The sequence below is a fragment of the Lysobacter capsici genome (assembly GCF_014779555.2).
In the GTDB taxonomy this organism is placed as follows: domain Bacteria; phylum Pseudomonadota; class Gammaproteobacteria; order Xanthomonadales; family Xanthomonadaceae; genus Lysobacter; species Lysobacter capsici.
On sequence record NZ_CP094357.1, the window covers coordinates 4,246,914 to 4,302,400 of the forward strand.

Here is a 55,487-nt window from a genome sequence, read left to right on the forward strand (position 1 = left end):
GCGCAGCGTCGCCACCCAACTGATCGAACAAGACATCCCGGTCAGCGGCGCGCGCACGTTGCTGTCGGCCAACCAGCCCGATGGTTTCGATTGCCCCGGCTGCGCCTGGCCCGATCGCGACCACACCTCGACCTTCGAGTTCTGCGAAAACGGCGCCAAGGCCGTCGCCGCCGAGGCGACCAAGCACCGCGCCACTCCGGAGCTGTTCGCCGAACACACCGTCGCCGACCTCGCACGCTACAGCGACCATTGGCTGGAAAACCAGGGCCGCCTGACCCATCCGATGCGCTGGGACGCGGCCAGCGACAAGTACCTGCCGATCACCTGGGACGAAGCCTTCAGCCGCATCGGCGCGCACTTGAACGCGCTCGCCTCGCCCGATCAGGCGCTGTTCTACACCTCCGGCCGTTGCAGCAACGAGGCCGCGTTCCTGTATCAGTTGTTCGTGCGCGAGTACGGCACCAACAACTTTCCCGACTGCTCGAACATGTGCCACGAACCTTCGGGCACCGCGATGAAGGCGCAACTGGGCATCGGCAAGGGCACGGTGCAGTTGCGCGATTTCGAGATCGCCGAGGCGATCTTCATCTTCGGCCAGAACCCGGGCACCAATCATCCGCGCATGCTCGGCGAACTGCGTCAGGCGTCCAAGCGCGGCGCGGCGATCGTCTCGTTCAATCCGCTGCGCGAGCGCGGGCTGGAGCGGTTCGCCGATCCGCAGGACAAGCTGGAGATGCTGCACAACGGCTCGACCCGCATTTCCTCGGATTATTTCCAGTTGCGCATCGGCGGCGACCTGGCCGCGGTCAAGGGCATGATCAAGCGCGTCCTGGAGCTCGACGCGCAGGCGCGGCGCGACGGGCGCGAGCGGGTGGTCGATCTGGACTTCATCGCCGAACACACGCGCGGCTTCGAGGCCTTCGTCGCCGAAGTCGAGAGCGAATCGTGGGACACGATCGTCGCCGAGTCGGGGCTCACCCGCGCCGAACTCGAACGCGCCGGCGACATCTACGCGCGGGCCAAGAGCGTGATCTGCTGCTGGGGCATGGGCATCACCCAGCACAAGCACTCGGTCGCGACCATCCAGATGATCGTCAACCTGATGCTGTTGCGCGGCAATATCGGCCGCCCCGGCGCCGGGCCGTGCCCGGTGCGCGGCCACAGCAACGTGCAGGGCGACCGCACCATGGGCATCTACGAGAAGCCGTCTCCGGCGTTTCTCGATCGCCTGCGCGATGTGTTCGGGTTCGAACCGCCGCGCGAGCACGGCCACGACACGGTCGGCGCGATCGAGGCGATGCTCGACGGCCGCTGCAAGACCTTCTTCGGCCTCGGCGGCAACTTCGCCACCGCCACGCCCGACACCGAGGCCACCCATCGCGCGCTGCGCCGTTGCGACCTCACCGTGCACGTCACCACCAAGCTCAACCGCAGCCATCTGGTGCATGGCCGCGACGCCTACATCCTGCCCTGCCTGGGCCGCACCGAGATCGATATGCAGGAGACCGGGCCGCAGAGCGTGACGGTCGAGGATTCGATGAGCATGGTGCACCTGTCGGCCGGCATCAACGCGCCGGCCGATCCGATGCTGCTGTCGGAACCGGCGATCGTCGCGCGCCTGGCGCATGCGACCCTCGGCGCGCGCAGCAAGGTGCCGTGGCTGTGGCTGATCGGCGATTACGATCGCATCCGCGACAGGATCGCCGACGTGTTCGACGACTTCTACGATTTCAATCTGCGCGTGCGCGTGCCCGGCGGTTTCCACCTGACCAATGCCGCGGCCGAGCGGCGCTGGCTCAATCGCGAAGCCAAGGCGCTGTTCAAGCCGCATGCGGTGCCGACCGACCTGCCGGTGCATCGCGCCCGCGCCAGCCGCGAGCAACCGGTGTTCACGTTGGCCACCACCCGTTCGCACGATCAGTACAACACCACCATCTACGGCATGAACGACCGCTACCGCGGCGTGTTCGGCGAACGGCGGGTGTTGTTCATCAACGCGCAGGACATCGCCGAACTCAACATGCAGGCCGGCGACTGGGTCGACCTGGAGAGTCTGTGCGACGACGGCGTGCGCCGCGTGGCCAAGCGGTTTCTGTTGGTCGAGTACAACATCCCGCGCGGTTGCCTGGCGGCGTATTACCCGGAAACCAATTCGCTGGTGCCGCTGTCGAGTTTCGCCGACGAGGCGCGTACGCCGACGTCCAAATCGATCCCGGTGATCGTGTATGCGCATGTGGCGCAGCCGGGCGCGAATCTGCAATCGGCCAAGGACATCGGCCTTGTCCGAGTTGACTGAGCCCTTGCTGGCGATGCTGGCCGGCGAACCCGGCGGCGTCTCGCTGCCGCGCCTGTGCAAGCGGCTGGGCGTGCGCATGAGCGTGCTGCTGCGCGAACTGGCCTGGATCGGCGAAGACGCGATCGGCGACCATCCCGCGCCGGGTTGGGTGCGGGTTGAGGCGCATGGGGAGAGCAGCCTGGCGGTGTTGACCGAACGGGGACGTGAGCGGTTGCGGTCGGGTCGCGACGCGGATTGAACCGCGGTTTAGACGGACTTGCAGTTCACGCGGCGAGCGGTTCACGCGAATAAAGCCGCGCCCCGCCTTATCGAGTCACGCCGCTTCATGCTCCCTCTCCCGCTTGCGGGAGAGGGTTGGGGTGAGGGCAAACGAACCGCCGCGAAAGTCTGCTGGAAAAGCGCCCTCACCCTACCCTCTCCCGCAAGCGGGAGAGGGAAAGCAACGCGCTGCTCGCAACGCATCGCTCGCAATCCAATGTTCAAAACTCGGCGATCGCAACTTGGCGATGGCAACTTGGCGAGCGCATCTCGGCGATCGAACCTCGGCAATTGCGGCCGGATGATCGCGGCCTCACGACCGCGGCACTACGCCATCGCAGGTCGAACCGATGCCGTATCAGAACGATCGCCCATCCACCGGCACAACCTTCACCGACTTCAGATCGATCCCCTCCAGACAGCGCACATTGATCGCCGTCATCTTCGTCCCGTCCGGCATCTGCCCCTGACTGAAGGACGCGATGCCGCAGTTCTTGCAGAAATGATGGTCGATCGAATGCTTGTTGAAGTGATACGTCCCAAGTTCCGCCGGATCGGTCTTGAGGGTGAAATTGCCGCGCGGCACGAACCACAGCAGGCCGCCGCGGCGCTGGCACATCGAACAATTGCAGTCGATCGCCTGGTCGATCGTGCCCTCGACGTCGTAAGCGACCTTGCCGCAATGGCAGCCGCCCGAATACGTGGTCATGCCGGAAACTCCCTTCGCCGATGAAGACGCGAGGATAACGCCGCGGCGTTATCCTCGTCGCCTGACGTGTGTCACGTCCGCTTCGCGCCATCCACGCCGCCTGCATTCCGTCTCAAGGAGCGTCCCATGGATCCCATCGCCGGAAGCACGATCATCCCGTCCCTGCGCTACCGCGACGCGCCCGCCGCGATCGAGTGGCTGTGCCGCGCCTTCGGTTTCGAGAAACATGCCGTCTACGCCGACGGCGAGATCGTCCACCATGCCCAGCTGACCTACGGACCGGGCATGATCATGCTCGGCTCGGTCGACAACGCCAGCGACTGGGGCAAGCGCATCGTCCAACCCGATGAGATCGGCGGGCGCGAAACTCAGGCCTGCTCGGTCGTCGTCAGCGACGCCGACGAACATTACGCCCGCGCGCGCGCGGCCGGCGCGCAGATCGTGGTCGACATCGCCGATCAGGATTACGGCGGCCGCGCCTACACCTGCCGCGATCTCGAAGGCCGCCTGTGGTGGTTCGGCACCTACAACCCGTGGAATCTATGAATCGTAAACGCAGCCCATCCGACGACGCCTCCGCCTCCGGCGGCGATCTGTTCGCCTCACCCGCGGCCGCGCCGGCCGATCCGCTCGCCGGCAACACCGGGGTCAAGCCCATCGACGGCATCCGCAGCGGCATCGGCGGCTGGACCTTCGTGCCGTGGCGCAGCAATTTCTATCCCGACAAGCTGGTGCAGCGGCGCGAGCTGGAATACGCCAGCCGTCAGCTCAGCAGCATCGAGATCAACGGCACCTTCTACAGCGCGCAGAAACCGGCGACCTACGCAAAGTGGGCGGCGGAGACGCCGGAGCACTTCGTGTTCTCGCTCAAGGCGCCCGGCCGCATCACCCAGGGCGGTGCGCTGGCCAAGGCGGCCTCGGGCGCGAAAGCCTTCATCGAAGGCGGCCTGGCCGAATTCGGCGACCGGCTCGGGCCGATCCTGTGGCAGCTCGCGCCCAGCCGCGTCTTCGATCGCGACGATCTGGCCGCGTTCCTCGACGCACTGCCGCGCACGCTCGAGGGCCACCCGCTCAAGCACGTGCTGGAAGTACGCCACCCCGGTTTCCTGCAAGCCGACTACCTGGCGCTGGCGCGCGAGCGGCGCATCGCCACGGTGTTCACCGATTCCGATCAATACCCCTCCTTGGCCGATATCACCGGCGATTTCGTCTACGCCCGGCTGATGGGTTCGCGCGCGGCGATACCGACCGGTTATCCCGACGACGAGCTCGATGCCTGGGCGCGACGCGCGCAGGCCTGGGCGCGCGGCGAGGACAACCCGGATTTGCCGCATGTCGGCGCGCCGCTCGCCGCCGGACCGGCGCGCGAGGTGTTCGTGTATTTCATCAGCGCGGCGAAGGAGCGTAATCCGGCGGCGGCGATGCGGTTGTTGGAGAAGTTGGGCGCGCGGTGATGGGTTGGTGTTGTTGATGTTGGTAGCTGCCGGCCGTATCTGGTTTGCCGGTGCCGATCGTGTCGTCCGGCGTATGGATGCGCCGTAATCGCAGTGTCGCGGTCGCGGCTTGCGCCGCTCCTACAGTCGGCCTACGTGCCCGCGATGCGACCGGACCCGATGCGATCGCGCGCCGCGAACCTTTCCACCCTCGCCACTCGCGCCGTTGCTACATCCGCCCCCTGTAGGAGCGGCGCAAGCCGCGACCGCGCCAACGCAAGCTCCGGCGCCGCCATCCACCGCCCTCCACTCACCACCCGCCCACCGTCATCGACCACCACACCGAATTCCAACGAGTCCCGCCATGACCACTCGTCGCGATTTCCTCAGCACCGCCTCGCTCGCCGCCACCGGTTTCGCGCTCGCGCCCTTGGCGGCCTGCAGCCAGGAGTCTCCGCCAGCCGCGACCACCACCGCCGCGGCGAGCGCAACCGCCGCGGCGAGCGCAACCGCCGAAACCCCGTTCGTCGGCCCGCTGCTCAAGCGCAAGATCCCGAGCACCGGCGAATCGATCCCGGTGATCGGCATGGGCACCTCGGGCAGTTTCGAAGTCGGCCGCGACGAGGCCGCGCGCGCGCCGCTGCGCGAAGTGCTCAAGCGCTTTGTCGACGCCGGCGCCAGCGTCATCGACACCGCGCCGACCTATTCCAGCGCCGAAGATGCGCTGGGCGACCTGGTGGCCGAAGCCAGGCTGCGCGATCGATTGTTTCTGGCGACCAAGCTGTCGGGCGTCAGCGGCATCGAGGAGGGGCGGCAGCAATTCGGCGAATCGCTGCGTCAGCTGCGCACCGATCGCATCGACCTGTTGCAGGTGCACAACCTGCGCGACACCCGCGTCCAGTTCGCGCTCGCGCGCGAGCTCAAGCAGCAGGGCAAGGTGCGATTGGTCGGCCTGACCCACTACCGCGACGAAGCGCATGCCGAACTGGCCGATGAGATGCGCGCGCTCAAGCCCGACTTCGTGCAGATCAACTATTCGGTGGTGTCGCGCGGGGCGGAGCGGACGATTTTCCCGCTGGCGCGCGAGCTCGGCATCGCGGTGATGGTCAATCGCGCGTTCGAGGACGGGCGCCTGTTCGCCCAGGTCAAAGGCAAGCCGCTGCCGGCCTGGGCGAGCGAGGTCGGCGCGGATTCGTGGGCGCAGTTGTTCTTGAAATTCGTGCTTAGCGAAACGGCGGTGACGGTGGTGATACCGGCGACGTCGAAACCGCGCAACCAGACCGACAATCTGAAGGCCGGGGTTGGGGCGATGCTGGATGCTAAGCAGCGCGAGGCGTTGGTGGTAGCGGTGGGGTGAGCGGCTACGCAACTTTCCTGCCGTCACTCCCGCGAAGGCGGACTCCGTTTTACTTCGGCGCAGCCGAACATCCAGGGTCTTTCGTGCAAGAACGCTTTAAGTCACTGGATTCCCGCGTTCGCGGGAATGACGTTCTGGAAGGATGACGCTGAAGCCTCTGGATCCCCGCCTCCGCGGGGATGACGTTCTTGCAGGATGGCGCTGAAGTCTGTGGCCTTCGTCTTCGCGAGGATGGCGGCTTGCAAGGGAACGACGATAGGTAGCCGCAAATACAAACGCGTCTACCCATCGCTCTTTCCGCAAAATCGGTTCGCCTGGATCGATCTACTGCCTACTGCATCGATTACTTCAGCTCATCAAACCAACCTGCAACCCGGCAACCCATCAATAAGCCACCGTAAACCGCTTACGCGAATGCGCCGGCTGTTCCAGCTCATCGATCATCGCCACCGCATAGTCCTGCACCGAGATGTTGCTCTCGCCCTGCGCGTCGACCAGCAGCTGATCGCCGCCGATGCGGTAACGGCCGGTGCGCTCGCCCGGCACCAGGTGCGCGGCCGGCGACAGGAAGGTCCAGTCCAGGGTCTGCTCCTCGCGCAAGGTGTTCAGCACGCTGCGCATCGCCTCGGCGCCGTCGCGGTATTCGGCCGGGAAACCGGGCTGATCGAGCACCTGCCGGCCCGGCGCGATTTCCAGGCTGCCGGCGCCGCCGACCACGAGCAGGCGCGGCGCGCCGGCCTGCTTCAGGCCCGCGATGATCTGGGCGTAACCGGCGACGGTCTCGGCGCCGAGGTTCGGGTTCTTCCAGCCGCCGGCGTTGAACGAGGCGATCACCGCGTCGCTGCCGCGCACCAAGGCCGCGACGTCAGCCGCATCGCCGCCGTCGATGGTCGCCGCCTTCGCGCTCAGGCCGTCGTGGGCCGGCAAACCGGCGGTGTCGCGGGCAATGGCGGTGACGCGGTGGCCGCGCTGCAGCGCTTCCTGGAGCAGGGCGCGGCCGACGTAACCGGTGGCGCCGATCAGAACGATGTTCATGGGGAACTCCTGAGGTGGGTTGGACGGGATATAGTCTGCTCGCTAACAAGCCAGCCGATAATCCGGCCCTGGACGCTATCACCATGAAGCTGGACTTCACGATAGACCGCCTCAAGCGCATGGCCCTGTTCGCCCGGGTGGTCGAGCTGGGCTCGATGAGCGCGGCCGCGCGCGAGCTCGACATGACCCCGTCCGCGGTCAGCCAGCAGCTGCGCCAGCTGGAGGCCGAGACCGGCGTGGTGCTGCTGCACCGCTCCACCCGCAAGCTCACCACCACCGAAATCGGTCAGGCCTATTACGAGGACTGCGCGGCGATGCTGCACGCCGCGCGCAATGCCGACGGCCGCCTGGGCGATCTGCGCGACGAGCCGCGCGGCGAGTTGCGCATCGCCGTGCCGGTCGGATTCGCCTCGCATCTGGCGCCGGCGCTGGCGCCGTTGCTGCGCGCCTACCCGGCGCTGGCGCTGCGGGTGTTCGCCGACGACCGCCAAATCGACCTGATCGCCGAACGCATCGATCTGGCGATCCGGGTGGGACGGCTGGCCGATTCGAACCTGATCGCGCGGCGCATGGCCGAATGGCGGCACCTGCTGGTGGCCGCGCCCGAGTACGCGCGCGAACACGGCCTGCCGCGGATGCCGGTGGAACTCGCGCAGCATCCGATGCTGATCCTGAGCGTGATGAACCAGCCCGAATACGTCGACATGCATCGCGACGGCGAGCCCGCGCGGCGGGTGCGGGTCGGCGGACGCATCGTCAGCAACAGTTCGCGCACCTTGATGGAGATGATGCTGCAGGGCCTGGGCATCGTGCGCTTGCCCGAACCCGATGCGGCGCCGCTGCTGGCCGACGGCCGCGCGGTGCGGGTGCTGCCGGAGTGGTCGATGCCGCCGCTGGGCGTGTTCGCGGTGACCGCGCAGCGCGATGCGCAGCCGGCGAAGGTGCGCATGGCGATCGCGGCGCTGCAGGCGTATTTGCGGTAGCGATGATTCGGGGCGAGTGATTGCCGCGATCTGAGCGGACAGCGCCGGAGCTTCAGCCCCGACGCTTTTCGATCAGCAATGGTTGGACCTTCGGCTCAGCCAACCGACGCAACAGCACCGGCGACCTTCGCCAAGGCCCGCACCGGAAACGTCCCCATCCCCTTCACCTTCGGCGGCACCGCGCTGAAGCTGAAACCGCTATCGGGCAACGCCCCCAGGTTGCGCAGGTGTTCGACGATCAAGATCCCCGCGCCGAGCAAGGTCGAATGCACCGGCCGCGATTTGCCGCGGGTGTCGTCGATGTTGACCGAGTCGATCCCGACCAGCTTGACCCCGCAGTCGCGCAGCCACCGCGCGGCCGCTTCGGTCAGGAACGGATGGTCGACGCCATAGGCCGGCGTGGCGAAATGCACGTCCCAGCCGGTATGCACCAGCACCGCTCGGCCGCGCAGTTCCAGGTCGCGGAAATGACTGTCGTCGATGGCCCGCACCGACGCCGGCACGCGCACCACGATCGCATCCAGGTCCGCGCAATCTTCCGGCCCGATCTGCGACAAGTCCTTGCCGTCCTCGTAACGATGCGAAGGACAATCGATGTAGGTGCCGGTGTTGGCGACCATGTCGATGCGTCCGATCTGGAACTGGGTGCCTTCCTCGTACAGCTCGCGCGAACGCTCGCGGCTGAGGTAGTCGCAGATATGCGCGGCCGGCATGCCCGGGTAGGTCACCAGGCCGTCTTCGATGGCGTGGCTCAGATCGATGTAGCGGATCTCGCCGCTTTCGATCGCGCCGGCCGTGCGCTTGTGCGCCTCGACCAGGATGGTCTTGTTGAGGATGCGCGCGGGGCCGACCATCAGCAGGCGCAGATCGCGCACGATGTAATCGATCAACTCGGCATCGCCGATGTCGTCGCCGTCGATATCGAGGCGGAAGCCCTGGCCTTGCAGGCCGCCGCCGTTGCTGAACTCGATTTCGAAATCGAATTGGACGCGGTGTTGGGTGGGGGACAAGGGATTCTCCGAAAGACGATTACGATGACGGGCGCCATGAGTCGCCGCGCTATTGGCTCGTCATCCCCGCGAACGCGGGGATCCAGTGACTTTGACGTAACCCGCACGAAAGTCGCTGGATGTTCGGCTACGCCGAAGTAAAGCAGAGCCCGCGTTCGCGGGAATGACGACTGATGATTGGCAGGCTTGCGGCGTGTCTTACTTGGATTCGAATCTCACTCTCTCCGCCATCATGCATACGCACTGATGCGAAAATGGGCCATCCTACTTCGCCGCCCGCTGACTCAACGCCACGCTGCCCAGAATCAACGCAGCCGCCACCAGCATGGTCAGCGTCAGCGGTTCGCCCAGCAGCATCCAGCCCCAGGCCACGCCGAACAACGGCACCAGGTACGTCACCGCGACCGCGCGGCCCGCGCCGATGCGCTGGATCAAGCGGTAGTACATGACGAAGGCGATGCCGGTGCAGAGCACGCCGAGCATCGAAGCGGAGAACCACGACTTGGCCGGGATCGCATGATCGGGCCAGTAGGCGATCGCGAACGGCAGCATCAGCAAGGCCGACGTGCCCAGGGTCGCCGCCGCGACCGCCGCGGCCGGCAGGCCGGTCAGCTGGCGGCGCACCAGGTTGGCGCCGATGCCGTACAGGAACGCCGCGGTGCAGCCGGCCGCGACCGCCCAGCCGATGCTCGCGCCGGCGGTCTTGCCGCTGGCCAGCACGACCACGCCGGCGAACCCGGCCAACAGCGCGATCGCGCGCTGGGTGCCGATCTTCTCGCCGAAGAACAGGAACCCGACCAGGGCGGTGAACAGCACCGCCATCGAATTGGTGATCGCGCCGATCCCGGCCGGCGCGCGCTGCGCGGCCCAGGCGAACAGGATGAAGGGGATCGCCGAATTGATCAGGCCGATCATCGCCAGCTTGGCCCAGATCGCGCCCTTGAACGAGGCCCGCGCCTTCCACAGGAACGGCAGCAAGATCAACGCGCCCAGGCCCAGGCGCATTTCCACCAGCGGCACCGCGCCGAAATCTTTCGCCGCCACCCGCATGAACAGGAACGACGAACCCCAGATCGCGCCGAGGATGGTCAGCTCCAGCGGCGTGCGCCAGCTCTGCACGGTCGCGGCTTCATGGGTCGGCGCGGCGGCGGGCGGCGTATCGGTGGGCAGGCGGAGGGTTGGAGACGTGCTCATGGTGGACCTCGCAAAGCGACTAAGACGATACCGGGCGTGGGGGCGCCGGCTTGCGAATCTGGTTACAGCTTGAAGCGACCGGCGCGGCGGCGATATCCGAATTCCCAACGCCGGCATCGCGTCGCGTCGCGACGTTCGGGGAGCGCGAACTGCTTCCGGTTCGCGTCCTTGCCACTCACCCCGCGGACACTCGCGAGCAACGCTCGAATACACCGAAAACCTGACGTCGACAGCGCGCCTGTTCCGCAACTTGCCGATCCCGCCGCGGCCCCGGATCCGGCCCTGACGACAATCTGGCTTTTCCCTGAGGCCTATTCTGACTGGCCGTCAAAGTCATGCAAGCGCATACTTTCGAACCCAGCCACAAATATTACTCAAGGCTCGATATGGCGCTCAGAGCGGACTGGCTGCCGGCCCTGGCGGCGTTCGAAGCGGCGGCGCGGCATCAGAATTTCGCCCACGCCGCCGAGGAGCTGCACCTGACCGCCAGCGCGGTCAGCCACCACGTGCGCAAGCTCGAAAGCCGGCTCGGCCTGAGCCTGTTCCAGCGCCACGCGCGCGGGGTCGCGCTGACCGACCAGGGCCGCCAGCTCGCCGATGCCGCCGGCACCGCGCTGGCCGACATGGACGGCGTGCTGCGCAGCCTGCGACTGGCGCGCGAGGAGCGCGACCGGGTCCGCATCACCACCCTGCACTCGCTGGCCTACACCTGGCTGCTGCCGCGCCTGGGCGGGTTCACCCGCGCCCATCCGCACATCCAGTTGCGGGTCGACACCGAGATCGCGCTGACCCGTTTCGACGACAGCGGCCCGGACCTCGGCGTACGCCACGGCGCGGGACATTGGCCGGGGCTGACCGCGCATCACTTGATGGACGACGCCTTGTTCCCGGTCGCCTCGCCGGCGTTTCCCGGCATCGATCAGGTCACCGAGCCGGCGCAGATCGCCGAACTGCCGCTGATCGCCGATCAGGCGCGGCAAGGCTGGCACGACTGGTTCCGCACCGCCGACGTGCACGGACGCAAGCTCGAGGAGCGCTACATCTTCAGCAACACCACCGACGCGATGATGGCGGCCGCGCAAGGCATCGGCGTGGCGCTGGCGCGCGAGCAGATCGTGGTGCCGTACCTGCGCTCGGGCCAGCTGATCCGTCTGCCCGGCCCGGCGATGCCGGCGCGCTGGGGCTATTACGCGATCTATCCCTCGCACCGTCGGCTGCGGCCGGCGGCGCAGGCGTTTCTGGATTGGTTGCTGGCGGTGGACAAGCGCTGAGATTGCGTCGGCAACCGCGTCGTCGATAGCCGCGGGTTGCTGGACGAGTGTTTCTGCTTGTCATCCACGCGAAGGCGAGCGCTCGCCTACTTCGCCGCAGTCGAACATCCAGCGACTTCGAATCAAGACCATCGCCCAAGCGACATTCGCCGATCCACCTCACCGCCTGCCGTCATTGCCGCGAAGGCGGGTATCCGGGGCTCCACCGAGGCATGACTCTGAAGCCTCTGGATCCCCGCCTTCGCGGGGATGACGAGCAAAGCAGAAGCCTCGATTTGAGCGTCGTCGCGAATCTCTCCCGGCGTCATCCCCGCGAAGGCGGGCATCCGGGGCTTCACCGAGGCATGGCGCTGAAGTCTCTGGATCCCCGCCTTCGCGGGGATGACGGCTAAAAGCAAACAGCGCGAAAGAAACCCGTCATCGGCGCTTGGCGTCGGGCTTCGTGGGCTTTGTTGTTGCGGACCTGGCTTTCTTGGGCCTGGATTTTTCGAGTCTGGCTTTCCCGGGCTTGGCGTTCTCGGACTTGCCTTTCGCAAGATTGGCTTTCGCGACGCCAGACTTGCCTGCTGCGACGCTCGCCGACTTGGCTGACGCAGACTTCGCTTTCGCCGGCCGGGTTTTGACCGGCCCGGCTTTACGTGCCCCGACCTTCGACGCCGCCGCATTCGCCTTACGCAATGCCGCCTCGTAAGCCAGCACCAGCCACGGCCTCATATCCTGCGGCGACTCCATCGCCGCCTCCGGCACCGACCAGTAACTGGTCGGCACCGTCTCGCCGCGCCGTGTGTACAGGAAAGGTCCGCTGTCGGCCGCGCGGAAACGTTCGCGGCTCTGATCGTCGACCTTCAGATACAGCACCTCATCGGAGATCAATCCGATCATCACGCCATCGTGGTAGATGCCGTAACCGCCGAACATCCGGCGCGCGCTGAGCGCGCCGAAGTCCGCGGCCACGTCCTGCAGGTGGGCGATAAGATCGGCGCTCATGGCCTGGATCTTATCGCCGTTGTCGCCGCCGCGTCAGCGCCGCGCGATCAGAACTTATGCCACAGGCGCACGAAGTACGCGGTGCCGTTCAAACCGAACTGGACGCTGTCGAAGACGTGGCCGTTGTCGGTTTCGTCCGGGTTCTGCCGGCTCGGCTTGACGTTGAACAGGTTGGTTGCGCCGACAGTGAGCTTGGTGTTGTCGCTGAAGGCGTAGGTCACGCTCAGATCGGCCGAGCTCCTGGACTTGTAGCGCGCGTTCGGCACGCCGGCCGCGGTGCCCGAGAACGTGCCCAGGGTCTGCGGGCCGAAGTAGATCAGCTTGAGGTTGCCGTCCCAGGCGCCGCGCGACAGATCGAAGCCGAGCACGGCCTTGGACTTCGGCGCGCCCTGCTCGATGAACAAGCGTTCGCGCTCGGACAGCAGCACGTCTTCGCGACCGACCAGCGCCGGCGGCGCGTGGATCGCGTTGACCTTGGTGCGGTTGAGGTTCAAGGCGAAGAAGGTGCCGAGCTTGAAATCGCTGCCCAGTTCGCGTTCGTTGTTGAAGGTGAAGTCCACGCCTTCGGTGCGGGTATCGACCGAGTTGACGAAGAACTGCGCCTGGCCGACGCCGAGCGAATCCAGGATCGAGCCGATGGTCGGATCGGTGGTGTCGAAGCGGCCGCTGAGCACGATGCGGTCGTCGATGTCGATGCGGTACGCGTCCAAGGTCAGCGACGTGTCGGCGGTCGGCGACCAGGTCAGGCCGAGGGTGTAGTTGCGCGACTTCTCCTTGGTCAGCAGCGGCAGGCCGGCGGCGTTGGCGATGGTGCCGCCGTTGGGCGCGATCACCACGTCGACCGGCTCGCCGTTGACGAAGTCGGTGATGGTCGAAGAGAAGTACTTCTGCTGCAGCGACGGCGCGCGGAAGCCGGTGCTGGCCGAGGCGCGGAACATCAAGGTGTCGGTGGCGCGGAAACCGGCGGCGAGCTTGCCGGTGGTGGTCTTGCCGAAATCGCTGTAGTCCTCGTAGCGCACCGCCACGCCGGCGGTGAAGCGATCGGTGAAGTCGGCCTCGAGGTCGGCATAGGCGGCCCAGCTGTCGCGGCTGTGGCTGCCGGCATCGCCGGGCTGGAAGCCCGGGAAACCCTGGCTGCCGGCGTTGCCGCCGACGCCCACGCCGTCGGCGTCGATGTAGGAACCCGGCTCGCCGGCGAAGATCTTGTACTTCTCGTCGCGACGTTCCAGGCCGAAGGCCACGTTGAGTCCGTTGAACACCTGATCGTAGAAACGGTTGATGTCGAGGTTGACGGTGTTCTGTTCGAACGAGAACCCGCCGGCGTTGAAGCTGCGCGCGCTCACGCCCTGGCCGCCGTTGAGCAGATCAAGATTGGCCAGCGAAGCGTTGAGGGTGTTGTTGATGGTGTAGCGCAGCTTGTTGTAGCCGTGGGTGTAGGACAGGTCGGCGTTCCATTCGCCCAGGCTGCCGCGCAGGCCGAGGATGCCGAAGCGGTCGTCGAGCTCGCCGTCGATGAAGGGCACGAAGCCGTCGGGGTACATCGCCGCCGAGTTGCGCGAGGGGATGTCTTCCGAACCCAGGCCGTCGCGCGCGAACGCCGCCGAGGACGCGTCGCGTTTCTGCACGCCGAGGGTGAAGTACAGGTCGAGGTTTTCGGTCAGCGGCTTGTCGCCGTTGAGGAACAAAGTCTCGTTGCGGACCTTCGAGTCGCCGATGATGCGCGGGCTGCCGGCCGGTTCGGAGCGGTCGGAACGGCCGCGGTCCTGCCACTCGCCGGTGATGCCGAGGCTGCCGTCGCTGCCCAGGCCGAAGCCGCAGTACGCGCTGGCCAGCCAGTTCTCGCCGTCGCCCTTGGAGTACTGGCCGTAGCCGGCGACCGCTTCGCAGCCCTTGCGCTTCTTCAGCGAGATGTTCATGACGCCCGCGATCGCGTCCGAGCCGTACTGCGCGGCGGCGCCGTCGCGCAGGATCTCGACGCTGTCGATCGCCATCAGCGGAATGGTGTTGAGGTCGGTGCCGGTGTTGCCGCGATTGCGCGCGCCGAACAGGTTGAGCAGCGCGGTGGTGTGGTGGCGCTTGCCGTTGACCAGCACCAGGGTCTGGTCCGAACCCAGGCCGCGCAGCGCGGCCGAGTCGACCAGGTCGGCGCCGTCGGCGCCGCTCTGGCGGGTCGAGTTGAACGAGGGCGCGGCGTATTGCAGCGACTGGGCGAGGTCGAATTGGGCGCCTTCCTCGGCATTCTTGGCCATCGGCAGCACGTCGACCGGCGAGATCGAGGTGGTGTCGGAGGAACGTTGGCTGCGCCGCGAGCCGAGCACCGAGACCGTCTCCAGGGTGCGCGCCTCGCTGGCCGGCGCCGGCGCCGGGGCGGCGTCCTGGGCGTCCTGGGCCAGTGCGGTGCCGGCGAACAAGCCGCTGACCAGCGCTAGCGCGCAGGCGCTGTAGAGGCTGGCGCGGTGCAGGCGGGCACGGCGGGGGGCGAGGCGGAGCTGGGTCATGGCGTGATTCCTTGCGGGTCTGGCTGGGGCGATCGCCTAGCCTAAAGCCAACACGCCTGTTTGCGCACAGCGTCCGAGCCGAAAACGTGAAATGTGATGCAGGCACGGCCCGATCGCCGCGGTGCCACACCCCCGACTGTAGGAGCGGCGCGAGCCGCGACCGCGAATCCTCGCCATCGTCGCAGGCCAGATGTCGCGGTCGCGGCTCACGCCGCTCCTACCCTGGGATCGCGTCGCCTCGATAGGCCGGCGCCTATTTCGCCATCCCCTCGCCCGACTCCACCCAGCGCGCGAAGAACCCCGACAGATCGCGCCCGCTCGCGCGCTCCATCGCCTGGCGGAAATCCGAGGTCACCACCGAATGGCCGTAATGCGCGCGGGTGTAGGCGCGGATGCCGCGCCAGAACGCGCGCTCGCCGAGCTCTTCGCGCAGCAGATGCAGGACGTAGGCGCCCTTCTGATACACCACCGCGCGATCGTCGGCGCTGGGCCGCGACCACGAGGCATACACCAGGGCGTGGTCCTTGCCGTCGGCGCGCAGCTTGTCCAGTCGTCGCTTCCACTGCTCGACCCGCTCGCGATAACTGTCCTCGCCGAAACGATGCTGCATGTACGCGGCCGCCATGAAATTGGCGAAGGCTTCGTTGAGCCAGAAGTGGCCCCACTCGCGGCAGGTGATGCGATTGCCCCACCACTGGTGGGCGATCTCGTGCGCGATCAGCGACTGCGCTTCGGGCTTGTCCAGCACTTCGCGGCCATAGGCCTCCGACATCAGCGAAAACCCGTCCAGTTCCTGGCCGATGGTCTTGGCCACCAGCGCCTGGGTGTACGGGCCGCGATACCGGATGCCGGCGCGGCGGCCGAAGAAACGCAGCATGTCGGCGCTGTCGGCGAACACCCGGCGCAGTTGCGCGCTGTCCAGATCGCCCGACAGATAGCGCAGGTCGCCGTTCTCGCCGCTGCCGCTGGCCTCGTTGTAGCGGCCGGCGGCGAAGCCGTAGACATAACTCGGCATTGCCTGGTCCTGACGCCAGCGGTACGAATCGCGACGCCCACCGAGCGCCGACTTCGCCACCAGCCGACCGTTGCCGACCGCCTTGAGGCCGCTGGGCACGGTCAGGGTCAGGTCCAGGGTCGCGCGTTCGGACGGGGCATCGATGCACACCAGCCATTGGCTGGTGGAGAAGATGGTGTAGACCTCGTTGCGCTCGGGATGAAATTCCAATCCATGCCGCGGCGCGCCGTGGTAGGCGATGTCGATCTCGCGGCGCTCGCCCGCGACCGTCGGCGCCGGCAGGCGGATGCGCAGGCGCTTGTCGATCTTTTCGAAACCCAGCGCCTTGCCGTGCTCGCGCACCGCGTCGATCTCCAGATCGCCGGCATCGAATTCGATCGACTGCGCGCCGCCGCTGCGCATCGCCAGCCGGATCGCGACCTCGCCGCGCAGCGTGCGGGCGGCGATGTCGGGTTCGATGCGCGCGGTGTAATGCAGCACGTCGAGGTTGGCGCCGGCGCGTTCGGTCGGCGTCTGCGCGGAGGCCGAGAAACTCAGCGCCAGCGCGGCCCAGGCCAGCGCCGCGGCTACGTGGCGACTCAATGTGCGGGCCGCGCCGCGGCAGGCTGCGCGCGACGAACGCGGCGCGGTGAAGCTTGGTGCATCGTGCATATCCACTCCGTTCTACCCCTCGCGGCGCGCATCCTGGCGCGGCGCGGTCCAGATATCGATCGATCCGGGCGTCGATGATCGCCGATGTCGGCACGCGGCTGAACCCCGGCCGTTCATGAAGCAGCACGCGGCGCCGGGATCGCGCGCGAGCGGACCGATCCGGCAAGGCATCGGCGCGGTCGATTTCCGACCGCTGTTCAGCATTGCGCATCCGCGCGCGCGGCCCGCCCGTTCATGCTTGCCGATCTGCGTCCCCGATCACTGACAGCGCTGTCAGCAATAGGACATGGTGCGGGCCGTGAGCGCAGGCGCGCGGGCGATCGCGTCGCGGGCGATCACGCCCATCCACGTCAAGCTCTCATGCTTTTCGCGGTGCATTGCGCGCCGCCCCGACCTATCCGGCCCGATGGCCGACTTCGGGAAAGCCCAGGGGCTTGCCTCGCTCAGGAGCCCCATCACATGGTCACTCGCCGCAAATTCCTCGGTGCCTCGGCCGCCGCGCTCGCCGCCGGCGTCGCCGGTCCGCTGGTGTCGCGCTCGGCCCTCGCCGCCACGCCCGCGCGCTTCACCCTCAACCTGGTCAACGCCTCGGGACAGAACACCGCCTACGCCTACGTGGTCGGGTTCTCCAACAACCAGCCGCTGTTCGTGCGCGCCGACGGCAGCAGCTATTACCCGCCCTCGCCCTCGTCGCCGGTCACGCCGCTCGCCGTGGATTGCGCGATCCCGCTCGGCGGCCAGGGCTCGTCGACGCGCGTGGCGGTGCCGCGCATGTACGGCGCGCGCATCTACGTGGTCACCGGCAGCAAGCTCAACTTCTACGTCAATCCCGGCCCGGCCGTGGTCCATCCGAGTTTCCTCAACACCAGCGACACCAATTTCCAGAAGAACTGGACCTTCGCCGAGTTCACCTTCAACGAGTGGGAACTGTTTTCCAACATCAGCTACGTCGATTTCGTCGCCGCGCCGCTGGGCCTGTCGTTGCGTTCGTTGTCGGGCCGGGTCGAGACCATTCCCGGCCTGCCGGCCGGTTCGCTCGATCCGATCTGCTACGCGTTGCAACAGCAGGCGACGCAGGAAGGTTCGGCCTGGAATTCGCTGATCCAGCGCGGCAGCGACGGCCGCAACCTGCGCGCGATGAGCGCGCATTACCAGGCCAGCCGGTTCCAGAATTATCTCAGCGGCTACATCAACTCGGTCTGGAGCAAGTACGCGTCCAACACCTTGACCGTCGACACCCAGTCCGGCTTCGGCGTGTTGACCGCGCGGGTCGGCGGCGACGGCCTGCTGCGTTTCAACAACGGCGAAACCTTCGCCCGCCCGAGCACCGCCGACGTGCTCAGCTGCGACAGCGGCCCCTTCAGCCTGGCCGGCGCCAGCGAGGTGCGCAAGGCGATCATTCCGCGCCTGGCCGCGGCGCTCAATCGCACCACCTTGCTCGACAACGCCAACCAGCCGCAGGGCGAAGTCGCCAGCCGCTTCTACCGCAACCCGCAGACCAACCACTACGCGCGCCTGGTCCACGAGCGCCTGCCCGACAACCGCGGCTACGCGTTCCCGTACGACGACGTGTCGCCCAGCGGCGGCCAGGATTTCAGCGGCGCGGCGCGTTCGGGCGATCCCGATACGTTGACGGTGACGGTGCGCGCGTTGCGGTGAACGGTCGCGGTGCGTCGCCGCCATGGGGCGCGCGGCGCATCGCGGTTGCCGTGCGTACAGAGCCGCGCATAGGCGACGGTTCCTTTTACCTGTATCGACAACACGCGACATAGCCATGATCGCGCCCTGTAGGAGCTGCGTGAGCTGCGACCGCGACATCGGGCTTACGACGCAAACGCGGTGGCGCGGTCGCGGCTCACGCCGCTCCTACAATTGGCCTGCGGCGATGCCGCAACTACTATCGTCTATGCCGACATCACACGCGACGTAGCCACGGTCACGCCCTGTAGGAGCTGCGTGAGCTGCGACCGCGACATCAGGCTTACGACGCAACCGCGGTGGCGCGGTCGCGGCTCACGCCGCTCCTACAGTCGGCTCGCGGCGATGCGGCAACTGCTGTCGTCTATGTCGACATCACACGCGACGTAGCCACGGTCCCGCCCTGTAGGAGCTGCGCGAGCTGCGATCGCGCGTTGTAGGAGCTGCGCGAGCTGCGACCGCGACATCGGGCTTACGACGCAACCGCGGTGTCGCGGTCGCGGTTCGCGCCGCTCCTACAGTCGGCCTGCGGCGATGCCGCAACTGCTGTCGTCCATGCGGACATCACACGCGACATAGCCACGGTCGCGCCCTGTAGGAGCTGCGCAAGCTGCGACCGCGACATCAGGCTTACGACGCAGCCGCGGTGGCGCGGTCGCGGCTCGCCCCGCTCCTACAGTCGGCCTGCGGCGATACCGCAACTGCTGTCGTCCATGGGGACATCACGCGCGATGTAGCTGCGATCGCGCGTTGTAGGAGCTGCGTGAGCTGCGACCGCGACATCGGGCTTACGGCGCAACCGCGGTGTCGCGGTCGCGGCTTGCGCCGCTCCTACAGTCGGCCTGCGGCGGTCAGATGGGCCGCTGTCGCTATGCAAAACGCCAAGATCAGATCCGACTGATCCGAAACTTGCGCCCCTTGATCTTGCCCTCGCGCAAGCGCGCCAGCGCCGCGCTGGCCTGGCCGGTCGCGACGGCGACGTAGGAACGCGTCGCGTAGACGTTGATCTTGCCGACCGCCTCGGCCTTCAGGCCGGCGTCGCCGGTCAGCGCGCCGAGGATGTCGCCGGGGCGCAGCTTGTCGGTCTTGCCGGCGTCGATGCGCAAGGTCGCCATCGGCGCGGCCGGCGCGTTCTTGGCCTTGCCGCTCAGCGGTTCGGCGCGGCGCCAGTGCAAGGGCGCGCCCTGGTTTTGTTCGATCTGCTGGGCTCGGCCGGTTTCGCGCGGGCCGCACAGGCTCAGCGCGACGCCGCCGCGACCGGCGCGGCCGGTGCGGCCGATGCGGTGGACGTACACGTCCGGATCGGTCGGCAGGTCGTAGTTGACCACCGCGCCGAGGTCCTCGACGTCGAGCCCGCGCGCGGCCACGTCGCTGGCGACCAGCACGTTGCAGCTGCGGTTGGAGAAACGCACCAGCACTTCGTCGCGGTCGCGCTGCTCCATGTCGCCGTGCAAAGCCAGCGCGGTGAAGCCGTAATGGCTCAGCGAGCCGACGACTTCCTCGGTGTCCTTGCGCATGTTGCAGAACACCACGCACGAATCGGGCCGGTACTCGAGCAGCAGCGCGGCAAGCAGCGGGGTCTTGCGGGTCGGTTCGACCTCGTAGAAATACTGTTCGATCTGCGGCGCGGTGGCCTCGCCTTCGACCGTGACCTCGAGCGGTTCGCGCATCGCGGCGCGCGCGAGGTCGCGGATCGCGTCGGGGAACGTCGCCGAGAACAACAGGCTTTGCCGCGTCTTCGGCGTCTTGGCGACGATCTCGCGCATCGGCTCCTCGAAGCCCATGTCGAGCATGCGGTCGGCTTCGTCGAACACCAGCGTGCGCACACCATCGAGCTTGAGCGCCTTCTTGCGCAGCAATTCCTGCAGGCGGCCCGGCGTGCCGACCACGACATGCGGCGCATGTTCCAGCGAAGCCAGTTGCGGGCCGAGCGGCATGCCGCCGCACAGCACCGAGACTTTCAGATTGGCGATCGCGAAGGCCAGCTTGCGCAACTGGTTGCCGACCTGATCGGCGAGCTCGCGGGTCGGGCACAGCACCAGCGCCTGGGTGCGGATCGCGGCGGGATCGAGCCGCTGCAGCAGGCCCAGGCCGAAGGCCGCGGTCTTGCCGCTGCCGGTCGGGGCCTGAGCGATCAGATCGCGGCCCTCCAGGATCGCCGGCAAGGCGCGCGCCTGCACCGGGGTCATCACGGTATAGCCCAGCGCGGCCACGCCCTGCAGCAGGGCCGGGCTCAGGGCGAGGGAATCGAAAGCGGTGGCGGCCGCGGCGGTGGCGGCAGGCGAAAGTTGGTCGGTCATGCGCCATGATCGCAGCTTCGGGCACCACCCGACCAGAAACCCATCCGCCACGGCGCCCGGACCGCGGCCTGGAATGTCCGGACAGGCATATCGACGGCCGCGGGCATCGCTTCATCGCCCCACGCGTCCCGCATCGTCCTATCCTGTCGCCGCAGCGCCCAGAACTCCCACCGCCACCGATCCGGAGGCCGTCCCATGGAGCAGTTCCTGCATATCCGCGTCCTGCTCGGCATCGTGCTGGGCCTGGCCATCACCACCTTGCTCAAGGGCCTGGCCCGCTTCGTCCAGCACCCCGGCCGCGAACGCGTGTTCTGGGTGCATATCGGCTGGGCGATCTCGATGTTCACCCTGCTCGCGCATTTCTGGTGGTGGGAGTTCCGCCTGGTGCATCTGACCCAGTGGAGCTTCGTGTCGTTCGCGTTTTTGATCGTCTACGTGGTGGTGCTGTTCCTGCTATGCACCTTGCTGTTTCCCGACGACATCGGCGACTACGAGGGCTGGCAGGATTATTTCCTGTCGCGGCGCGGCTGGTTCTTCGGAATCATGGCCCTGGTCTACGTGATCGACTTCGGCGACACGCTGATCAAGGGCCGCGAATATTACGACGCCTTCGGCATCGAATACCCACTGCGCAATCTGGCCTATGTGGTCATGTGCCTGATCGCCATGCGCACCCGTTCGCTGCGCTTTCACCGGACCTTCGTGATCGTCAGCCTGCTGTATCAATTGTCGTGGATCTATCGGCTTTACGATTTCGTCGAATGAGCGCAGGCCGGGATATCCATCCATCGACACCGGGCCATACGCCGCGGAATCCACAAGCTTGCACATTCGGTCCGATCGCATCGCTCACCCCGCGGCGACCTCGATTCGTCTACATTGGGCCGATGCCCGATCCGACCGTTTCCGCATGAGCCGCGCCTTCGTCAAGGAAGGCGATGGCGACGACAGCACCGGCGATCTGCCCGAGCTGCCGATCAGCGAACATCCCAACTACGTCACCCCGCGCGGCATGGCGCTGCTGCGCTCGCGCCTGGACGACACCTCGCGGCGTCTGGCCGCGCTCGATGCGGAAATCGCCGCGGCGAGCGAAGACGACGGCGGCGGCGAACGGGTCGGAGTCAAGCTCGAACGCGCCCATGTCCATCGCGATATCCGCTGGCTGCAGGCGCGCATCCTCGGCGCGATCACCATCGCCCCCGAACGCCAGCCGGCCGACCGGGTCGCGTTCGGCGCGCGGGTCGAACTGATCGACGAGGAAGGCCACGAACACCGCTACCGCATCGTCGGCGAAGACGAGGCCGATCCCGAGCATGGCCTGATCAGCTGGGTCTCGCCGCTGGCGCGCAGCCTGCACGGCGCGCGGGTCGGTGACAGCGCGGTGTGGAAACGGCCGGCCGGGGATCTCAGCGTCGAAGTGCTGGCGATCGAGTACGGCTGAGGCGACTTTCCCGACGCTGTCGATGCTGGCGCCGCTATCGGTATTCGACGCCTTCGTATTGCCAGAAGAATTTCGCGCGCAGGCAGTCGAGCGATTCGGCCCACGTCGATCGCTCGCACGACGCCACCCGCTGCAGCAGCGCGGCATGCACGCTGGCCCAGTCGTAAGGGTCGACAACGAGCAGCGCGTCGATGTCGAAGCTCGTCCCGCGTTTGCGCATCGAGGTGTACGCCTGCAGCGCCTTGCCTTGGTGGTGCGCCCTCACGCCCTGCGGCGTCGCCACCAGCAGCTGGAAGAGGTGCCCGCCGGACACGCCGACCTCGCCGATCTCCAGCTCGATCGTCAGGTAGACATCCGCGGGGGACGCGGGGCGCCATGCGGGCAGGTCGTCGACATCCAGGGACCTGAGGTCGAGGACTTCGAGAGCTATCGTCATCTCATGGCTCCGCATCTGAAGCCTTGAACCTTGAAGGCCTGAGATCTTCATGTCTATCGAAGCATCGCGGCTTGCTTGGGCGGGCTGCTCAATCCTGTGGAAATCGCGAAGTCCCTGGCGGAAGCGCCTTCAGGCCCGCCCCCTTTCGGTCACAGCGTCGCGCAGCTACCGACCACCGGCCAGGTCGCCAACGATTAGCCAGGCAACCGCTCGTCGGCCCGCGCTTGACGCTTCCGGCCATCGGAGCAAATCATTTAGCAAATTAGTTAATTGCTGAATACATAAGGCGATGTCGGCACGGCGAACCCGACCCGCTCGCGGACGCCGCGCCCGCATCGGGCGCGCAGCTACAGTTCCACCATGGAGAGGTCAATGAACGCATTGCCCGCAAGTCTGCAATCGCATCGCGTCCAATCCCGCGCCGAAGTGGCCGCATCGATCCGCGGGGTCAGCGACGGCCGCGTGGTCTGGGAACCGGTGCGCTCGTTGTGGTTCTCGACCATGGCCGTCGCCGCGGTGGTCGGCGGCCTCGCGATGTTCTCGTGGGCGGCGTTCGCCTTGTTCGTTGTGTCCACCGCGACCGTGCTGCTGCTCGGCCATTCGCTCGGCATGCACCGCAAGCTGATCCACGACAGCTTCGCCTGCCCGAAGTGGATGGAATACCTGCTGGTCTACTGCGGCGTGCAGGTCGGCCTGGCCGGGCCGATCGGCCTGGTGCGCACCCACGACCTGCGCGATTACGCCCAGCGCCTGCCCGACTGCCACGACTACCTCGCCCATCGCCGCCGCTTTCACATCGATGCGTGGTGGCAGCTGCATTGCGAACTGCGCCTGACGCGGCCGCCGCGGATCGAGATCGAAGCGCGCATCGCCGACGATCGTTTCTACCGGTTCCTGCAACGCACCTGGATGTTGCAGCACCTGCCGTGGGCACTCGCGTTCTATGCGATCGGCGGTTGGGGCTGGGTGTTCTGGGGCGTGTGCGCGCGGGTCACCGCCGGCGTGTTCGGGCATTGGCTGGTCGGCTATTTCGCCCACAACCATGGCGGCATGCACCATGAAGTGCGCGGCGCCGCGGTGCAGGGCCGCAATGTGCGGTTCGTGTCGCTGCTGACCATGGGCGAGTGCTGGCATAACAACCACCATGCGTTTCCCGGCTCGGCGCGGCTGGGCCTGTATGCCGGCGAATGGGACCCGGGCTGGTGGTTCCTGCGCGGCTGCGAGCGGCTGGGCCTGGTGCGCGATCTGCGCCTGCCCGAGGACTTGCCGCCGCGCGAGGAACTGCATCGTCTCGATCCGGCGCCTGATCCATCGCCCGTTGCACTGCCCGCCGCATCGCCGATGTCCGCCCGCGCGAAACCTGTCTGCTTGATCAACCGAGCCTGACCATGACTGTCGAACCGCCCGAACTGCCGTCGTCTCCGCCGCCGGTCCAGCCACCCGCCGCGCCGCCGCGCCACGACGCGAGCGTCTCGCTGCTGGTGCATGCCTCGCCGCTGTTCGGCGGCGCCTTGATCGGCCTGCTGCTGCGCCTGGCGTTCGACGGCCAACCCGGCCAGGCGTTCGCGACCATGCTGTGGATCTTCATCGTGCTCGCGCCGTTCGCGATCGGCGCGGTCACGGTGTATCTGGCCGAACGGATCAAGCCGCGCAGCACCACGTATCACTTCTTCATGCCGGTGTTCAGCGTTTCGCTGTGCGTGCTCGGCAGCATGCTGCTGATGCTGGAAGGCGCGATCTGCGTGGTCATGGTGATGCCGATCTTCGCGGTGATGGGCGGCCTCGGCGGCGTGGTCATGGGCGCGATCTGCCGCCGGCTGCAGCGCTCGAAAACGCCGACGGTCTACAGCTTCGTCGCCCTGCCGCTGGTGCTCGGCCTGCTCGGCGTCGGCCAGGACACCCCGCACCGCTTCGAACACGTCGAACGCCGCGTGCTGATCCAGGCCGCGCCGGCGGACGTGTGGAAGGTGCTGCTGGACGCCGACAACATCCAGGCCAGCGAAGTCGACCGCGCCTGGATGTACCGCATCGGCGTGCCCACGCCGTTGAATGGTCTGACCCACGAAACCCGCAACGGCCTGGTGCGCGAGGTGCGCATGGGCAAGGGCATCCACTTCCAGCAGGTGTCGACCGACTGGAAGCCGCAACAGTACGTGCGCTGGCAATACCTGTTCGAAGACGATTCGGTGCCGGCCGGCGCGCTCGACGATCACGTCCGCATCGGCGGTCCCTACTTCGACCTGCTCGACACCCGCTACACCCTGACCCCGCGCGGCGCCGCGACCGAACTGAGCATCCGCATGGACTACCGGGTCAGCACCGGCTTCAACTGGTACACCGTGCCGCTGGCGAACTGGCTGATCGGCGATTTCAGCCAGGTCATCCTCGACTTCTACCGCCACCGCGCCGAGCCCGCCGCGGCGCCCGCCTGATCGCGCGTGACCTGATCCGATCGGCCCGACCCGCCCCGCCCTCACCCCGCGCCCCGCCGCGGGTGTGATGATTCCTGCCGTCGTGCGAATCATGGTGCATACGGGAACGGGAAACGGCAGGCGATGGACCATAGCGGCGTGAAATCCAGACAGGGCGACAGCGCCGGCCATCCGCCGGGCGAGGCCGCGCGGCAACGCTTCGAAGCGCTGCTGCAGGCCCATCGCGGCATCGTCTACAAGGTCGCCAACACCTATTGCCGCAACGACGAGGACCGCGCCGATCTGGCCCAGGAAATCGCGGTGCAGCTGTGGCGCGCGTTCCCCGGTTTCGATCCGCAGCGCAGCTTTTCGACCTGGATGTACCGGATCGCGCTGAACGTGGCGATCTCGCAGGTGCGCAGCAATGCGCCGCGGCAGCAAAACGCGGTCGCGCTCGACGAGCAACTGCACGATGTGGCCGACGAACGCGCCGCCGACCCGGAGGCCGCGCAGCGCCTGCGCGCGCTCAACCGGCTGATCGCCGCGCTGGAGCCGCTCAATCGCGCGTTGTTGCTGCTGTATCTGGAGGAGCGCAGCTACCGCGAGATCGGCGAAGTGCTCGGCCTGAGCGAGACCAATGTCGCGACCAAGATCGCGCGCCTCAAGCAACGCATCCGCACCGATCTGGCCGACTGAGCCAGGCCCACTTCAACATCCTTCCCACGACGGCACCACGACCTCATGAGCGCACTCACGATGGAACTCGACGACTTCAAACTGGCCTGGAAAGAACTCGATCGCAAACTCGATCGCCAATACGCGCTGGACCTGCTGCGCTTGCGCGAGGAACGCGGCAAGCGGATGAAATCCGGCCTGCGCCCGCTGGTCTGGGGACAGGCGCTGCAGATGCTGTTCGGCCTGGTGTGCATCGTCTGGGGCGCCTTGTTCTGGCTGCATCACCTCGATCGCACGCATCTGGTCGTGTTCGGCGTCATCGTGCATGTCTACGGCATCGCCCTGATCGGCTGCGGCGCGGCGATGCAGGCCTTGCTCGCCAAGACCGACTACACCGCGCCGGTGATGACGATCCAGAAACGCCTGGCGAGCCTGCGCAAGACCTACATCCGCACCGGCATGGCGGTCGGTCTGTCCTGGTGGCTGTTCTGGATGCCGTTCGTGAGCGTGTTGTTCATGACCTTCTTCGGCGCCGACATGTACCTCAATGCGCCGTCGGTCTACGTGACCGGCACCGTGATCGGGGTGCTCGGCCTGCTCGCGACCTGGTGGTTCCATCACTGGTCGCGTCAGCCCAGCCGTCCGCGCCTGGCGAAGCTGATGGAAGACAGCGTCACAGGCGTCAGCCTGCGCCGCGCCCAGGCGCTGCTCGACGAGATCGCGCAGTTCGAACGCGAGTGAGGCCGCGAGCCGGTAAGCGACGGCGGTAACGACCGCCGGCGATCAGGCCGGCTGGCGCGAAGACCTCAGCGAAACTCAGCCGGCCGCCTTCTTGGCGCGCCGGCTTTCGCGTTTGAGCGGTCCGCCGACCGGGCAGATCTCGAACGCGAACTGGGTCAAGGTGTTGACCAGGTGGTCGGGGACCAGCTTGTAGACCACGAACTGGCCGCGGCGCTCGCTGCTGATCAGGCCGGCGTTGACCAGCACCGACAGGTGCCGCGAGATCGCCGGCGCGCTCATCTCGAAGCGCGCGGCGATGTCGCCGGCGCTGAGCTCGCGTTCGGACAGGAAGGCCAGGATCTGCCGTCGCGGCGACGAGGCCAGGGCTTCGAAGATCTTGTCCTGCATCATGAGGGCACCGCTGCGGTCGGGGCGCGCGCCGGGGTGGCGCGGGTCCGATTATAGTGGTGCTTATTTAACTAAATTGCTAATTGTTTGTGGGGCGGGGAATCGGGAATCGGGAATCGGGAATCGGAAGAGCTTAGCCGCGGTGGCTGGTGGATCGGCAGGACATCGGGAGCCGCTTTTGCGATTCTCGATTCCCCATTCCCGATTCCCGGCCATCAGGCCCTCACCCCTGCCCTCTCCCGCGTGGCGGGAGAGGGGGAATTCGTCAGGCGCTTCGCGCTTGCGCTTGCTTCAGGCGCTTGGGAAAACCCACCATGCGCTGCAATTCCTCGTCCCACAGCTTCATGCGCGCGCACTTCAGGCTCGACCACAGGGTCAGGCGCGGCGCGGCCTGCAGCAGCGGGCTGGATTCGAAGGCTTCGCGCAGGCGGTAGTTCGGGATGCGGCTGGCCAGATGGTGGATGTGGTGGTAGCCGATGTTGCCGGTGAACCAATGCACGATGCCCGGCAGGTCGTAGTACGAGCTGCCGGCGATCGCCGCCTCGTGCGAGTCCCACTCGCCCTTGCGGGTCCAGTAGGCGTCTTCGAAGGTGTGCTGCACGTAGAACAGCCACACGCCGGCGGCGCCGGCCAGCAGCACGATCGGCAGATGCACCAGGAACACCGTGTGCCAGCCGATCGCGAAGCCCATCGCGATGATGGTCAGCGCCAGCGCGAGGTTGTTGAACAGCACGCTCGCCCACTCGCGCTTCCAGGTGAACGGAAGGTCGAACGGAAAGCGGTGCTTGATCACGAACTGATAGACCGGGCCGACGCCGAGCAGCACCGGGATGCTGCGGTACAGGCGGTAGCTCAGCCGGCCCAGCCAGGAACGCGCGCGGTATTCGGCGACGGTCAGGGTTTCGATGTCGCCCATCTCGCGGCGGTCGAGGTTGCCCGAGGTGCCGTGGTGGATGGCGTGGGTCTTCTTCCAGTAACCGTACGGGAACAGGGTGACTAGGCCCAGGCAGCGCCCGACCATGTCGTTGGCGCGGCTGCTGGCGAAGAACGAACCATGCCCGCAGTCGTGCTGGATGATGAAGGTGCGCACGTACAGGCCGGCGGTCGGGATCGCCATCAGCAAGGTCCAGCCGTAGCCCCAGTGGCCGACCACGCTCCAGGCCATCAGCACCCACATCGCCGCGAACGGCACCAGGGTGTTGATCAGTTGCCACACCGCCCGTCCCGTTTGAGGCTTGGCGAAACGCGCGCAAAGCTGACGCAGGTTGGTTACGGAAGGTTGCGAATCGGCGTCAGCGTTCAAGCGGGAACTCCAGTCAGGACATCGCATTGTGGTGAGCGCACGAAGACCTGGCAATGACATGCGCGTGCGTATGGATGTGATCGAGACCGGTCTTTCGAGAAATGTCCGCCAAAGCGCGCACCAAAGTCCGCGCCAACGGCGGCGGTGTCGGCGCCGGACCGGTCGGTCGGCGCGGCCGGTCTGGCAGGTTCCCCGAGCGTTCCCACACTACGCCTTGCGCCCGCGGGCCGCTAGGCTAAGGGCATGTCCGCCTGGTACGTCTACGTCATCGAATGCCGCGACGGCAGCCTGTACACCGGCATCGCGCTGGATGTAGAGCGCCGCTACGCCCAGCATCTGGCCGGAAAGGGCGCGCGCTACACGCGTTCGCGTCCGCCGTTGCGACTGTTGGCGCGGTTCATATATCCGGACCGTTCGTCGGCGCTGCGCGCGGAATATGCGATCAAGCAGCTGTCGCCGACGGCCAAACGCCGGCTGTGCGCGCAAGCCGAAGCCGAGATCGCGGCCGAAGCCGCCATTGAAGCCGCGTCGGGCTGAGCCTCAGAACAGCGCCCACAGCAGCTTGAGCAGGCCCCACAGCGCCACCGTCCACACCGCCGAACGCAGATAAGGGATGCCGGCGGCATACACCGGCACATAGGCCAGCCGCGCCCAGAAGTACAACTGCGCGCCCAGCGCGGTGTCGTCGTTGCCGCGCCCGGCGACGGCGACCGCCAGCACCGCGGCGGCGAACAGCGGAAAGGTTTCGAGGAAATTGCGCCAGGCGCGGTCCATGCGCGCGGCCACGCCGGTCAAGGGTTCGACCGCGCCGTCGCGGGCGCTCGCGTTCCAGCGCACGCCGCGCTGGGCGGTCATGAAACCCGCATTGACCAGCAGGTGCACGATGCCCAGTGCGATCGACCAGGCCAGCATCTGCAGTTCGGTGCTCATGTGCGATGTGCCTCTTTGAAGATGCTGCGGGTTGAAGGTGCTACAGGTCGAAGAATCTGCACGAGGCTGCGAGGTCTAAGCGGGCGGGGGCTTCGGCCCCGACGCTTTTCGATCGGATCGGGATCGCACTGTGAAGTTTCGAGCGACCTGAGCCAACAGCGCCGGGGTTCAAGCCCCTCCCACTGAGACCTCGCACAAACACCTCATACCAACCACTCGCATACCCGATGAACTCACCGGTCGGGCCGACGGCCACTACGTCGGCCGTCGGCACCGCCCGCTCGTTCCCTCACACCGGTCCGTTCGGCAAAATCAGAATCTTGCCGTCGCGCTCGCCGGCCGCCGCGGCCGCAACCGCGTCCTTGATCTGGTCGAGCCCATAGGTCGCCTGCACCCGCGCCTGCAACTGCCCGCTGGCGACGCGCTGGGCGATCTCGCCGAACACTTCCGCGCGTCGCGCCGGGCTCGCCTGCTGGAACCAGCGCGACAGCCAGAACCCGCGCAGGCTCACGTCGCGGAACACGAACGAGGCCGGCGAGATCGAACACGCCTCGCCGCTCATCGCGCCGTAGTTGACCACGACGCCGCCCTCGCCCAAGGACTGCGCGATGTGCTGGGTCGACACCCCGCCGACCGCGTCGATGCCGAGCTTGATCGGCGCCTTGTCCGCCGCTTCGCGCGCGCGCTTGCCCAGGTCGTCGCCGTCGACCAGCACCACGTCGGCGCCGGCCGCGCGCACCGCCTCGACCGCCGACTCGCGCCGCACCACGTTGATCGTGCGCAGCCCGCGCGATTTCGCGATCTGGATCAGATAGGTGCCGACCGCCGAATTGGCCGCGTTCTGGATCACCCAGTCGCCCGGCTGCAGGTCGACGAATTCGCTGAGCATCAGCAGCGCGGTCGGCGGATTGATCGTGATCATCGCCAGTTGCTTGGGATCGGCGCCGTCGGGCAAGGCGATCAGGTGCTTGGCGGTGCCGACCATATGCGTGGCCCAACTGCCGCCCTGGATCGGCAGCAGCACGGTCTGGCCGACCTTGAGCTGGGTCACCTCCGGTCCGAGCTCGGCGATCCGGCCGACGCCCTCGTTGCCGCCGACCGCCGGCAACGGCGGCAGCAGGCCGTATTCGCCGGTCAGGGTCAGCACATCGGAGGGGTTGATCGGCGCGGCCAGCACTTCGATCAGCACCTGGCCCGCGCTCAGCGGCGGGGTCTGGAACTCCACCGCCTCGATGACGTCCTGCGGCACCGGGCCGCGCTGGGTGTATTGGGCTTTCTTCATTGCGTCACTCCAAACCGGACGGGAACCAGGGACCTCGCCCGCGACCGACCACCGGCCGCGACGCGATTGCATACGCGAGAGTACGCCGGACCCGGTGCAAACGTCTTGCGCGCAAGTCTCAGCGCTGCGACCCTGCTTGGCCCTTCATCGTCCATGGCCTCATGCAACCGATCCGCTTCGAACTCGACCCCGGCCACGACTACGTAGAGCTCAACCAGCTGCTGAAACTGACCGGCCTGTGCGACAGCGGCGGCGCCGGCAAGGCGATCGTCGCCAGCGGCGCGGTCCGGGTCGACGGCCAGGTGGAACTGCGCAAGACCTGCAAGATCCGGGTCGGGCAGACGGTGGCATACCAGGGCGTGACGATCGAGGTGGTCGCGGTCTGAGCGCCCCTCAGCCAAAGGAGCCACGCCTTGTTCTTCGGCCCAGATAGAACGCCCGCGCTGCTGCCGGCCGGCTGGCGCCGCTTCCTCGCGGCGGCGCTGCTGCCGCGGCAACGCCCGGGCGAATTCCCCGCCGCCTTCGACAGCGCGGTCGCCGATCTGTTCGCGCTCGACGACCGGGGTCTGACGCAATTGGATGGCCAGATCCGCGCCAGCCACCGCTATTCGCCCGGGGATTACTCCAGCAAACAGATCCGGATCGAATCCCTGCGCGACACACCCGAGCAGGCGCAAGCCTGCCTGTTCGTCTCGGCCTGCGACCGCAGCGGTTACGTGCGCGGCCAGGCGCTTAGCGATTTCGCCCACTACCCCGGCCGTCTGGCCCTGAGCGCGGCCTTGATCCGCTGCGACGATTGGGTCGATCCGGTCCGCCGCGAAGCCGAACGCTTGCTGGGTCGATTGTTGTTGCAAGACGACAGTGTTCTGTTCAACAGCCTGGATCTCGCCTTGCGCTTGCGCGTGCGTGCGCGCTTCCGCGATGGCGTGTGGGCACGGCGCATCGAGCCCAGCCTGCGTTCGCCTCGGCACGCGCAGGCGCGCTGGGCGTTGATCACCCACCCGTCGCCGCCGGTCCGCGAATGGGCCTATGCCGCCATCGCCGATTGCGATCCGCAACATCGCGACGACGCTTGCCTTGCCGCATTGAACGACCCGCACCCGCGTATCGCCCTGCAGGCACTGCGCAGCCTGAGCGAAAGCAACCGCACGATCGATCGCGATGCCCATCTAGCCCGTGCGACGACCTTCACCCATGCGGCGGTACGCACCGAAGCGCTGCGCCAAGTGCAGCGCTTCGGCCTGCCGAACGCACGCGAGGAATTGCGTCGCGCCTTGCTGGACCGCTCCGCCGGTCCGCGCCGGGTCGCCGCCTATCTGCTGAAGACCCACTACGGCGAGGACGCGGCCGGGCATTGGCGCCAGATCGCGGCCGGCGCGGACAGCCACGACGCACGCGCCGCGCTCGTGTCGTTGAGCGATTGCGCCCAGCTTGAAGACGTCGACCTGCTCAAGCGCTGGTTCACTCATCCAACGCCGACGCTGCGCGGCCATGCCTTGCGCGGCCTGATCCGCGCCCAGACACCGGACCTGCAATCGGTGCTGGCGCAGGCGACGCAGGATCGAAACTCCAAGGTGATGAAAGCCGCGCTCGCCGCGTTCGCCAACGGCGCGGCGGCGATGACGCTCGCGATCCTGCAACGCGGCTGGGATCGCCACGACGATCCCGGCTACCGCGCGAAGATGATCGCGACCACCACGCTGATCGATAAATGGCAGGCGCTCGGCTTCCTGTTGCGAACGCTCGCGCAGGACAGCACCGCGCAATTGCAGAAGTGGATCGTCCATCATCTACGCGACTGGACCTATACCGCCCGCTATCGGTTCGGCGCGCGCACGGATGGCGATACGCCGCGATTACTGAGCTTGTTGAACGACGCGCGGCCGCGCTTGCCCGACGATCTGGCGAATCAGATCGAGGGGTTCATCGATGCATCCTCGCGCTGACTACGCGCGAGTGCGGGGCGTCTTCCCGCCGCGCTGATCGGCTCAGGCCAGCGGCAAGGTACTCGTCGCCCTGCACAAATCGTCATGCAACCGCTGCACCGCCTGCGCCGCCATGACGTAATCGCGGCTGCCCAAGGCTTCAACGAAACGGCAGGACGCATAGCCCAGCGACTTGCGTTCGTAGTCCTCGACCCAGCGCTCTCGCTCGGGCATGCGCTCGGCGGCGATCGGCCATACGCCGGCCTTGGGCATCGAATCGGGCCGGTTCGATGCGACGCCCGCGCGCGATCGCGAGCGGGCCCGATCGCCGATGCGCCAAGGTTTCGGGCTGACCCGCGCGCGGAAACAATGCTGGCGCCGGCACAGCAGCGCGTAGTAGGCGTCGGCGCCGATCGCTTCGAAGAAGCCGATCACCGCCGGATCGTTCGGATCGAATACCCGGTGCATCGCCAGCAGGCGAAAACCGTTCGGCGTGCGGTACAAGCGCAGATGCCAGTCCGGATGCGCGGCGATGAAGGCGTCGATGCGTCTGCGCGCGCGGCCTTCGGCCCCGCCGTCGGCGCGATGGCGTGCGCGACCGCGTGCCTGGGCGAGCGCGATGGCGATGCCGGTGGCGAAAATCCAGCTCAGCAGGAACACTCCCAGATGCCGCGCCACCGCACCCGCGATCAACGCCGCCGCCAGCGACGAAAGAAAGTAGTACTTGTTCCAGGCCGATACCGGCTCGTCGAAATCGACGTCGGCGAACAACACGTCGGGCGAGTTGAGGCAGCGCGCGCCGTAGCTGTTGCGGGTGATGACGACATCGCCGTCGCGTTCGACGATCTGTTCGCGGATCGGCAGGCCTTCGGCGTCGTAGGGCACGCGCGGATCGCGCTTGGGCAGGCTGGCTCCGGCGAGGATGCGATCGAAGGCTTCGCGTGCACGCGCATCGGCCATGGCCTGGGCGTCGGCGAGGTTGGCGTTGGACCACCCGAAGCGACGCACCGTCAGCGAACGTCGTCCGGATACGTGGTCACGCCCGAACTGCTCGCTGATCCGGGCTTCGGCCCAGAATTCCGGAACGATCATCGCCATGTCGCGCTCCCTGCCTGATTCGTCCGATTGTATGCGGCGCCGCCGTGGCCGGGAGCGGTGCCTGCGGGGATGGTGCGGGGACGAGGCGCGGACATCGAGGTCGTGTTGTGTTCGGATCGTGTCGTCGTCGGTGGATGGGGCGCGGTCGCGGCTTGCGCCGCTCCTACAGGGGGATCGCAGGCCGTAGCTCATGCCGCATGCAGCCGCTGTAGGAGCGGCGCGAGCCGCGACCACCCGAAGAGGCCGAATACCACGCGGCGACCGATGCGAAAGAATTCGGACGGGCTTGGCTCGAAACGGGGCACCGTCCAATACCCGCGCTGACCAAAGCCCGTACTGCCGTAGCTTCGGATTCAGGCGCTTTCGTACACAACTTCGGTTGGCACTTGACGGCGCATCCCATCGGCGTAGCATTCGCCATACGCCAGCGGACAGACCGATGGCGACCAACTACTCCGTGAGGGATTCTCATGGCAATCGAATTCGATTACCTGGTTTTCATTGGCCGCTTCGAGCCGTTCCACAACGGCCACGCCGCCGTCGCCCGCCACGCTCTGGCCAAGGCGTCCAAAGTCATCTTCCTGGTCGGTTCCGCCGACACCCCCCGCACCACCAAGAACCCGTTTACCGTCGCCGAGCGCGCGGTGATGATCCAGGCCGCGTTGGGCGATGCCGCCGACCGGCTGATCGTGCGGCCGCTGCGCGATCACCTCTACAACGAGAGCCTGTGGATCGCCAACGTCCAGCGCGCGGTCGCCGAGGCGGTGCGCGCCGACGGCGGCGATGCCGACGCGCGCATCGGCCTGATCGGCATGGACAAGGACGCCTCCAGCTACTACCTGCGCGAATTCCCGCAGTGGCCGCTGGTCGACGTCAGCCACACCGCCACCTTGTCGGCCACCGAGTTGCGCCGCTTCCTGTTCGAAGCCAACCAGATCGACAGCCACGGCGGCTTGATGCTGATCCGCGCGAATGTGCCCGGACCGGTGTTCGACATGCTCGAAGCTTTCCGCAAAAGTTCGCCCGCGTTCACCCAGTTGGTCGCCGAGTACCAGTTCATCGAGCAGTACCGCGCGGCCTGGAGCGACGCGCCCTACCCGCCGACCTTCGTCACCACCGACGCGGTGATCGTGCATTCCGGCCACGTGCTGCTGGTGCGCCGCCGCGCCGAACCGGGCAAGGGCCTGTGGGCGTTGCCGGGCGGTTTCGTCGGCCAGCACGAAAGCCTGCTCGAAGCCTGCCTGCGCGAGCTGCGCGAGGAAACCCGGCTCAAGCTGCCGCTGCCGGTGCTCAAGGGCTCGATCAAGGGCGAGCACGTGTTCGATCATCCCGAACGCAGCGCGCGCGGACGCACCATCACCCACGCCTTCCACTTCGAATTCCCGGCCGGCGAACTGCCGCCGGTGCGCGGCGGCGACGACGCCGACAAGGCGCGCTGGATCGCGGTCAGCGAGGCGCTGGAAATGGGCCCGCAGCTGTTCGAAGACCATCTGCACATTCTCGAATTCTTTCTCGGCCGCGGCTAAGCGCACACGCACCGCCCGGCCTCTCGCCGGCGGACAGACCGCCGGCTTACCCCAGACGCGAAGGAGCTTCCCGTCATGCAATGCCTCGACAACCTGCTGCTCAACACCGACAGCTACAAGGCCAGCCACTGGCTGCAATACCCGCCCGGCACCGACGCGACGTTCTTCTACGTCGAATCGCGCGGCGGCGTGCACGACCGCACCGTGTTCTTCGGCCTGCAGGCGATCCTCAAGGAATACCTGGCCAAGCCGATCACCCACGCCGACATCGATGAAGCGCGCGACCTGTTCGCCGCGCACGGCGAGCCGTTCAACGAAACCGGCTGGCGCTATATCGTCGACCGCCACGGCGGTTTGATGCCGATCCGGATCCGCGCCGTGCCCGAAGGCACGGTGGTGCCGACGCATCAGGCGCTGGTGACGATCGAATCGACCGACCCGGACGCGTACTGGGTGCCGTCGTATCTCGAAACCTTGCTGCTGCGGCTGTGGTATCCGGTGACGGTGGCGACGATCAGCTGGCATGCCAAGCAGACGATCCGCCAGTTCCTGGAACGCACCAGCGACGATCCCGAAGGCCAGCTGCCGTTCAAGCTGCACGACTTCGGCGCGCGCGGCGTGTCCAGCACCGAATCGGCGGCGTTCGGCGGCGCCGCGCACCTGGTCAACTTCCTCGGCACCGACACGGTCTCGGGCCTGCTGCTGGCCAAGCGTTACTACCACGAGCCGATGGCCGGGTTTTCGATCCCGGCCGCCGAGCACAGCACCATCACCAGTTGGGGCCGCGAGCACGAGGTCGATGCCTACCGCAACATGCTGACCCAGTTCGGCAAGCCCGGCGCGATCGTCGCGGTGGTGTCCGACAGCTACGACATCTTCCACGCGATCCGCGAGCACTGGGGCAAGACCTTACGCGAGGAAGTGATCGCCTCGGGCGCGACCTTGGTGGTGCGTCCGGACTCCGGCGATCCGGTCGACGTGGTGCATCAGTGCGTGACCATGCTCGACGAAGCCTTCGGCCATACCGTCAACAGCAAGGGCTTCAAGGTGTTGAACCACGTCCGCGTGATCCAGGGCGACGGCATCAACCCGACCAGCATCCGCGCCATCCTCGAACGCATCACCAGCTACGGTTACGCCACCGACAACCTCGCCTTCGGCATGGGCGGCGCGTTGCTGCAGCGGCTGGATCGCGATACCCAGAAGTTCGCGCTCAAGTGTTCGGCGGCGCGGGTCAACGGCGAATGGATCGATGTCTACAAGGACCCGATCACCGACAAGGGCAAGTCGAGCAAGCGCGGCCGCATGACCTTGCTGCGCCACCGCGAATACGGCCACTTCAAGACCGTGCCGGTGCCGCCGGACGCCGCGTCGCTGGAAGAAGCGGTCAAGCCGTTGGGCTTCGACGATGCGATGGTGACGGTGTGGGAGGACGGCAGGATCGTCAACGACTGGACCTTCGCGCAGGTGCGCGAGTTGGCTAACGCTACCCGGCTTTGATTGCTGGCTCGCGGCCCTCACCCCAACCCCTCTCCCGTTGCACGGGAGAGGGCTAAGAGCGAGGCGATCGGGACACAACGCAACTATCGGATAGCAACGCAACCGGTTCCCTCTCCCGCTTGCGGGAGAGGGCCTGGGTGAGGGGATGAGCGTCGAAGACGCGAATGCTTCGGCTCTGTCGCCTCACCGAACAATCCATCGGAACCCACCCATGCAAGCCCCCATCGAAGGGCTAGCCGCCGCGGACCCGGCGACCCTGCCCCTGAGCGCAGCCTCCTCGCTGTTCGAACGCCTGCGCGCGACCACGCCGCAACTCGCGCGCCGCGCGCCGGTCGAACACGACGCCACCCGCTGGCATCCGCACAGCGTGAGCGGCCGACCCTACCGCTTCGCTCAACCGATCACCTTCACCCCGTACGCCTCGGTGCGCGCGTGCTCGGCGCGCTGCCGCTTCTGTTCGGAAACCCTGCGTCCCGTCGAAGGCGGCACGATGGCGCAGACCTTGCGTCCGGCCGACGATTATTTCCAAACCTTGGCGCAGGCGCTGGCGCAGCTGCGCGGCCTGCCGCTGTCGTGGTCGCTGTCGGGCCTGGAATCCAGCGACGACGAAGACTGGTTCCTGCAACTGCTGCACACCCTGCAACAGGCCGAACGCGACGGCGTCGTCGCGCAAGACCGCGTGCTGTACAGCAACGGCGCCGGCTTCGCGCGCGGTCGCGGCGAGGAACTGATCGCAGCGCTGCAAGACTTTGGCCTGTCCTGGGTCGAACTGTCGCGGCATCACCCCGACCCGCTGCGCAACCAGCGCATCATGCGCTTCCGCGACGGCGAAGCGGTCGCCGGCAACGCCGCGTTCGAAGCGGTCGCGCGCGCGATTTCGGCGGCGTTGCCGCTGCGCCAGGTCTGCATCCTGCAACGCGACGGCGTGGCCGATGCGCACGGCGTCGCCGCCTACCTCGACTGGGCCAGGCGATGCGGCGCCGGCACGGTGATCTTCCGCGAGTTCTCGCGCCTGGGCGAGGGCTACCGCGACAACGGCACCCGCCGTTATGTCGACAGCGAGCGCGTGGCGATCGAGCACGTGCTCGGCGATTGCATGGCCGCGCACTGGTGGCCGCGCCTGCGCGCGCTGCAGATCACCGAAGGCTATTACTTCTGGAACCTGCGCTTGCGCGACGAGAGCAGCGGCCTGGAGGTGGTGTTCGAATCCTCCGACTACAGCGCGATGCACCGCCGCCACGCCAGCGGCGACATCTACAAACTGGTGTTCCATGCCGACGGCCGCCTGTGCGCCGGCTGGCAACCCGACCGCGACATTCTCTGGGACAAGACGCACGGAGCGATGCATGGACAACCGTAGTTGGTGGGTGCTGTCGCCCGATCCGCCCGAACACCGCCTGCCCGAGGATCTGCGCGGCCGCGACGGCTTCGACGGCCGCGACTGCGGCTGGGTCAACCAGATGCGGCCGTTCGTGCGCCACTTCAGTCGCCCCGGCCAGACCGTGTTCGATCCGTTCTGCGGCTTCGGCACGACCTTGCTCGCGGCCGCGCTGGAAGGCCGCGCCGGTTGCGGCGTCGAGATCGATCCCGACCGCGCCGCGCTCGCCAGCGAACGACTGCGGCGACACGGCGTCGCCGCGCCGATCGCGATCGGCAGCCTGCCGCAGACCGCGATTCCGCGCGCGATCGACCTGTGCCTGACCAGCGTGCCCTACTTCGGTTGCCGCTGGCCGCAAGCCAACGCGGACGACAGCCCGCGCAACCGCGATCAGCTGTACCTCGAACGCGACTACGCCGCCTACCTCGAACGCCTGCGCGACATCTTCCACGCAGTGCGCGCGGCCCTGCCCGACGGCGGCTACTGCATCGCGATGGCCGAGAACCTGGTGGTCGACGGCCGCATGCTGCCGCTGGCCTGGGACCTGGGCCGGGTGCTCGGCGCGATGTTCGTGGCGCGCGAAGAACGCCTGCTGTGCTACGAACGCGATGTCGCGCCGCTGCCCGCCGGCGCCAGCGCCAGCAACCGCAGCCACGAGTACGCGCTGGTGATGCAGAAGATCGCCGAAACCATCTGCCTGCGCAGCACCATCGACGAACTGCGGGCGATGCGCGAGGCCGGCTTCGCGTTCGACTTGTACGGCAGCTTCGCGCACTGGCTCGCGCACGACGGCGATCCGCCCGCGCGCCGACCCGGCGACGCGGACCTGCAATTGCCCGACGACGAGGATCGCTTCAACGCGCTGCTGCACTGGCTGCACGAACGCCATTACGAACTCAGCCTGTGGGGCGAACCGGTGTTGCCGCCGGTGCGCATCGACCGGCTGCGCGCGCATTGGTATCTGCGCGCGCAGCGCCGCGACCGGCTCGGACGCCTGGTGCGGCTGGACCTCAGCCTGGCCGGCCAGCCCGAAGTCGAGCGGGCGTGAGCGAACTCCGCCGCGCCGGCTTCAGGCCAGCGCTTCGGCGATCTGCTCCAGCCGCGCGCTTCCGCCCAGCGGCTTGAGCAGCGCCATGCAACGCGCGCGGATCGCCGCCGGCGCCATCGGCCAGGCCGGACTCAACCGCGACTTCGGAAACACCAGGTACAAGGTCGACCCGCTCGGCGCGCCCTTGCCGCTGGCCAGGTTCACCGTCTGCCCCGACAGATCGCTGGCCATGCGGATCGACACCTCGCCCAATGGCCGGTCCTGGCCGACATCGCCGACCACGCCGTAACTGCAGCGACGCGTTCGCGGGTGGTAGGCCACGACGAAATCGCCGAGCGCGCCGGTGCCGTTTATCTCCAGGAACGTCGCCGGCAAGGTCAGGTACGGAATGCGCGCGGCGTCGACATAGGCCAACGGATCGGTGCGCGGGCGCTCGGGATCGCTCAGCGCGGTCATCGAGATGTAGTAGCCGGCGTTGCGGCCACGACTTTGTTCCAGCGGCCGCCCGGGCCGCTTGGGATCGGCGACCAGCGCGCTGCGCCAGTCGCCGTCGGGCCAGCCGCTCAGGCGGATGTTCGCCAGCCCCAGGTTTTGTGGATGGTAGGCGTCGGGCGCGCCGTCCGCGGTGATCGAAATATGCGGGCTCAGATAGGCGTATGCCTGCTGAGTGCCTGCATCGAGTGTGTGAATCGAAGTTCCCTTAAAGTCCATCCAACGGTCAACGACCAAAATACTCACGGCACCCTCCTTGCCTGGTCGACGAACACGGCGATGTTGCCGTGTTCTGTGCGCAGGCTAACGTGCCGACGCGCCGTTTCATGTCAATCCGACGTGATTTCGCGAGAATTTATTTTCCGGTTTCGGCGGACCTCGCGCGCGGCGAGCGATGGCTTGCGCGAATGCACGCGCGTGTTACCGAATCATCGTGTTCGCGATCTGTCCAATTAAAATTTCCCGCTGATTTTTTACGCACATAAGGCACATAAAGAATGCATTTTGCTGCGCGATATCGGCGCCGCCCGAAGTGAATCGCTCGCGGTACACAACAACGCGCCTACAACATTCATTCATGCAGATGCAGTGCGAGGATCGCATCGCCATAGGTGTTTCTACCTACTTGAAAGCTGCGCTCGCCGACTTGGCGAAAACCGTTGCGCGCATAAAAGGCCAACGCGCGCGCATTGCCGGCATAGACGCCGAGCAACAGCCGCCGCGCGCCGCGCGCGCGCGACTCGGCCACCGCATGCCGCATCAGTTCGCGACCGACGCCGCCGCCATGAAAACGCGACAACAGATAGATGCGCTTGAGCTCCAGATCGTCGTCGCTCACGTCCGCGAGCGGCAGCCTGGCCGGGGCGACCACCGCGTAACCGACCGGGGCGTCGCCGCGATCGGTTTCGGCAAGCCACGATGTGCACGCCGGATCGGCGAGCCAGGCGCTGTAGACCTCGGCGGCGTGTTGCGCGCGGCAGTGTTCGACGATGTCGCGGCCGTGCAGGATGCCGGCGAAGGTTTCCAGGAACGTCGCCGCGCCGGCCAGGGCCAGCGCGCCGGCGTCGCCGGCATGGGCGCGGCGGATATGGGTGGCGGTGAGGTCGGCGGCAGGGTCGGTCGAATCGCTCATGGCGGTGTGCATTCACAGGGCGGGGGCGATCAAGATCGCACGCCCGCCGACCGAACGGCATCGGCGAAAAGTCGCATCCGCGATAGCCCCCCGCAGGAGCGGCGCAAGCCGCGACCGCGCCGCCGCATCGACGGCGCGGCCTCGCGCAACCGCGACACCCGCCGCCTGCCTCAGCGCGCGACCTCGATCACCACCTTGCCGAAATGCGCGCCGCTTTGCAGATGCTCATACGCCTGACGCGCCTGATCGAAAGCGAACACCCGATCGACCACCGGCGCGATCGCCTTGACCGCGACGAAGCGCGACAGGTCCTCGGCCATCGCGCGGCTGCCGACGAAGATGCCGGACAGGCGCTTGACCCCGGTGATCAGCGAGAACGGATTGAAGTCGCCGCCGAAACCGCTGACCCCGCCGATGATCGAGATCGCCCCGCCGATCGCGGCGGCATCGATCGAACGCTGCAAGGTGCCCTGGCCGCCGACCTCCAGCACCGCGTCCACGCCTCGTCCGTCGGTGAGCCGGCGCACCTCGTCCTGCCATTGCGGCGTGGCGCGGTAATTGATCGTCGCATCGGCGCCGAGCGCCTTGGCGCGCGCGAGCTTGTCGTCGCTGGACGAGGTGATGATCGCGCGCAGCCCGGCCGCCTTAGCCAGTTGCAGGCCCCAGATCGACACGCCGCCGGTGCCCAGCAGCAATACGCTCGCGCCCGGCTGCACGCGCGCGTCGACGAACAGCGCATTCCATGCGGTCACCCCGGCGCAGGTCAGGGTCGCGGCCTGGGCGTCGTCGAGGTGCGCGGGCACCGCGAACACCGAGTCTTCGAAGACCACGATTTCCTCGGCCAGCACGCCGTCGGCGACCGCGCCGAACGGGTCGCGGGTGTTGTGCGCGGTTGGCGCGCCGGCGTGCCAGTGCGGGAAGAAACTGGTCGCGACCCGGTCGCCGAGCTTCCAACGGCTGGCGCCCGCGCCGAGCTCGACGATTTCGCCCACCGCGTCCGAGCCCGGCACCACCGGCGTGTCCGAACTGGCCAGGTAACTGCCGCCGGCGATCATCAGGTCGCGGAAATTCAACGACACCGCGCGAACCCGGATCCGGACCTGGCCGGCGGCCAGCGCGAGCGAGGGACGTTCGAACGATTCCAGCGTGCCGATACCGGCGCCGCTGCGGATGCGATAAGCCTTCATGGGGATTCTCTAGTCGATAGGGGGAAAGCGGCGGCCGGGCGGCGGATCGATGTGCGCGTATCCGATGTGCCTGGCGACCGTGTGGCGCTACGATAGCGTCGCCCCATGCGCCCCAGTGGCTAGCTTCAGGCCACACTTCGTATCCCTTGAGGAACCAATATGGCCGTCAACGACCGCCTGCTCGGCATCGTCGCCTTCGTCCAGTCGGCCGAGGCCGGCAGCTTCGCGATCGCCGCCGAGCGCCTGGGCGTGACCCGCTCGGCGATCGGCAAGCGCATCGCCCGGCTCGAACAGCAGCTCGGCGCGCGCCTGTTCCACCGCAGCACCCGCCGCCAGAGCCTGACCGACGACGGCCAGGCCTATTACGAACGCTGCGTCAAAGCGCTGGCCGAACTCGACGCCGCGCAGGCCGCGCTCGACAGCGGCCGGCGCGAACCCAGCGGCCGGCTGCGGGTCAGCGCGCCGGTGCTGTTCGGCCGCCATTGCGTGGCGCCGGTGATGCTGGAACTCGCGCGCCGGCATCCCAAGCTCGATATCGACCTGTCCTTCAGCGATCGCGTGGTCGATCTGGTCGAGGAGGGTTACGACCTGGCGATCCGCATCGGCCGCCTGCCCGACAGCGCGACCCTCGCCGCGCGCCGGCTGACCGACGAACGCCTCGGCATTTGCGCCTCGCCCGCGTACCTGGCGCAGCGCGGACTGCCGCGCGAGGTCGACGATTTCGCCGGCCACGACGCGGTGCTGTACGGCCGCAACGGCCAGAGCGTGCCGTGGCGCCTGCGCGACGCGAACGGCCAGGTGCGCGAACCCGCGGTGCGCGCGCGCCTGCGTTTCGACGACCTGCAGGCGATCGCCGATGCCGCGATCGCCGACGCCGGCCTGGCCCTGCTGCCGTGCTGGCTGCTCAGCCAATACGTGCGCACCGGCGAACTGCAGATGGTGATGCACGCCGACCGCGTGGTCGGCGGCCGCATCAACGCGGTGTGGCCGCACACCCACTACCTGCCGCTGCGCACGCGCGCGGCGATCGATCTGCTCGTGGAGCGGATTCCGGTGTTGGTGGGGGTGCAGGCGCAGGGGTGGCGCGAGGCGGCGTAGGGATGCGCGGTGATGCGCGGCGTGGCATCCGATGCGACGCGCGGAGCAAACGCCGCCTTCAAACCGCGGCGCTCCAACCTGCCGCTTCCCCCCTTTGAAAAAGGGGGGTTAGGGGGGATTTGCTTTTACCCGCAAGCGACGACGTTGCATGAGGCGTTGGAAGAGCAAAAGCGAATCCCCCCCTGCCCCCCTTTTCCAAAGGGGGGAACAGCAAAGGCTCAACGCTCCGGCCAATACCAAGCCGGCGCATCCAGCATCCCCTGCCCGGCGATGCCGGTCTGACTGAACTGTTTTTCCAGATGCAGGCTGTTGCAATCGTCCTCGGCCTCCAGCGCGCTGATCAGGCGCGAGGCGTGCGAGACCACCCACACCTGGGTGCGGCGCGAGGCATGCGCGATCAGCCGCGCCAGCGCCGGCAACAGGTCCGGGTGCAGGCTGGTTTCGGGTTCGTTGAGCACCATCAGCGGCGGCGGGCGCGGGGTGTGCAGCGCGGCGATCCACAGCAGATAGCGCAAGGTGCCGTCGGACAGTTCCGCCGCCGACAATGGCCGCAACAGGCCGTGCTGATAAAACCGCAGCGAGAAGCGTCCGCCCTCGCCGTCGACCTCGACCCGCGCGCCGGGGAACGCGTCGTCGACCGCCTCGGCCAGCGCGCGCGGGTCGCCGATCTCGACGATGGTCCGCCAGGCCGCGGCCAGGTCGCGGCCGTCGTGACTCAACACCGGCGTGCGCGTGCCCAGTTGCGGCTGCCGCGCCGGCGCCTGCGCGTCGCTGCGGAAGTGATCGTAGAAGCGCCAGCCGCGGATGGTTTCGCGCAGGCTCAGCACCTCCGGCGCGGCGCGCGGATCGGCGATCTGGGCGAATACGCTGTCGAACGCGCTCAGGTGTTCGGCGGCGACGCGCCAGCCGCGCCCCTCGCGCACCCGCGCCATAGGCCCGCGCCGGTCGACCAGCAGATTGGACGAGCGCAGGAACGGCCCGCTCCAGATCGCCTCGCGCTTGATCTCCGGGTCGTGGGCGAACATCGAAAGACTCGGCGTCGGCAGGCCCAGGTCGATCGCATAGCCATATTCGTCGCCGGCGAACCCCAGCCGCAGCGACACCGGCGCGTTGCGCGGCCCGCCCTGGATCGGCACCTCGCCGCGCTTCATCCGCGCCGAGATCGACTCCGGCCCGGCCCACAAAGTCGACTCCAGCCCGCCCTCGCGCGCCAGCGCCGTCACCACCCCGCCCTGCGCGGTCTGGGCGAGCAGGCGCAGCGCGCGATACAGATTCGATTTGCCGCTGCCGTTGGCGCCGGTGACCACGTTGAGCCGGCCCATCGGCACGACCAGTTCGCGCAGGGAACGGTAATTGGCGATGGCCAGGGTGCTGAGCATGCGGGTCGGACGCGGAAGACGGGCGCCCAGCCTGCCAGAAGCCGCCCGCCGGCGCCCGCACCTGTCGACACTGACAGGCGACGTCCTTAAACGGACATCGATCACGTTATTATTGTCTAGCGAGTCACCCTCAGGCACGGATATTCCGTGCCTGCGTTCGTCTGGGGACCCGACCGACCTGGCCTTCCGGCCGTGCGGCGGGTGGACGGATCGGCTCGAATCAGGCGCTGCGTCCGCACCGGCCGCGGCTTTCAGGAAAGCAGTTTGAAGGAACGAATGACGATGAAGACCGCAAACAGGGGAATCCAGGCCGCCGCCTGCGTGATCGGCCTGGCCGCCGCGCTGAGCGCCGCACCGGGCTGGGCCCAGCGCAAGAGCGCGCAGGACCAGCGCGCCGAGAAGATGACCCAGATCCCGACCTGCTCCAAGAACCTCGGCGCGATTTCGGTGATCGAGCCCGAAGACACGGTGAACTGGTGGAGCGGCCAGCAGCTGCCCGCGCCGAGCAAGCTGATCAAGGTGTTCGTGCAGAAGTCGCGCTGCTTCACCCTGGTCGACCGCGGCGTCGGCATGGACTCGGCGATGCGCGAACGTGATCTGGCCGCAGGCGGCCAACTGCGCAACAAGTCCAACATCGGCAAGGGCCAGATCCGCGCCGCCGACTACGTGCTGGTGCCCGACCTGATCTCCAAGAACAGCAACGCCGGCGGCAACGCGATCGGCGGCCTGCTCGGCGGTCTGATCGGCGGCAAGGCCGGCGCGGTCGCCGGCAACCTCAACTTCAACAAGAAAACCGCCGACGTGGTGCTGACCGTGACCGACGTGCGCTCCTCCGAGCAGGTCGCGATGGCCGAGGGCAGCGCCAAGAAGACCGACATCGGTTTCGGCGGCAGCGGCGCCCTGTTCGGCGGCAGCGGCCTGGGCGGCGCCGGCGTATCGGGCTATGCCAACACCGAAGTCGGTCAGGTCATCACCCTGGCCTATCTACAGGCCTACACCAACCTGGTCGCCGAACTGGGCGGGCTGTCGGACAACCCGTCGGCCTCGAATTCGCAGCAGGCGGTCACCGTGGTCAAGGCCGCGCGCCTGTTCGCCAATTCCAACGGCGCCGGCAAGGTGGTGCGCCCGCTCGACCCGGGCATGATGCTCTACCCCACCGGCAACAAGCAGGGCGCGATGTGGGAAGTCGAGGACGAACTGGGCAACAAGGGCTGGGTGTCCTCGCTGGCGCTGGAGCTGTCGAAGTAAGTCTTCGCTGTCTGCGTTGTTGCTCGGACAAACGAAAGGGCTGCCGTCACCGGCAGCCCTTTTTTGTTGCTCGAACCAACGCGCCCGATCGCGCGACGAACCGCCGCGGCGAGCGCGCCCTACTTCGCCGCGCGGCTGCGCTCGATCCAGGCCTGCACCCGCTCGCGCAAATACTGCAGGGGCACGATGCCGTCGCCGAGCACCTGCTGGTGGAACTGGCGGATCTCGAAACGATCGCCGAGCGCCTGCTCAGCCTCGCGGCGCAACGCGAAGATTTCCAACGCGCCCGAATCGTAAGACGTGATCTGCCCCGGCATCGCCGCATAGCGATCGACCGATTCCTCGGCGACCTTGGCGCTGAAACGGCCGCTCTCGACCATGTAATCGACCACCTGCTGACGGGTCCAGCCGTACAGATGGATGCCCGGGTCCAGCACCATGCCGCGCGCCGGCCAAGCGCGCCGGCCGATCGCCGCATACGGCGTGGTGTAAATGCCGGCCTCTTCGCTCAGCGCTTCGGCATAACGCGCCCAGCCTTCGACATAGGCCGAATTGAACGCCAGCGCCGAGAACGGATGGCGCTGCACGCCGCGCGCGAGCGCGATCTGCAGGTGATGGCCGGGCCAGGTTTCATGCACCAGGGTGATCTCGGCCGCGCCGCGGCGATCGTCGCCGGGACGGTCGAGGTTGGCGCGGTAGATGCCCGGCTTGGTGTCGTCGGGCTGCATCTCGTAATGCGAACTGACCCCGGTGCCGCGCTGTTCTTCCTTCAAGGGTTCGACCACCGCCGGCTGCGACGGCATCGTGGCGAAATACTTGGCGCTGCGTTCGCGCGCGCGTTCGAGCAGGCCGCGCGAGAACGCCAGTTCCTCGTCGGCCGAGGCGAAGCGGTTGTCGGCCGCTTCGTCCATGCGCTTGACGATGGCCGGCAGATCGCTGACACCGAACAGTTTCTGCCCGAGCTCGCTGACCTTGCGGGTGTTCTCGGCGACGGTGCGTTGACCCAGGGCATAGACCTCCTCGGGCGCGCGATCGAGCGTGGTGAACTGGCGCAACAGCGCGCGATAGCAGGCGACGCCGTCGGGCAAGGCCGACAGGCCGATGCTGTCGCGGCTTTGACCGATGTATTCGTCGGCGAGGAAATCGCGATAGCGGCGCAAGGCCGGCTGGATCTGATCGGCGACGAGGCTTTCGAACTGCTTGCGGAACTCGGCATCGTCGCTGTGCTGCGCCGGCGCATAGAACGGCGATTCGACGGGCTTCATCGCCAGCAAGGCATCGATCTGCTTGAGCACGCGCGCGCCCAATGTCTTGGGCGCCGAATAACCGGCCTTGAGGCCGGCGCGCAGATTGGCGATTTCGTTATCGACATAGCCCGGAAAACCACGCCAGCGGGTCAGCGCCTGCTTGCGCTGCTCCGCCGTCGCCACCGGCTGGCGATCGGCCAGATCGGCCAGGTTGTTCTGCCAACCGCCCATGTGGTTGACGTTCCAACCCTCGCCCTTGCACACGCGCATGCCGCGGCTGGCCTGCAACATCTCGCGCACTTGCGCGTACAGCAACCGCGCGCCGTCGTCGCCGAGCGCGGCGCGGTCGATCGCCGAGAAGCGTTGCCACAAGCCGTCCTCGCGCCGTTCGAACGCGCGCAGGTCGGCGGCGGCGTTGTGCGGCAGGTAGTCGTGCCGCTTCAACGGCAGGCCGGTCTGATAGGCCGGGCCCGGATCGAAATCCAGCACCGCGGCCAGATAATCGTCGGCGATCGCGCCGACCTGAGCCGATGCGTCGTTGGCGGCGGCGCCTTGCTTGGGCGCATCGGCCTTGGCCGCCGCCGGAGCCGCCATCGTCGGCAGCGCGAGCGCGAGCGCCAAGGCCAGCAATCCGATTCGTTGCGTGTTGCGTCGCATAAGCCTCTCCCCAGCGGTCATCCGCGTCTGGATGTTAGCGACAGCGCGGACACCGCAGCCTGCGCCGGAGGTCACGGTGGCTAACGGCCTGGCTGCGAAGCCGTGGGGCATCGTCCTGCGTCGCGGCGAGTTGCGAGCGCAGTCTCACGACGACGCGGTGCCTGCGAGCGTGTACAAAGGAAGGTCGTTCGCCACCGGATCACGCCAATGCCTCCCACCGACCGCAACCTGCGCCTGGACTACATCGAATTCACCGTTTCCGACATCGCCGCGTCCAAGGCGTTCTACGCCGAAGCCTTCGGCTGGACCTTCACCGACTACGGCCCGAACTATTGTGAATTCAACGACGGCCGCATGAAGGGCGGCTTCACCACGCAAGGCAGGCCGCAACCGGGCGGCGCGCTGGTGATCATCTACGCCGACGATCTGGACAAGGCGCAACGCAAGGTCGAAGCCGCCGGCGCGCCGATCGTCGCCACCCACGAGTTCCCCGGCGGACGGCGTTTCCACTTCACCGATCCGGACGGTTACGAACTGGCGGTGTGGACCCAGGAATAAATCCGCGTCAACGCCGCCGCGTCGCGGACGCGACGCGCGTGCGGCCTGGCTTATGATCCGGGAATCGGCAAAGGAACGATTTCGATGGCCCTGGACGCGGTAGGCGAATTGCTCGGCGGCGTACTGCGTTTCGTCGGACGCATGCTGTTCGAGCTGGTGGTCGAGCTGTTGCTGTACGGCACCGGCCGTTTGCTGCTCAAACCCTTCTACCGCGACAAGGAGCCCGTCGACGGCCTGTGTACGCTGGTCGGCGTGCTGGCCTGGGCGGCATTCGCGATCGCCGCGGTCATGGCGTATCGCTACGTGCAGCCGCCGGCCTGATCGCCTTCGCCGCGGGGCCGGCTTCGCTGACCACGATGCCCGACCGATCCGTGCATGAAAACCGAGCCGCCACTATCTTGACCCGGCCGGACGATTGCGCATGCTATGCCCATCGCTTCCACTCACCGATCGCTCCATGGCCTACGAACCCCTGCGCATGATCTGGGATTACGCGGACGGCCCGCGTACCGGCATCGCCGACCACAACGGCCGGCCGCACTACTTTTCCTGCGTGTTCGATGAGGAACTCGGCATCTACGGCGACCTGTTCGACATCACCCCGATCGACGAGGAAACCTTCGCCTGGGCGCAGGAGCACTGGGCGATCTGGCAACGCTGGGAAACCGAAGCCCATGCCGGCCGGCTGAGCGCCGATTCGCACCCGAAGTACGGCCATTTCGACCCGCGCTACAACGAGCTGGAAACCCTGCTCGACAAGGCCATCGACCGGCTCGCGGCGCAGACCGTGCGCCGTCACGGCGAAATCCGTCGCGCATCGATCGACGGCGAACTGTTTCCGGGGCAATGGAACCGGCTCGAGATCGAGTGGACGCAGCCGCCGGCCTGAGCGCCGCCAAGCCGCCGAGCGTTCGAAACCACGTCGCACCGGCACGATCCAAATAAAAAACGGCCCGGAAACCCGGGCCGTTTCGGTCTGAAGCAAACCGCGTCGCTTACAGCATCGGCAGCTTCAAGCCCTGTTCCTTCGCGCACTGCTGCGCGATCTCGTAGCCCGCGTCGGCATGCCGCATCACCCCGGTGCCGGGATCGTTCCACAGCACTCGCGCGATGCGCTTGTCGGCTTCCTCGCTGCCGTCGCAGACGATGACCACGCCGGAGTGCTGCGAATAGCCCATGCCGACGCCGCCGCCGTGGTGCAGCGACACCCAGGTCGCGCCGCCGGCGACGTTGAGCATGGCGTTGAGCAAGGGCCAGTCGCTGACCGCGTCGCTGCCGTCCTTCATCGCTTCGGTTTCGCGATTGGGCGAGGCCACCGAACCGCTGTCGAGATGATCGCGGCCGATCACGATCGGCGCCTTCAGCTCGCCGTTGCGCACCATCTCGTTGAACGCCAGGCCGAGCTTGTGGCGCAGGCCCAAGCCGACCCAGCAGATGCGCGCCGGCAGACCCTGGAAGCTGATGCGCTCGCGCGCCATGTCCAGCCAGCGATGCAGGTGCGCGTCGTCGGCGATGAGCTCCTTGACCTTGGCGTCGGTCTTGTAGATGTCTTCCGGATCGCCGCTGAGCGCGACCCAGCGGAACGGGCCGACCCCGCGGCAAAACAGCGGACGCACGTAGGCCGGCACGAAACCGGGGAAATCGAAGGCGTTTTCGCAGCCTTCGTCCTGCGCCATCTGGCGGATGTTGTTGCCGTAGTCGAAGGTCGGAATGCCCTGCTGCTGGAACGCGAGCATCGCCTCGACATGCACCCGCATCGATTTCTTGGCCGCGTCGCGCACGCTTTGCGGATCGCTCTTCTGCTCGGCCAGCCAACGCTCGACCGTCCAGCCGATCGGCAGATAGCCGTGCACCGGATCGTGCGCGCTGGTCTGGTCGGTGACCGCATCGGGACGCACGCCGCGGCGCACCAGTTCCGGCAGCACGTCGGCGGCGTTGCCGAGCAATGCGATCGACTTGGCTTCGCCCGCGGCGGTGTACTTCGCGATCCGCGCCAGCGCGTCGTCGAGATCGCTGGCCTGCTCATCGACGTACCGCGTGCGCAGGCGCATGTCGATACTGCTCTGCTTGCATTCGATGTTGAGCGAACACGCGCCGGCCAGCGACGCGGCCAGCGGCTGCGCGCCGCCCATGCCGCCCAGGCCGGCGGTCAGGATCCACTTGCCGGTCAGATCGCCGCCGTAATGCTGGCGGCCCATCTCGACGAAGGTTTCGTACGTGCCCTGGACGATGCCCTGCGAGCCGATGTAGATCCAGCTGCCGGCGGTCATCTGGCCGTACATCATCAAGCCCTTCTTATCGAGCTCGTTGAAGTGCTCCCAGGTCGCCCAGTGCGGCACCAGATTGGAATTCGCCAGCAACACCCGCGGCGCGTCGGCGTGAGTCGGAAACACACCGACCGGCTTGCCCGACTGGATCAGCAGGGTCTCGTTGTCTTCCAGCTCGCGCAGCGACTTGAGGATCGCGTCGAACGAAGGCCAGTCGCGCGCGGCGCGGCCGATGCCGCCATACACCACCAGTTCGGCCGGGTTCTCGGCCACGTCCGGGTCGAGGTTGTTCTGGATCATCCGGAACGCGGCCTCGCTGAGCCACGACTTGCAGCTCTTCTCGCTGCCGCGCGGGGCGCGGATGACGCGGGTGGGATCGTTGCGAGTGGCTGCGGACATGGCGGTTTCCGATGCGCGAAAGAGACCCGAATTATCGCGCCGCGTTCCAGCCGCTCGCCAGCGCCGGCGCCGCCGCGAGCGCCGGCAAAGCGGTGTTTGCGCCCGAAACTGTCGCGCCGGAGCAAAAATGTATACGCTGTATACATGAGCGCGCCCGCCACCGCCGATCGCATCCTGCGCGCCGCGCGCGCGATGTTCGAACGCGGTGGCGCGCAGGCGGTCAGCATGCGCCGCATCGCCCAGGCGGTCGGGCTGACGCCGATGGCGATCTATCGCCACTTTCCCAATCGCGAAGCGCTGCTGCAGCGGATCAGCGACGACAGCTTCCAGGAAATCTCCCGCCACTGGAGCGCGCGCAACGAAGGCGGCGACGTGATCGCGCGGCTGCTGGCGATCCAGCAGATCTACCTCGACTACGCATTGGCGCATCCGCATCTGTTCGATCACGCCTTCTCGATGCCGCGCGAACAGGCGCGACGCTTTCCCGAGGATTTCCGCGCGCGCCGCTCGCCGACCTTGAACGTGGTCGCCGATGTGGTGATCGAAGCGCAGCAGGCCGGACGCCTGCGCCCCGGCGATGCCTGGGACATCGCGATGACCTTGTGGGCGCATACGCACGGTCTGATCGTGCTGTACCGCGCCGGCCGTTTCAGTTACGACGAGCGCGAGTTCCGGCGTTTCTACCAGGCGTCGCTGGCGCGCTTGCTGCAGGGCATCGAAGCCTGACTACGCGGCATCGATCCGAATCGCGACGAAGCGTTCTTCGCGACAGTTGGCTATCCCTCCGCTGCGTCTTCGCATCGACTTCGCATCGGCCTCGAATTGATCGGCTCGTACCGATTGACTGCGATCATCGGTTCGATCCGGGCGACCCACCCAGGCATGCGCCAAAGGTTGGCTTACATTCGGCACTGCCGTCCGCGCTCGCGCGACGCCAAAGTCGCGGCAACACCGAGCAGGACCTTGCACGATGCCCGCATGCTCCAAGCCACGTCCGCGCGCCACGCTGGCGATGCTGTTGATCGCCGCGTCGGCCTTGATGCCCGCGCTGGCGCAAACGCCATCGCCGATCGCCGACGGCAAACCGCTGACCTTGCCGGCGACGCTCGAAGCCGGCTTGTTCTACCTGCATCCGAAACTGCCCGACGGCCGCGCGTTGCGCCTGTTTTCCGACACCGGCGGCGGCCTGCTGTTCACCGAGAGCGGCGCCAAGGCGCTGGGCGCGACACTCGATCCGAACGCATCGCGCGAGCAACCGCAACGGCTGAGTTGGCCGCGGTTCCAGGCCGAGGCCTGGATCCCCGCGCCACGGGGCAGCGAGCGCGGCGTACCGCTGATGCAGGCGCCGCCCGATCAGGCCCGGCATCTGGGCGACGGCATGCTCGGCGCGAACTGGTTCGGCGGACACAGCTGGCAGTTCGACTACCCGCGCGGCGAGTTGCGTTTACTGCCCGCGAACGCGCTGCCGCGGGTCGCGGCCAAACACCGGGTGCAGTTGGGATTCCAGAAAGACGCGAACGGCCAGCCGACCACGCATTTCCCTCGCATCCCGGTGCGCATCGAAGGCAAGACCCTGCAACTGCTGTTCGATACCGGCGCGAGCCTGCGCTTGAGCGAGCAGGCCGCGCGCGAACTCGACGGCGGCCCGAACCTGCGCGCCGGCAGCTTCATCACCAGCGAGGTGTTGAAACGCTGGCGCCAACGCCATCCGCAATGGCGGGTGATCGACAAGGCCGATGCCGACGGCCGTGTGCGCATCATCGAGGTGCCGCAGGTGCAGGTCGGCGGCTACCACGTCGGCCCGGTCTGGTTCGCCGAACGGCCGGACAAGAATTTCCACGAGTTCATGTCGCAATGGATGGACCGGCGCGTGGACGGCACGATCGGCGGCAATGCGTTTTCGACCTTGAAGGTCAGCGTCGATTACCCAAGCGGCGTGGCGGTGTTCGAGCGCTGAATGCCGCGCCTGCGACCGGCAATCGGCAGCAGACAAAAAGACGCCCGGCACGAGCCGGGCGTTCGATCGATCCAGAGTCGGACCAGAAGTCAAGCGAAACCTGGACGCCAAGCGAAACAGCGACTGAGCGAGTGCGGCCTCAGTGGACGGCCGGATCGAGCTTGCGCAGCGCGCTGGCGACATCGACCTCGCCGGTGCCGTTGAGATCGTCGCGGCTGTAGCTGCGGCCGTAGGCGGCGCAGTCCTGCTTGGACTTGGACTGGATGCGCGAGCCGGTCTGGCGCAGGCATCGCGCATCGCTGAGCTTTTTCTTCGCCGGCTGCGCCTGGGCGTCGGCGCTGGCGTCGGCAGGTGCGTTGACTTGCGCGGCCGGCTGCGCCGCCGGCTCGACCGGGGCTTGCGGATTGGGGGTTTGCGCCGCGGCGACGAACGCGAATGCGCTCAACGCCGTGGCGAGCATCAGACGTTTCATGACGCGCCTCCTGTACGAACAGGGTTGGGAAGGGGCTCGGTCACCATACGCCCGCCGCATCGGCGTGACGCGAGTGTCATGCGCGCCGTTTAGCCGGTTGTCAGCGTTGTGGACAGGTTTCGCGGCGGCCGCTCTGGAACGCCATCGCTTCGGCCTCGGTCGCCGGCCGCGGCGCGATGCCGTCGTCGAACAACACCCGCCACACCCCGTCCGTGCCGCGCTGCCAGACCGATTGATAGGCGCCGATCGCGTAGCGCGGCTGCGCGCCGGGCTCGAGCTTCTGATACAGCGCCGGCCCGGTCGACCAGGCGATGTCGGGCGCGCCGGCGATGGTGACCCGGGTCGGATACCAGCGCAGGCGCAGGCGCTTGCCTTCGATCAGGCCCGCCCACTCTTCGACGATGCGGTCGCGGCCCCGCGTGGGCTGGGCGCGGCCGGAGCCGAACGCGGCCTGCTCATGCACATGCTCGGCGAAGGCCTTGCGGTCGTGTTCGGCGATGGAACGGGCGAACCCCAGTTCGCGCGCCCACACCGCGCATTCGTCCGCGCTCAATTGCGGCGACGGCGGCGCGGGCGGCGTCTGCGCGGCCGCGACCGATACGCTCAGCGAGCCCAGCAGGCAAACGGTGCGAACGATGCGGCGCATGGCGGAACTCGCGACAGGATCCCGCGATCACTATCGGCCGCGGGCCGGGCCGCCGCCAGCGACGGAAGTCATGCACCCGCCTCGCGCCGAGCGCCCCATGCCGATCCTGGCGATTCGCCGCGCGGCGCGCGTGGCCGATGCGCTGACACAGGCCGGCCATCGGCCCCGGCTATCATGTCGCGATGCGCTCGATTCTGACCGCGGCCAGCGCCGCTCTGCTCGTCTTCGCCCTCGCCGCCTGCTCCGCGCCGACCCGCCCCGAGGCGCCGCCGGCCGACACGCCCCTGCTGCTGATTTCGATCGACGGCTTTCGCGCGAGTTACTTCGAACTCGGCCAGACCCCGAACCTGGAACGGCTGGCCGGCGACGGCGTGCGCGCGCAGTGGATGACCCCGTCCTACCCGTCGCTGACCTTTCCCAATCACTACACCCTGGTCACCGGCCTGCGTCCGGACCACCACGGCGTGATCCACAACAGCATGAGCGACGCGGCGATCGGCAAGTTCAAGGTCGCCGATCGCGACGCGGTCGGCGATACGCGTTGGTGGAGCGGCGGCGAACCGATCTGGATCGGCGCGCAGAAAGCCGGCCTGCGCAGCGCGACCTTGTTCTGGCCCGGCAGCGAAGCGCCGATCCACGGCCTGCGCCCGAACCGCTGGCGCCCGTTCGACGCCAAGGTCGACGAAAACGCGCGCGTCGACGAGGTGCTGGGCTGGCTCGGCGAACCGGCCTCGACCCGACCGCACGTGGCGACCTTGTACTTCGACGCGCTCGATCACGAAGGCCACGACCACGGTCCGAATTCGCCGGAAGCGCGCGAGGCGATGGTGCGCATCGACGCGGCGATCGGCCGCCTGCTCGACGGCTTGGCCGCGCGCGATCAGCTCGAACACGTCAACCTGATCGTGGTGTCCGACCACGGCATGGCCGAAGTCGTGCCCGGCCATCGCATCGCGGTCGAGGACATGGTCACGCCCGAGCAGGCGGTGGTGACCTCGGTCGGCCAGTCGATCGGCATCGCCCCCAATCCCGGTTTCGAAGCGCAGGTCGAGCGCCGCCTGCTCGGCGCGCACGCGCAGTACGACTGCTGGCGCAAGAGCGAGTTGCCGGCGCGCTGGCATTACGGCACCCATCCGCGGGTGCCGCCGATCGTGTGTCAGATGCACGAAGGCTGGGATGCGATCGAAGGCGAAAAACTGCGCGGCGCGACCCAGGTCCAGACCCGCGGCTCGCACGGCTTCGATCCGGCGCTGCCGTCGATGCGCGCGATCTTTCTGGCCCGCGGTCCGGCGTTCAAGCGCGGCGCGAGCATTCCCGCATTCGACAATGTCGATGTGTATCCGCTGCTGGCGCGCCTGATCGGAATTCGTCCGGCCAAGAACGACGGCGATATCGCGCCGTTGCTGCCGGCGTTGCGCGATCCCGGTCGACCCTGACGAGCGCGGCGCGCATTGGGCGCGCATGCGGACGCGATGCGGTCGTTGTCATGCCTTCGCGATGACAACCCACCGATCGCAATGCGCGAACCGGACCACCGCCGCTAACAGCCCACGGCGCTGACGTTTGTCATCGATGCGGATTTTGGTGACCGCCGCCCGAATTTCGCGGACCGGCGTGGCGCTAGCTTAGCTCCGGGAAACGAAGGTCGGTTTCCCGCTGCGTCACCGTCCAGGCAACGGCGCGCTCACTCTCGGGCGCGTCGCGTCATCGCGATCCATTCTCGAGATCCGTCCATGCACACCACCCCAGGCACCGAGCCTGCGCGTCGCCGCGCGCGCCGCTGTTTCGCCGTTCCCGAACGCAGCCGCACCCGCGCCAATACCGTGCGCCTGTGGTCGGCCTGCATCCTGTCGCTGTCCGCATTGCTGAGCGTCGGCGCGGCCGGCGCGCAGAACATCGCGCCGGCCGGTACCGCTTACCGTTGGGCGCATGGGCTCACGCCCGGCGCCGACGGCCGCAGCGAGACCGAACC

The 55,487-nt window shown here is 67.4% G+C and carries 52 protein-coding genes (2 of these 52 cut by a window edge); 30 read left to right on the plus strand and 22 right to left on the minus strand.

The annotated features are described in order from the left end of the window. A protein-coding gene (locus tag IEQ11_RS17350; protein WP_191822333.1) for an FdhF/YdeP family oxidoreductase crosses the window boundary here: on the plus strand, window positions 1–2,296 show its 3' portion. Its footprint begins 56 nt before the window's first position; the window shows 2,296 of its 2,352 coding nt (coding positions 57–2,352); the start codon falls outside the window, past its left edge; the stop codon is at window positions 2,294–2,296. Further along, entirely contained in the window at window positions 2,232–2,534 is a 303-nt protein-coding gene (locus IEQ11_RS17355; RefSeq protein WP_046659233.1) for a hypothetical protein, read from the plus strand. Before IEQ11_RS17350 ends, IEQ11_RS17355 begins: the two co-directional genes overlap by 65 nt. Window positions 2,535–2,912: 378 nt before the next feature. Here the strand turns inward: IEQ11_RS17355 and IEQ11_RS17360 are convergent, their stop codons facing one another. Continuing rightward, window positions 2,913–3,263 carry a GFA family protein gene (locus IEQ11_RS17360; protein ID WP_191822334.1) on the minus strand — a complete coding sequence of 117 codons (351 nt, stop codon included), beginning with the start codon at window positions 3,261–3,263 and terminating at the stop codon, window positions 2,913–2,915. Window positions 3,264–3,389: 126 nt separating this feature from the next. Between IEQ11_RS17360 and IEQ11_RS17365 the strand changes: the two genes are divergently transcribed. The 3 genes from IEQ11_RS17365 (at window position 3,390) to IEQ11_RS17375 (ending at window position 6,053) form a co-directional block, all read left to right on the plus strand. Further along, window positions 3,390–3,809: a VOC family protein gene (locus IEQ11_RS17365; protein ID WP_046657521.1), complete on the plus strand. Its 420-nt coding sequence runs from the start codon at window positions 3,390–3,392 to the stop codon at window positions 3,807–3,809. Next, window positions 3,806–4,717, plus strand: a complete 912-nt coding sequence (locus tag IEQ11_RS17370) for a DUF72 domain-containing protein (RefSeq protein WP_191822335.1) — start codon at window positions 3,806–3,808, stop codon at window positions 4,715–4,717. The genes IEQ11_RS17365 and IEQ11_RS17370 overlap by 4 nt, the downstream gene beginning before the upstream one ends. Before the next feature lie 343 nt (window positions 4,718–5,060). Then, window positions 5,061–6,053, plus strand: a complete 993-nt coding sequence (locus IEQ11_RS17375) for an aldo/keto reductase (protein ID WP_191822336.1) — start codon at window positions 5,061–5,063, stop codon at window positions 6,051–6,053. A gap of 384 nt (window positions 6,054–6,437) precedes the next feature. Here IEQ11_RS17375 and IEQ11_RS17380 read toward each other — a convergent pair whose 3' ends face one another. After that, a complete protein-coding gene (locus tag IEQ11_RS17380) occupies window positions 6,438–7,088 on the minus strand; it encodes an NAD(P)-dependent oxidoreductase (RefSeq protein ID WP_191822337.1) in 651 nt (216 codons plus the stop codon). Between the two features lie 83 nt (window positions 7,089–7,171). On the opposite strand from IEQ11_RS17380, the gene IEQ11_RS17385 reads away from it, so the two are divergent. Continuing rightward, window positions 7,172–8,071, plus strand: coding sequence for a LysR family transcriptional regulator (locus IEQ11_RS17385; RefSeq protein WP_194735151.1), 900 nt, complete (start codon window positions 7,172–7,174; stop codon window positions 8,069–8,071). A gap of 95 nt (window positions 8,072–8,166) precedes the next feature. Here the strand turns inward: IEQ11_RS17385 and IEQ11_RS17390 are convergent, their stop codons facing one another. Next, entirely contained in the window at window positions 8,167–9,081 is a 915-nt protein-coding gene (locus IEQ11_RS17390; protein WP_191822338.1) for a cyclase family protein, read from the minus strand. 264 nt (window positions 9,082–9,345) lie between these two features. Next, a complete protein-coding gene (locus IEQ11_RS17395) occupies window positions 9,346–10,275 on the minus strand; it encodes a DMT family transporter (protein WP_082124424.1) in 930 nt (309 codons plus the stop codon). 335 nt (window positions 10,276–10,610) lie between these two features. Between IEQ11_RS17395 and IEQ11_RS17400 the strand changes: the two genes are divergently transcribed. Beyond that, a complete protein-coding gene (locus IEQ11_RS17400; RefSeq protein WP_343226508.1) occupies window positions 10,611–11,546 on the plus strand; it encodes a LysR substrate-binding domain-containing protein in 936 nt (311 codons plus the stop codon). 417 nt (window positions 11,547–11,963) lie between these two features. On the opposite strand, the gene IEQ11_RS17405 is transcribed toward IEQ11_RS17400, so the two are convergent. The 3 genes from IEQ11_RS17405 to IEQ11_RS17415 all read right to left on the minus strand — a co-directional run bounded on the left by IEQ11_RS17405 (window position 11,964) and on the right by IEQ11_RS17415 (window position 16,697). Then, a complete protein-coding gene (locus tag IEQ11_RS17405) occupies window positions 11,964–12,533 on the minus strand; it encodes a TfoX/Sxy family protein (RefSeq protein ID WP_191822339.1) in 570 nt (189 codons plus the stop codon). A 47-nt stretch (window positions 12,534–12,580) separates the two neighbouring features. Beyond that, the gene (locus tag IEQ11_RS17410) at window positions 12,581–15,031 is read right to left on the minus strand and encodes a TonB-dependent receptor plug domain-containing protein (protein WP_191822340.1); all 2,451 of its coding nucleotides are present in this window, start codon (window positions 15,029–15,031) and stop codon (window positions 12,581–12,583) included. Between the two features lie 253 nt (window positions 15,032–15,284). Continuing rightward, a complete protein-coding gene (locus IEQ11_RS17415; RefSeq protein WP_191822341.1) occupies window positions 15,285–16,697 on the minus strand; it encodes a M1 family metallopeptidase in 1,413 nt (470 codons plus the stop codon). 459 nt (window positions 16,698–17,156) lie between these two features. Here IEQ11_RS17415 and IEQ11_RS17420 point away from each other — a divergent pair, with 459 nt between their 5' ends. Further along, complete coding sequence (locus IEQ11_RS17420; protein ID WP_096415187.1) at window positions 17,157–18,356, plus strand: glycoside hydrolase family 64 protein; 1,200 nt, start codon at window positions 17,157–17,159, stop codon at window positions 18,354–18,356. 926 nt (window positions 18,357–19,282) lie between these two features. On the opposite strand, the gene dbpA is transcribed toward IEQ11_RS17420, so the two are convergent. Continuing rightward, on the minus strand, window positions 19,283–20,695 hold the full coding sequence (gene dbpA, locus IEQ11_RS17425) for an ATP-dependent RNA helicase DbpA (RefSeq protein ID WP_191822342.1): 1,413 nt from the start codon (window positions 20,693–20,695) through the stop codon (window positions 19,283–19,285). Between the two features lie 195 nt (window positions 20,696–20,890). Between dbpA and IEQ11_RS17430 the strand changes: the two genes are divergently transcribed. Both IEQ11_RS17430 and IEQ11_RS17435 read left to right on the plus strand, forming a co-directional pair. Beyond that, complete coding sequence (locus tag IEQ11_RS17430) at window positions 20,891–21,460, plus strand: hypothetical protein (RefSeq protein ID WP_191822343.1); 570 nt, start codon at window positions 20,891–20,893, stop codon at window positions 21,458–21,460. A 145-nt stretch (window positions 21,461–21,605) separates the two neighbouring features. Beyond that, window positions 21,606–22,136 (plus strand): GreA/GreB family elongation factor, encoded by a 531-nt coding sequence (locus IEQ11_RS17435; RefSeq protein WP_191822344.1) that lies wholly within the window; start codon window positions 21,606–21,608, stop codon window positions 22,134–22,136. Between the two features lie 34 nt (window positions 22,137–22,170). On the opposite strand, the gene IEQ11_RS17440 is transcribed toward IEQ11_RS17435, so the two are convergent. Then, window positions 22,171–22,572, minus strand: coding sequence for an Imm8 family immunity protein (locus IEQ11_RS17440; RefSeq protein WP_191822345.1), 402 nt, complete (start codon window positions 22,570–22,572; stop codon window positions 22,171–22,173). A gap of 372 nt (window positions 22,573–22,944) precedes the next feature. Between IEQ11_RS17440 and IEQ11_RS17445 the strand changes: the two genes are divergently transcribed. From IEQ11_RS17445 to IEQ11_RS17460, 4 genes are all read left to right on the plus strand, one after another. Further along, window positions 22,945–23,958 (plus strand): acyl-CoA desaturase, encoded by a 1,014-nt coding sequence (locus IEQ11_RS17445; RefSeq protein ID WP_191822346.1) that lies wholly within the window; start codon window positions 22,945–22,947, stop codon window positions 23,956–23,958. A gap of 2 nt (window positions 23,959–23,960) precedes the next feature. Then, window positions 23,961–25,004, plus strand: coding sequence for an SRPBCC family protein (locus IEQ11_RS17450; protein ID WP_191822347.1), 1,044 nt, complete (start codon window positions 23,961–23,963; stop codon window positions 25,002–25,004). 138 nt (window positions 25,005–25,142) lie between these two features. Beyond that, the gene (locus IEQ11_RS17455) at window positions 25,143–25,679 is read left to right on the plus strand and encodes an RNA polymerase sigma factor (RefSeq protein WP_247024585.1); all 537 of its coding nucleotides are present in this window, start codon (window positions 25,143–25,145) and stop codon (window positions 25,677–25,679) included. A gap of 45 nt (window positions 25,680–25,724) precedes the next feature. Next, the gene (locus IEQ11_RS17460; protein WP_036110625.1) at window positions 25,725–26,399 is read left to right on the plus strand and encodes a hypothetical protein; all 675 of its coding nucleotides are present in this window, start codon (window positions 25,725–25,727) and stop codon (window positions 26,397–26,399) included. Window positions 26,400–26,474: 75 nt separating this feature from the next. Here the strand turns inward: IEQ11_RS17460 and IEQ11_RS17465 are convergent, their stop codons facing one another. Further along, window positions 26,475–26,789, minus strand: a complete 315-nt coding sequence (locus tag IEQ11_RS17465) for a metalloregulator ArsR/SmtB family transcription factor (protein ID WP_036110627.1) — start codon at window positions 26,787–26,789, stop codon at window positions 26,475–26,477. Window positions 26,790–27,051: 262 nt separating this feature from the next. Continuing rightward, window positions 27,052–28,089, minus strand: a complete 1,038-nt coding sequence (locus tag IEQ11_RS17470) for a fatty acid desaturase (RefSeq protein WP_052756334.1) — start codon at window positions 28,087–28,089, stop codon at window positions 27,052–27,054. A gap of 243 nt (window positions 28,090–28,332) precedes the next feature. Here IEQ11_RS17470 and IEQ11_RS17475 point away from each other — a divergent pair, with 243 nt between their 5' ends. Then, window positions 28,333–28,626, plus strand: coding sequence for a GIY-YIG nuclease family protein (locus IEQ11_RS17475; protein ID WP_036110632.1), 294 nt, complete (start codon window positions 28,333–28,335; stop codon window positions 28,624–28,626). Window positions 28,627–28,629: 3 nt separating this feature from the next. On the opposite strand, the gene IEQ11_RS17480 is transcribed toward IEQ11_RS17475, so the two are convergent. Beyond that, entirely contained in the window at window positions 28,630–29,019 is a 390-nt protein-coding gene (locus tag IEQ11_RS17480; RefSeq protein ID WP_036110635.1) for an MAPEG family protein, read from the minus strand. Between the two features lie 289 nt (window positions 29,020–29,308). Then, window positions 29,309–30,301, minus strand: a complete 993-nt coding sequence (locus IEQ11_RS17485; protein ID WP_191822349.1) for a zinc-dependent alcohol dehydrogenase family protein — start codon at window positions 30,299–30,301, stop codon at window positions 29,309–29,311. A gap of 161 nt (window positions 30,302–30,462) precedes the next feature. On the opposite strand from IEQ11_RS17485, the gene IEQ11_RS17490 reads away from it, so the two are divergent. Continuing rightward, complete coding sequence (locus tag IEQ11_RS17490) at window positions 30,463–30,687, plus strand: RNA-binding S4 domain-containing protein (protein WP_046657549.1); 225 nt, start codon at window positions 30,463–30,465, stop codon at window positions 30,685–30,687. Between the two features lie 27 nt (window positions 30,688–30,714). Next, window positions 30,715–32,247: a HEAT repeat domain-containing protein gene (locus tag IEQ11_RS17495; RefSeq protein ID WP_191822350.1), complete on the plus strand. Its 1,533-nt coding sequence runs from the start codon at window positions 30,715–30,717 to the stop codon at window positions 32,245–32,247. A gap of 42 nt (window positions 32,248–32,289) precedes the next feature. Here the strand turns inward: IEQ11_RS17495 and IEQ11_RS17500 are convergent, their stop codons facing one another. Continuing rightward, a complete protein-coding gene (locus IEQ11_RS17500; RefSeq protein WP_228464752.1) occupies window positions 32,290–33,774 on the minus strand; it encodes a hypothetical protein in 1,485 nt (494 codons plus the stop codon). Window positions 33,775–33,794: 20 nt separating this feature from the next. Here IEQ11_RS17500 and IEQ11_RS17505 point away from each other — a divergent pair, with 20 nt between their 5' ends. From IEQ11_RS17505 to IEQ11_RS17520, 4 genes are all read left to right on the plus strand, one after another. Then, window positions 33,795–34,850, plus strand: coding sequence for a bifunctional nicotinamide-nucleotide adenylyltransferase/Nudix hydroxylase (locus IEQ11_RS17505; RefSeq protein WP_036110645.1), 1,056 nt, complete (start codon window positions 33,795–33,797; stop codon window positions 34,848–34,850). A gap of 75 nt (window positions 34,851–34,925) precedes the next feature. Then, on the plus strand, window positions 34,926–36,350 hold the full coding sequence (locus IEQ11_RS17510; protein ID WP_036110648.1) for a nicotinate phosphoribosyltransferase: 1,425 nt from the start codon (window positions 34,926–34,928) through the stop codon (window positions 36,348–36,350). A gap of 262 nt (window positions 36,351–36,612) precedes the next feature. Then, complete coding sequence (locus IEQ11_RS17515; protein ID WP_191822369.1) at window positions 36,613–37,710, plus strand: radical SAM family protein; 1,098 nt, start codon at window positions 36,613–36,615, stop codon at window positions 37,708–37,710. Next, entirely contained in the window at window positions 37,697–38,776 is a 1,080-nt protein-coding gene (locus IEQ11_RS17520; protein ID WP_191822351.1) for a DNA methyltransferase, read from the plus strand. Before IEQ11_RS17515 ends, IEQ11_RS17520 begins: the two co-directional genes overlap by 14 nt. A 21-nt stretch (window positions 38,777–38,797) precedes the next feature. Here IEQ11_RS17520 and IEQ11_RS17525 read toward each other — a convergent pair whose 3' ends face one another. From IEQ11_RS17525 to IEQ11_RS17535, 3 genes are all read right to left on the minus strand, one after another. Continuing rightward, complete coding sequence (locus IEQ11_RS17525; RefSeq protein ID WP_051547613.1) at window positions 38,798–39,487, minus strand: glycoside hydrolase family 75 protein; 690 nt, start codon at window positions 39,485–39,487, stop codon at window positions 38,798–38,800. Between the two features lie 352 nt (window positions 39,488–39,839). Beyond that, window positions 39,840–40,400: a GNAT family N-acetyltransferase gene (locus IEQ11_RS17530; RefSeq protein ID WP_191822352.1), complete on the minus strand. Its 561-nt coding sequence runs from the start codon at window positions 40,398–40,400 to the stop codon at window positions 39,840–39,842. A gap of 170 nt (window positions 40,401–40,570) precedes the next feature. Continuing rightward, window positions 40,571–41,587, minus strand: coding sequence for a zinc-dependent alcohol dehydrogenase family protein (locus tag IEQ11_RS17535; RefSeq protein WP_191822353.1), 1,017 nt, complete (start codon window positions 41,585–41,587; stop codon window positions 40,571–40,573). 159 nt (window positions 41,588–41,746) lie between these two features. On the opposite strand from IEQ11_RS17535, the gene IEQ11_RS17540 reads away from it, so the two are divergent. Continuing rightward, entirely contained in the window at window positions 41,747–42,685 is a 939-nt protein-coding gene (locus IEQ11_RS17540) for a LysR family transcriptional regulator (protein ID WP_191822354.1), read from the plus strand. Between the two features lie 218 nt (window positions 42,686–42,903). Here IEQ11_RS17540 and IEQ11_RS17545 read toward each other — a convergent pair whose 3' ends face one another. Continuing rightward, the gene (locus IEQ11_RS17545; RefSeq protein WP_191822355.1) at window positions 42,904–44,064 is read right to left on the minus strand and encodes an AAA family ATPase; all 1,161 of its coding nucleotides are present in this window, start codon (window positions 44,062–44,064) and stop codon (window positions 42,904–42,906) included. Window positions 44,065–44,346: 282 nt separating this feature from the next. Here IEQ11_RS17545 and IEQ11_RS17550 point away from each other — a divergent pair, with 282 nt between their 5' ends. After that, window positions 44,347–45,312, plus strand: a complete 966-nt coding sequence (locus IEQ11_RS17550; RefSeq protein ID WP_191822356.1) for a CsgG/HfaB family protein — start codon at window positions 44,347–44,349, stop codon at window positions 45,310–45,312. A gap of 119 nt (window positions 45,313–45,431) precedes the next feature. Here IEQ11_RS17550 and IEQ11_RS17555 read toward each other — a convergent pair whose 3' ends face one another. Next, a complete protein-coding gene (locus IEQ11_RS17555; RefSeq protein ID WP_191822357.1) occupies window positions 45,432–47,216 on the minus strand; it encodes a DUF885 domain-containing protein in 1,785 nt (594 codons plus the stop codon). Window positions 47,217–47,423: 207 nt separating this feature from the next. On the opposite strand from IEQ11_RS17555, the gene IEQ11_RS17560 reads away from it, so the two are divergent. From IEQ11_RS17560 to IEQ11_RS17570, 3 genes are all read left to right on the plus strand, one after another. After that, on the plus strand, window positions 47,424–47,774 hold the full coding sequence (locus IEQ11_RS17560) for a VOC family protein (RefSeq protein ID WP_191822358.1): 351 nt from the start codon (window positions 47,424–47,426) through the stop codon (window positions 47,772–47,774). Between the two features lie 84 nt (window positions 47,775–47,858). Further along, the gene (locus IEQ11_RS17565; protein ID WP_191822359.1) at window positions 47,859–48,095 is read left to right on the plus strand and encodes a hypothetical protein; all 237 of its coding nucleotides are present in this window, start codon (window positions 47,859–47,861) and stop codon (window positions 48,093–48,095) included. Window positions 48,096–48,231: 136 nt separating this feature from the next. Further along, window positions 48,232–48,663 (plus strand): hypothetical protein, encoded by a 432-nt coding sequence (locus IEQ11_RS17570; protein WP_052756336.1) that lies wholly within the window; start codon window positions 48,232–48,234, stop codon window positions 48,661–48,663. 106 nt (window positions 48,664–48,769) lie between these two features. Here the strand turns inward: IEQ11_RS17570 and hutU are convergent, their stop codons facing one another. Continuing rightward, entirely contained in the window at window positions 48,770–50,440 is a 1,671-nt protein-coding gene (hutU, locus tag IEQ11_RS17575) for a urocanate hydratase (RefSeq protein ID WP_191822360.1), read from the minus strand. 144 nt (window positions 50,441–50,584) lie between these two features. Between hutU and IEQ11_RS17580 the strand changes: the two genes are divergently transcribed. Both IEQ11_RS17580 and IEQ11_RS17585 read left to right on the plus strand, forming a co-directional pair. Continuing rightward, window positions 50,585–51,166: a TetR/AcrR family transcriptional regulator gene (locus tag IEQ11_RS17580; protein ID WP_191822361.1), complete on the plus strand. Its 582-nt coding sequence runs from the start codon at window positions 50,585–50,587 to the stop codon at window positions 51,164–51,166. A 244-nt stretch (window positions 51,167–51,410) separates the two neighbouring features. Then, on the plus strand, window positions 51,411–52,397 hold the full coding sequence (locus IEQ11_RS17585) for a pepsin/retropepsin-like aspartic protease family protein (RefSeq protein WP_191822362.1): 987 nt from the start codon (window positions 51,411–51,413) through the stop codon (window positions 52,395–52,397). Window positions 52,398–52,536: 139 nt separating this feature from the next. On the opposite strand, the gene IEQ11_RS17590 is transcribed toward IEQ11_RS17585, so the two are convergent. Both IEQ11_RS17590 and IEQ11_RS17595 read right to left on the minus strand, forming a co-directional pair. Next, entirely contained in the window at window positions 52,537–52,869 is a 333-nt protein-coding gene (locus IEQ11_RS17590) for a hypothetical protein (RefSeq protein WP_051547615.1), read from the minus strand. 100 nt (window positions 52,870–52,969) lie between these two features. After that, the gene (locus IEQ11_RS17595; RefSeq protein WP_191822363.1) at window positions 52,970–53,515 is read right to left on the minus strand and encodes a YybH family protein; all 546 of its coding nucleotides are present in this window, start codon (window positions 53,513–53,515) and stop codon (window positions 52,970–52,972) included. A gap of 182 nt (window positions 53,516–53,697) precedes the next feature. On the opposite strand from IEQ11_RS17595, the gene IEQ11_RS17600 reads away from it, so the two are divergent. Together IEQ11_RS17600 and IEQ11_RS17605 are read left to right on the plus strand one after the other, a co-directional pair. Then, a complete protein-coding gene (locus IEQ11_RS17600) occupies window positions 53,698–54,951 on the plus strand; it encodes an alkaline phosphatase family protein (protein ID WP_191822364.1) in 1,254 nt (417 codons plus the stop codon). Between the two features lie 297 nt (window positions 54,952–55,248). Further along, window positions 55,249–55,487, plus strand: partial view of a DUF4082 domain-containing protein gene (locus IEQ11_RS17605; RefSeq protein WP_191822365.1) — the beginning only. Its footprint extends 2,038 nt past the window's final position; the window shows 239 of its 2,277 coding nt (coding positions 1–239); its start codon is at window positions 55,249–55,251; its stop codon lies beyond the right edge, outside the window.

What these genes read in the sequence shown, in the direction of transcription:
- IEQ11_RS17600 (WP_191822364.1), top strand. Translation starts at nt 53,698, where the DNA reads ATGCGCTCGATTCTGACCGCGGCCAGCGCCGCTCTGCTCGTCTTCGCC.
- IEQ11_RS17545 (WP_191822355.1), bottom strand. Translation starts at nt 44,064, where the DNA reads ATGCTCAGCACCCTGGCCATCGCCAATTACCGTTCCCTGCGCGAACTG.
- IEQ11_RS17370 (WP_191822335.1), top strand. Translation starts at nt 3,806, where the DNA reads ATGAATCGTAAACGCAGCCCATCCGACGACGCCTCCGCCTCCGGCGGC.
- IEQ11_RS17570 (WP_052756336.1), top strand. Translation starts at nt 48,232, where the DNA reads ATGGCCTACGAACCCCTGCGCATGATCTGGGATTACGCGGACGGCCCG.
- IEQ11_RS17360 (WP_191822334.1), bottom strand. Translation starts at nt 3,263, where the DNA reads ATGACCACGTATTCGGGCGGCTGCCATTGCGGCAAGGTCGCTTACGAC.
- IEQ11_RS17465 (WP_036110627.1), bottom strand. Translation starts at nt 26,789, where the DNA reads ATGATGCAGGACAAGATCTTCGAAGCCCTGGCCTCGTCGCCGCGACGG.
- IEQ11_RS17420 (WP_096415187.1), top strand. Translation starts at nt 17,157, where the DNA reads ATGGTCACTCGCCGCAAATTCCTCGGTGCCTCGGCCGCCGCGCTCGCC.
- IEQ11_RS17410 (WP_191822340.1), bottom strand. Translation starts at nt 15,031, where the DNA reads ATGACCCAGCTCCGCCTCGCCCCCCGCCGTGCCCGCCTGCACCGCGCC.
- IEQ11_RS17485 (WP_191822349.1), bottom strand. Translation starts at nt 30,301, where the DNA reads ATGAAGAAAGCCCAATACACCCAGCGCGGCCCGGTGCCGCAGGACGTC.
- IEQ11_RS17375 (WP_191822336.1), top strand. Translation starts at nt 5,061, where the DNA reads ATGACCACTCGTCGCGATTTCCTCAGCACCGCCTCGCTCGCCGCCACC.
- IEQ11_RS17355 (WP_046659233.1), top strand. Translation starts at nt 2,232, where the DNA reads ATGTGGCGCAGCCGGGCGCGAATCTGCAATCGGCCAAGGACATCGGCC.
- IEQ11_RS17450 (WP_191822347.1), top strand. Translation starts at nt 23,961, where the DNA reads ATGACTGTCGAACCGCCCGAACTGCCGTCGTCTCCGCCGCCGGTCCAG.
- IEQ11_RS17395 (WP_082124424.1), bottom strand. Translation starts at nt 10,275, where the DNA reads ATGAGCACGTCTCCAACCCTCCGCCTGCCCACCGATACGCCGCCCGCC.
- IEQ11_RS17550 (WP_191822356.1), top strand. Translation starts at nt 44,347, where the DNA reads ATGAAGACCGCAAACAGGGGAATCCAGGCCGCCGCCTGCGTGATCGGC.
- IEQ11_RS17490 (WP_046657549.1), top strand. Translation starts at nt 30,463, where the DNA reads ATGCAACCGATCCGCTTCGAACTCGACCCCGGCCACGACTACGTAGAG.
- IEQ11_RS17445 (WP_191822346.1), top strand. Translation starts at nt 22,945, where the DNA reads ATGAACGCATTGCCCGCAAGTCTGCAATCGCATCGCGTCCAATCCCGC.
- IEQ11_RS17435 (WP_191822344.1), top strand. Translation starts at nt 21,606, where the DNA reads ATGAGCCGCGCCTTCGTCAAGGAAGGCGATGGCGACGACAGCACCGGC.
- IEQ11_RS17380 (WP_191822337.1), bottom strand. Translation starts at nt 7,088, where the DNA reads ATGAACATCGTTCTGATCGGCGCCACCGGTTACGTCGGCCGCGCCCTG.
- IEQ11_RS17505 (WP_036110645.1), top strand. Translation starts at nt 33,795, where the DNA reads ATGGCAATCGAATTCGATTACCTGGTTTTCATTGGCCGCTTCGAGCCG.
- IEQ11_RS17585 (WP_191822362.1), top strand. Translation starts at nt 51,411, where the DNA reads ATGCCCGCATGCTCCAAGCCACGTCCGCGCGCCACGCTGGCGATGCTG.
- IEQ11_RS17595 (WP_191822363.1), bottom strand. Translation starts at nt 53,515, where the DNA reads ATGCGCCGCATCGTTCGCACCGTTTGCCTGCTGGGCTCGCTGAGCGTA.
- IEQ11_RS17530 (WP_191822352.1), bottom strand. Translation starts at nt 40,400, where the DNA reads ATGAGCGATTCGACCGACCCTGCCGCCGACCTCACCGCCACCCATATC.
- IEQ11_RS17560 (WP_191822358.1), top strand. Translation starts at nt 47,424, where the DNA reads ATGCCTCCCACCGACCGCAACCTGCGCCTGGACTACATCGAATTCACC.
- IEQ11_RS17590 (WP_051547615.1), bottom strand. Translation starts at nt 52,869, where the DNA reads ATGAAACGTCTGATGCTCGCCACGGCGTTGAGCGCATTCGCGTTCGTC.
- IEQ11_RS17385 (WP_194735151.1), top strand. Translation starts at nt 7,172, where the DNA reads ATGAAGCTGGACTTCACGATAGACCGCCTCAAGCGCATGGCCCTGTTC.
- hutU (WP_191822360.1), bottom strand. Translation starts at nt 50,440, where the DNA reads ATGTCCGCAGCCACTCGCAACGATCCCACCCGCGTCATCCGCGCCCCG.
- IEQ11_RS17555 (WP_191822357.1), bottom strand. Translation starts at nt 47,216, where the DNA reads ATGCGACGCAACACGCAACGAATCGGATTGCTGGCCTTGGCGCTCGCG.
- IEQ11_RS17430 (WP_191822343.1), top strand. Translation starts at nt 20,891, where the DNA reads ATGGAGCAGTTCCTGCATATCCGCGTCCTGCTCGGCATCGTGCTGGGC.
- IEQ11_RS17525 (WP_051547613.1), bottom strand. Translation starts at nt 39,487, where the DNA reads ATGGACTTTAAGGGAACTTCGATTCACACACTCGATGCAGGCACTCAG.
- IEQ11_RS17440 (WP_191822345.1), bottom strand. Translation starts at nt 22,572, where the DNA reads ATGACGATAGCTCTCGAAGTCCTCGACCTCAGGTCCCTGGATGTCGAC.
- IEQ11_RS17415 (WP_191822341.1), bottom strand. Translation starts at nt 16,697, where the DNA reads ATGCACGATGCACCAAGCTTCACCGCGCCGCGTTCGTCGCGCGCAGCC.
- IEQ11_RS17580 (WP_191822361.1), top strand. Translation starts at nt 50,585, where the DNA reads ATGAGCGCGCCCGCCACCGCCGATCGCATCCTGCGCGCCGCGCGCGCG.
- IEQ11_RS17365 (WP_046657521.1), top strand. Translation starts at nt 3,390, where the DNA reads ATGGATCCCATCGCCGGAAGCACGATCATCCCGTCCCTGCGCTACCGC.
- IEQ11_RS17535 (WP_191822353.1), bottom strand. Translation starts at nt 41,587, where the DNA reads ATGAAGGCTTATCGCATCCGCAGCGGCGCCGGTATCGGCACGCTGGAA.
- IEQ11_RS17460 (WP_036110625.1), top strand. Translation starts at nt 25,725, where the DNA reads ATGAGCGCACTCACGATGGAACTCGACGACTTCAAACTGGCCTGGAAA.
- IEQ11_RS17540 (WP_191822354.1), top strand. Translation starts at nt 41,747, where the DNA reads ATGGCCGTCAACGACCGCCTGCTCGGCATCGTCGCCTTCGTCCAGTCG.
- IEQ11_RS17565 (WP_191822359.1), top strand. Translation starts at nt 47,859, where the DNA reads ATGGCCCTGGACGCGGTAGGCGAATTGCTCGGCGGCGTACTGCGTTTC.
- IEQ11_RS17400 (WP_343226508.1), top strand. Translation starts at nt 10,611, where the DNA reads ATGCAAGCGCATACTTTCGAACCCAGCCACAAATATTACTCAAGGCTC.
- IEQ11_RS17510 (WP_036110648.1), top strand. Translation starts at nt 34,926, where the DNA reads ATGCAATGCCTCGACAACCTGCTGCTCAACACCGACAGCTACAAGGCC.
- IEQ11_RS17480 (WP_036110635.1), bottom strand. Translation starts at nt 29,019, where the DNA reads ATGAGCACCGAACTGCAGATGCTGGCCTGGTCGATCGCACTGGGCATC.
- IEQ11_RS17405 (WP_191822339.1), bottom strand. Translation starts at nt 12,533, where the DNA reads ATGAGCGCCGATCTTATCGCCCACCTGCAGGACGTGGCCGCGGACTTC.
- IEQ11_RS17520 (WP_191822351.1), top strand. Translation starts at nt 37,697, where the DNA reads ATGGACAACCGTAGTTGGTGGGTGCTGTCGCCCGATCCGCCCGAACAC.
- IEQ11_RS17475 (WP_036110632.1), top strand. Translation starts at nt 28,333, where the DNA reads ATGTCCGCCTGGTACGTCTACGTCATCGAATGCCGCGACGGCAGCCTG.
- dbpA (WP_191822342.1), bottom strand. Translation starts at nt 20,695, where the DNA reads ATGACCGACCAACTTTCGCCTGCCGCCACCGCCGCGGCCGCCACCGCT.